General features: G+C 65.3%; 33 protein-coding genes (2 of these 33 running past the window's edge). 19 read left to right on the top strand and 14 right to left on the bottom strand.

All coding sequences use genetic code 11. From position 1 onward, the window contains the following. Positions 1-174, bottom strand: the start of a protein-coding gene (locus FA90_RS23955) for an FKBP-type peptidyl-prolyl cis-trans isomerase (protein ID WP_036173332.1). Its footprint begins 183 nt before the window's first position; 174 of the gene's 357 nt are visible here — the first part of the coding sequence; the start codon lies at positions 172-174; its stop codon lies off the left edge, out of view. 194 nt (positions 175-368) lie between these two features. Between FA90_RS23955 and FA90_RS23960 the strand changes: the two genes are divergently transcribed. The 7 genes from FA90_RS23960 (at position 369) to FA90_RS23990 (ending at position 10,316) form a co-directional block, all read left to right on the top strand. Continuing rightward, on the top strand, positions 369-1,340 hold the full coding sequence (locus tag FA90_RS23960) for a cytochrome D1 domain-containing protein (protein ID WP_036173335.1): 972 nt from the start codon (positions 369-371) through the stop codon (positions 1,338-1,340). Between the two features lie 47 nt (positions 1,341-1,387). After that, positions 1,388-2,176 carry a polysaccharide deacetylase family protein gene (locus tag FA90_RS23965; protein ID WP_051972258.1) on the top strand — a complete coding sequence of 263 codons (789 nt, stop codon included), beginning with the start codon at positions 1,388-1,390 and terminating at the stop codon, positions 2,174-2,176. Continuing rightward, entirely contained in the window at positions 2,173-3,177 is a 1,005-nt protein-coding gene (locus tag FA90_RS23970) for a sterol desaturase family protein (protein ID WP_036173338.1), read from the top strand. Before FA90_RS23965 ends, FA90_RS23970 begins: the two co-directional genes overlap by 4 nt. Further along, positions 3,174-4,001: an EI24 domain-containing protein gene (locus tag FA90_RS23975; RefSeq protein WP_307172332.1), complete on the top strand. Its 828-nt coding sequence runs from the start codon at positions 3,174-3,176 to the stop codon at positions 3,999-4,001. Before FA90_RS23970 ends, FA90_RS23975 begins: the two co-directional genes overlap by 4 nt. 121 nt (positions 4,002-4,122) lie before the next feature. Then, positions 4,123-4,908, top strand: a complete 786-nt coding sequence (locus FA90_RS23980) for a molybdopterin-binding protein (RefSeq protein ID WP_036173341.1) — start codon at positions 4,123-4,125, stop codon at positions 4,906-4,908. A gap of 334 nt (positions 4,909-5,242) precedes the next feature. Beyond that, positions 5,243-8,941 carry a transglycosylase domain-containing protein gene (locus FA90_RS23985; RefSeq protein WP_307172334.1) on the top strand — a complete coding sequence of 1,233 codons (3,699 nt, stop codon included), beginning with the start codon at positions 5,243-5,245 and terminating at the stop codon, positions 8,939-8,941. Position 8,942: 1 nt separating this feature from the next. Further along, positions 8,943-10,316 carry a TAXI family TRAP transporter solute-binding subunit gene (locus FA90_RS23990; RefSeq protein ID WP_036173345.1) on the top strand — a complete coding sequence of 458 codons (1,374 nt, stop codon included), beginning with the start codon at positions 8,943-8,945 and terminating at the stop codon, positions 10,314-10,316. A 12-nt stretch (positions 10,317-10,328) separates the two neighbouring features. Here FA90_RS23990 and FA90_RS23995 read toward each other — a convergent pair whose 3' ends face one another. Further along, positions 10,329-11,420: a hypothetical protein gene (locus FA90_RS23995; RefSeq protein WP_036173347.1), complete on the bottom strand. Its 1,092-nt coding sequence runs from the start codon at positions 11,418-11,420 to the stop codon at positions 10,329-10,331. Positions 11,421-11,596: 176 nt separating this feature from the next. Then, entirely contained in the window at positions 11,597-12,055 is a 459-nt protein-coding gene (locus FA90_RS24000; RefSeq protein ID WP_051972050.1) for a rhodanese-like domain-containing protein, read from the bottom strand. 288 nt (positions 12,056-12,343) lie between these two features. On the opposite strand from FA90_RS24000, the gene glnA reads away from it, so the two are divergent. The 6 genes from glnA (at position 12,344) to FA90_RS24030 (ending at position 21,548) form a co-directional block, all read left to right on the top strand. Next, the gene (gene glnA, locus FA90_RS24005) at positions 12,344-13,759 is read left to right on the top strand and encodes a type I glutamate--ammonia ligase (protein WP_036173350.1); all 1,416 of its coding nucleotides are present in this window, start codon (positions 12,344-12,346) and stop codon (positions 13,757-13,759) included. A 279-nt stretch (positions 13,760-14,038) separates the two neighbouring features. After that, positions 14,039-14,560, top strand: a complete 522-nt coding sequence (locus tag FA90_RS24010) for a hypothetical protein (protein WP_036173353.1) — start codon at positions 14,039-14,041, stop codon at positions 14,558-14,560. A 17-nt stretch (positions 14,561-14,577) separates the two neighbouring features. Further along, the gene (glnL, locus tag FA90_RS24015; RefSeq protein ID WP_036173356.1) at positions 14,578-15,663 is read left to right on the top strand and encodes a nitrogen regulation protein NR(II); all 1,086 of its coding nucleotides are present in this window, start codon (positions 14,578-14,580) and stop codon (positions 15,661-15,663) included. A 64-nt stretch (positions 15,664-15,727) separates the two neighbouring features. Then, positions 15,728-17,239 (top strand): nitrogen regulation protein NR(I), encoded by a 1,512-nt coding sequence (ntrC, locus tag FA90_RS24020; protein WP_036173359.1) that lies wholly within the window; start codon positions 15,728-15,730, stop codon positions 17,237-17,239. A 348-nt stretch (positions 17,240-17,587) separates the two neighbouring features. Beyond that, complete coding sequence (gene corA / locus FA90_RS24025) at positions 17,588-18,553, top strand: magnesium/cobalt transporter CorA (RefSeq protein ID WP_036173361.1); 966 nt, start codon at positions 17,588-17,590, stop codon at positions 18,551-18,553. Positions 18,554-18,776: 223 nt separating this feature from the next. Then, positions 18,777-21,548: a TonB-dependent receptor gene (locus FA90_RS24030; protein WP_036173363.1), complete on the top strand. Its 2,772-nt coding sequence runs from the start codon at positions 18,777-18,779 to the stop codon at positions 21,546-21,548. 444 nt (positions 21,549-21,992) lie between these two features. Here FA90_RS24030 and FA90_RS24035 read toward each other — a convergent pair whose 3' ends face one another. The 6 genes from FA90_RS24035 to FA90_RS24060 form a co-directional block, all read right to left on the bottom strand. Next, complete coding sequence (locus FA90_RS24035) at positions 21,993-23,012, bottom strand: acetamidase/formamidase family protein (RefSeq protein ID WP_036173364.1); 1,020 nt, start codon at positions 23,010-23,012, stop codon at positions 21,993-21,995. A 138-nt stretch (positions 23,013-23,150) separates the two neighbouring features. Further along, a complete protein-coding gene (locus FA90_RS24040; protein ID WP_081934017.1) occupies positions 23,151-25,901 on the bottom strand; it encodes a TonB-dependent receptor in 2,751 nt (916 codons plus the stop codon). 296 nt (positions 25,902-26,197) lie between these two features. Next, positions 26,198-27,706, bottom strand: a complete 1,509-nt coding sequence (locus FA90_RS24045) for an MDR family MFS transporter (protein WP_239700942.1) — start codon at positions 27,704-27,706, stop codon at positions 26,198-26,200. A gap of 10 nt (positions 27,707-27,716) precedes the next feature. Next, the gene (locus FA90_RS24050; protein WP_036173368.1) at positions 27,717-28,163 is read right to left on the bottom strand and encodes a MarR family winged helix-turn-helix transcriptional regulator; all 447 of its coding nucleotides are present in this window, start codon (positions 28,161-28,163) and stop codon (positions 27,717-27,719) included. A 95-nt stretch (positions 28,164-28,258) separates the two neighbouring features. Then, the gene (locus FA90_RS24055; protein ID WP_051972053.1) at positions 28,259-29,137 is read right to left on the bottom strand and encodes a DMT family transporter; all 879 of its coding nucleotides are present in this window, start codon (positions 29,135-29,137) and stop codon (positions 28,259-28,261) included. 3 nt (positions 29,138-29,140) lie between these two features. Next, positions 29,141-30,757, bottom strand: coding sequence for an NAD(P)/FAD-dependent oxidoreductase (locus FA90_RS24060; RefSeq protein ID WP_036173371.1), 1,617 nt, complete (start codon positions 30,755-30,757; stop codon positions 29,141-29,143). Positions 30,758-31,390: 633 nt separating this feature from the next. Between FA90_RS24060 and FA90_RS24065 the strand changes: the two genes are divergently transcribed. After that, positions 31,391-34,318 (top strand): TonB-dependent receptor, encoded by a 2,928-nt coding sequence (locus tag FA90_RS24065; RefSeq protein ID WP_036173374.1) that lies wholly within the window; start codon positions 31,391-31,393, stop codon positions 34,316-34,318. A gap of 870 nt (positions 34,319-35,188) precedes the next feature. Next, complete coding sequence (locus FA90_RS24070) at positions 35,189-38,113, top strand: TonB-dependent receptor domain-containing protein (RefSeq protein WP_239700945.1); 2,925 nt, start codon at positions 35,189-35,191, stop codon at positions 38,111-38,113. Positions 38,114-38,210: 97 nt separating this feature from the next. Here the strand turns inward: FA90_RS24070 and FA90_RS24075 are convergent, their stop codons facing one another. After that, a complete protein-coding gene (locus FA90_RS24075; protein ID WP_036173377.1) occupies positions 38,211-38,939 on the bottom strand; it encodes a 16S rRNA (uracil(1498)-N(3))-methyltransferase in 729 nt (242 codons plus the stop codon). 123 nt (positions 38,940-39,062) lie between these two features. On the opposite strand from FA90_RS24075, the gene tkt reads away from it, so the two are divergent. The 3 genes from tkt (at position 39,063) to FA90_RS24090 (ending at position 45,396) form a co-directional block, all read left to right on the top strand. After that, entirely contained in the window at positions 39,063-41,060 is a 1,998-nt protein-coding gene (gene tkt, locus FA90_RS24080) for a transketolase (protein WP_036173380.1), read from the top strand. Positions 41,061-41,162: 102 nt separating this feature from the next. After that, positions 41,163-42,173: a type I glyceraldehyde-3-phosphate dehydrogenase gene (gene gap / locus FA90_RS24085; protein WP_036173392.1), complete on the top strand. Its 1,011-nt coding sequence runs from the start codon at positions 41,163-41,165 to the stop codon at positions 42,171-42,173. A gap of 331 nt (positions 42,174-42,504) precedes the next feature. Beyond that, the gene (locus FA90_RS24090; RefSeq protein WP_239700948.1) at positions 42,505-45,396 is read left to right on the top strand and encodes a TonB-dependent receptor domain-containing protein; all 2,892 of its coding nucleotides are present in this window, start codon (positions 42,505-42,507) and stop codon (positions 45,394-45,396) included. 81 nt (positions 45,397-45,477) lie between these two features. On the opposite strand, the gene map is transcribed toward FA90_RS24090, so the two are convergent. From map to glnE, 4 genes are all read right to left on the bottom strand, one after another. Beyond that, positions 45,478-46,242 (bottom strand): type I methionyl aminopeptidase, encoded by a 765-nt coding sequence (gene map / locus FA90_RS24095; RefSeq protein WP_036173397.1) that lies wholly within the window; start codon positions 46,240-46,242, stop codon positions 45,478-45,480. 100 nt (positions 46,243-46,342) lie between these two features. Beyond that, positions 46,343-49,210 (bottom strand): TonB-dependent receptor domain-containing protein, encoded by a 2,868-nt coding sequence (locus FA90_RS24100; protein WP_239700951.1) that lies wholly within the window; start codon positions 49,208-49,210, stop codon positions 46,343-46,345. 518 nt (positions 49,211-49,728) lie between these two features. Beyond that, positions 49,729-52,611, bottom strand: a complete 2,883-nt coding sequence (locus FA90_RS24105; protein WP_036173399.1) for a TonB-dependent siderophore receptor — start codon at positions 52,609-52,611, stop codon at positions 49,729-49,731. Positions 52,612-52,944: 333 nt separating this feature from the next. After that, entirely contained in the window at positions 52,945-55,689 is a 2,745-nt protein-coding gene (gene glnE / locus FA90_RS24110; RefSeq protein ID WP_036173401.1) for a bifunctional [glutamate--ammonia ligase]-adenylyl-L-tyrosine phosphorylase/[glutamate--ammonia-ligase] adenylyltransferase, read from the bottom strand. A 303-nt stretch (positions 55,690-55,992) separates the two neighbouring features. On the opposite strand from glnE, the gene FA90_RS24115 reads away from it, so the two are divergent. Beyond that, on the top strand, positions 55,993-57,671 hold the 5' portion of the coding sequence (locus FA90_RS24115) for a YhdP family protein (RefSeq protein WP_307172349.1). Its footprint extends 2,554 nt past the window's final position; 1,679 of the gene's 4,233 nt are visible here — the first part of the coding sequence; its start codon is at positions 55,993-55,995; its stop codon lies beyond the right edge, outside the window.

Here is a 57,671-nt window from a genome sequence, read left to right on the forward strand (position 1 = left end):
GAACGGGTCGTTGCGGTCTTTGCTCGAGTCGAACTTGGCGCCGGCGCTGCCGTCGTCGTTCTGCAGCCAGCCGGTGTAGTGCACGGTGACGTACTGGCCTGCCTTGGCTTCTTCGCCGCTGCCGACGACGGTGTCTTCATATTGCAGGCCGGAATTGGTAGTGTTGGTGGACATGATGTTCCCTTTGTTTAGTCGAAGGGCGATTGTAATGCAAGGCATGACAAAGCACTATTGACGACTCCACCACGCTTTACGGAGAGGGTGTTGCGGCGGCGCGCCAAAACGCAGATTTGTATGTACTCGGTCATTACCCGGTCAAAGTTTCCCCGTAGAATTACATTTTTCGTTCACCGGGCCTTTGTCCAGCCATGCCGCGCCGTCTCTCCAAGCTTGTCCTCTCCGCTTTCTGTTCGCTGTTCGCCGTCCAGGCCGCCGATGCGAACGTGGTCGTGGTCCTGAATTCGCGCGACGCCACCGTGCAGCTGCTCGACCAGGCGACCGGCGCCGACAACGGCACCTTCGCCGTCGGCAAGGAGCCGCATCACCTGATGGCGACGCCGGACAACAAGTCGCTGATCGTGGCCAGCTCGGTCGGCAACGAGCTGATCTTCCTCGATCCGCTCAGCGGCAAGGTGCAGCGCCGCCTGCCGGACGTGCTCGACCCGTACCAGATCGGCTTTTCGCCGGACCAGAAGTATTTCGTCGCGACCGCGCTGCGCCTGGACCGCGTCGACATCTATAAGTACGAAAACAACAACCTGGCGCTGAGCCATCGCATCCCGATGCCGCGCATGCCCAGCCACATCGCCTTCGACGCCGGCAGCACCACGGCCTTCATCACCCGCCAGGACAGCGACCAGGTCAGCGCGATCGACCTGAAATCCGGCGCGATCAAGTGGACGCTGCCGGTCGGGCGCCTGCCGGCCGGCATCGTCATGACCCCGGACGACAAATACCTGCTGGTCGGGATCATGGGCGAAGACTACGTCGACGTGATCGACTGGCGCACCCAGAAGAGCGTCAAGCACATCAAGACCGGCAAGGGCGCGCACAACTTCCGCGCGGTCGGCGACAAGCGCCACGTGTTCGTGTCGAACCGCGTGCAGAACTCGATCAACATCATCGACCAGAACACGCTGGAAAACGTCGGCATGATCCCGGTCCCGGGCGGACCCGATTGCATGGAGCTGACGGACGACGGCAAGACGCTGTGGGTGACGCTGCGCTGGATCAAGAAGGTCGCCGTGATCGACGTGGCCAGCCGCAAGGTATTGAAACTGATCCCGGTCGGCCGTTCGCCGCACGGGGTGTTCTTCGCCAACTCGGCGCCGCGCCTGTGATCCGCCTGACTTTCCTCAAGCGCACCGCGGCGCTGTTGTCGGCGGCGCTGTTCGGCGCCACCGGTGTCAACTGCGACGCCGATGCGCACGCGCTGGCCGATACCGCCGCCGCGGCGCCCGCGGCCTGCAGTGGCACGATCTACCTGACCTTCGACACCGGCAGCCAGTCGCAGGCCGAGCTGATCGCCGGCATGCTGCACAAGCACGACGTCAAGGCGACGTTTTTCCTGGCCAACGAAAAGACGGTGCGCGGCGACTGGTCGCTCGACCCGTCCTGGGCGCCGTTCTGGAAGGCGCGGGTGGCGGAAGGGCATGCCTTCGGCAGCCATACCTTCGACCACGTCTACTTCCAGCGCGACCTGCCCGACGGTCGCATCGTCGTGAAGCCGCAGTTCGGCGCGCACGGCGGCAAGCCGGAAACCTGGACCCGGCAGCAGTACTGCGACGAGATCCGCCGCGTCGACGCGCGCTTTACGGAACTGACCGGGCGCCACATCGACCCGTACTTCCGCACCCCCGGCGGGCACACCTCGCCCAACATTTTGAAGGCGGTCGCCAGCTGCGGCTACAAGCACGTCGGCTGGGCGCCGGCCGGCTTTTCCGGCGACGAGACGTCGAGCAGCCAGTTTTCCAACGCGGTGCTGCTCAAGCGCGCGCTCGACAACCTCAAGGCCGGCGACATCTTCATGGCCCACATGGGCATCTGGTCGCGCAAGGACCCGTGGGCGCCGGCCGACCTGGAGCCGCTGCTCGTCGGCCTCAAGCAAAAAGGTTTTTGTTTCGCTACACTGCATGCCCATCCGGACTATCAGTTAGAGACAACGAAGCCGCAATGATCCAGACTTTCCTCGATTGGTTCGCCGCCCTGCAGGGCTGGCTGTTCGAGACCGTGGTCCAGCCGGCCATGTTCGCCGCCGGCCTGGGCGAGTACATCGAAGACGCCTTCGACGGCGTCGAATGGTTCCTCACCGGCGCCTGCGAACTGGCCGCGCTGTACCTCGTGCTGCGCCCGCTCGAAACCTTGATTCCCGCGCAGCGTATCGATGACCGGGCGCGCGCCCGGCGCGCGCGCCGCAACGATTTTCTCTACACCGTGGTGCACCGCCTCGGCCTGTTCAGCATGGCGGTATTCTTCACGCTCGACCCGCTGATGGACCGCCTGGCCGGCGCCCTGCGCATGCAAGGGGTGCATCCGTTCAACCTGGAGGCGTGGATGTCGGGCTTTCACCCGCTCGCCGCTTTCCTGCTGTACATGGTCGTGCTCGACTTCTTCGATTACTGGTTGCATCGCGCCCAGCACAAATTCCGCTGGTCGTGGGCGCTGCACAGCCTGCACCACAGCCAGCGCGACATGAATCTGTGGAGCGACGACCGCAACCACTTGCTCGACGATTTGCTGCGCGACGTGACCATGGCCTGCATCGCGCTGGCGATCGGCGTGGCCCCCAGCCAGTACGTGCTGCTGGTGTCGGTTTCGCGCGTGCTGCAAAGCCTGCAGCATGCGAACGTGCGCATCCATTTCGGCCGCTTCGGCGAGCACCTGCTGGTGTCGCCGCGCTTTCACCGCACCCATCACGCGCTCAAGCACGGCCACGCCCCGCGCGACCGCGAGCTGGGCGGCTGCAACTTCGGCGTGCTGCTGCCGGTCTGGGACCAATTGTTCGGCACCGCCAATTTCGCGCCTGGCTGGCAGAGCACCGGCGTGGTCGACCAGTTCGAGCGCATCGGCGCCGACGGCGCGCTGCGCCCGGCACGCGATTACGGGCGTGGCTTCTGGCGCCAGCAATGGCTCGGCCTGGTGCGCCTGTGTGAAGCCTTCGGGCGCAAGACCGCATGATGCGCCCGATCGCCGTCGCCTATGGCCGGGCGCTGCGTTCCCAGTTCACCGGGCGCATGCTGATGTTGTCGGTGGTGCCGCTGCTGCTGTCGCTGGCGCTGTGGGGCGGCCTGCTGTACACCGGCATGCAGCCGCTGCTCGACTGGCTGCAGGGCGTGTTCGCCGAGTACGGGCTGTTCGAGACCAGCTCGAACGTGCTGGCCACGCTCGGCCTGGGCTTCCTGAAGGCGCTGGCGGTGCCGCTGGCGGCGATGCTGGTGCTGCTGCCGCTGATGATCATCACCTCGCTGCTGTTCATCGGCGTGGGCGCGATGCCGGCCATCGCGCGCCACGTCAGCCGCGTCCAATTCCCGACGCTGGAACGGAAAGAGGGCGGCAGTTTCCTCGGCAGCCTGGGCGTGAACTTGTGGGGCATCGTGCTGTTCGCGCTGATGTGGCTGGTGACGCTGCCGCTGTATGCGCTGGCGCCGGTGGCGCTGGTGGTGCAGGCGCTGCTGTGGGGCTGGCTGACCGCGCGCGTGATGAGCTACGACGCGCTGTCCATCCACGCCAGCCGCCAGGAGCGCCAGGCCATCGTGAGCACGCGCCGGCGCCAGCTGCTGCTGATCGGCACCGTGTCCGGCCTGCTCGGGGCGCTGCCGGGCGTGGCCTGGATCGGCGGGGCGCTGATCTCGGTGGTGCTGTTCCCGGTGCTGGCGGTGCTGTCGATCTGGCTGTACCTGATCATCTTCATCTTCACCGGCCTGTGGTTCCAGTACTACTGCCTGCAGGCGCTGGCCGAGCTGCGCGCCGCGGCCGGCGAGGGCGCCGGCGCCAAGGACTGAACCTGAGCCCGAGCCTCGCGCGCGCAGGCGTGCGCACATGCATGCGCGTGCGCGTGCGCGGCGGCGCGCGCAGGCGCTTCGTGGCACACTGTGCAGTCCTCTTCTTCCCCTGGAGTGTGCAATGGCATTCGGCCTCATCATCATCGGCGACGAGATCCTGTCCGGCAAACGCAGCGACAAGCACCTGCCCAAGGTGATCGAACTGCTGGCCGAGCGCGGCTTGCAGCTGGCCTGGGCCGAAGTCGTCGGCGACGACCCGGCGCGCATCACCGCTGTCCTGAAACGTACGCTGGCCGGCCCCGACGTGGTGTTTTCCTGCGGCGGCATCGGCGCCACGCCGGACGACCACACGCGCCAGTGCGCCGCCGCGGCGCTCGGCGTGCCGCTCGAGCTGCATCCGGACGGCAAGCGCCTGGTGCAGGAACGCATCCTCGACAGCGCGCGCGACGAAGGCGTCGATGCCGACCTGGCTTCGCCCGACAACCTGCATCGCCTCAAAATGGCCGAGTTTCCGCAAGGCGCGGCGCTGATCCCGAACCCGTACAACAAGATTCCCGGCTTTACCGTCGGGCATCATCACTTCGTGCCGGGCTTCCCGGTCATGGCCTGGCCGATGATCGCCTGGGTGCTGGACGCCCATTACGCCGACCTGTTCCACAAGGTGGCCCACGCCGAGCGCGCACTGCTGGTCTACGGCCAGGCCGAGTCGGCCCTGACCCCGCTGATGGAGCAGCTCGAGACGCGCTATCCCGGCGTGCGCGTGTTCAGCCTGCCGAGCGTGGGCGACGCCCAGACCCGCCGCCACATCGAACTGGGCGCGAAGGGCGAGCCGGACCAGGTGGCCGCGGCCTTCGCCGACATGACCGCCGAACTCGACCGTTTGGGCGCCGAATATCAGCCGTTGTAGGACGGGTACGCTCCAGCAAACTGAGCCGTTGTTTTTTTGCGAAAATAAAACGAGGACGTCAAAAAACTGCGGAAGTGACGTCTGTATTTCACATTGATGTGGTGGAATGATGTCCAGAAGCAGTGCAATCGGCGGTAAGATTGCATTGCCCTTGCGCAACATCGTCACGACCTGATGCAGGCCGGAATGCGGTGGGAAGTGCAGCAGATTGATTCAAACCGGTTGAGCCATCATGGAAAGTAAACGCCGTCTCGCACGGCCCCGCCTCGTCGCCCCCGTCCTTGCTCGCATGCTGCGCCGCCTCCGCGGCCTGGCCCCGGAGCAGCCGATTACAGTGCAACCCGCCCTTGCCGGCATGCCGATCCTGGCTGCCGTGCAGGATGCGCCGGTACGCCCGGCCCGTTCCCAGTCGGCCCCGCTCGACGACGCGCTGCCGCCCGGCGCGTCCGATGCCGAGTCGCCGCCGCCTTCGGAGCCGCCGGCCAAGCCGCGGCCGCGCTGGCGCAAGCTCAAGCGTTCGCTGCTGGTGCTGTTCCTGCTGGCCGTGGCCGCCGGTTCCGGCCTTGCGGTGTACGAAAGCCGCACCTCGACGCTGCAGGCCCGCTTCTTTGCCGACCTGGCGCAAAAGCTGCGCTACCGCGTCGAGGCCGGGCCGAGCGATGCGATCCGCTTCCCGCAAGCCAGCCCCTACGACGACCGGCTCGGCTATTCGAACCTGCCCAACTATCTCGCCAAGCTGAAGCAGCGCGATTACGAGATCGTGTCGCAGGCGCGCATGTCGCCCAAGATGCTCGAGCTGGCCGATCACGGCCTGTACCCGACTTACCACGAGAAGATCCGCGCCGGCCTCGACATCCTCGACTACAGCGGCCAGCCGCTGTTCTCGGCGCGCTTCCCGGAGCGCCTGTACGGCAGGTTCGACGAGGCGCCCGGCATGCTGGTCAAGAGCCTGCTGTACATCGAGAACCGCGAGCTGCTCGACACCACCTATCCGAAGCGCAATCCGGCCGTCGAGTGGGACCGCTTCTCGAAAGCGGTGTTCGACAAGATCGTGCACTCGCTGCACCTGGGCGGCGGCGGACGCGTCGCCGGCGGTTCCACGCTGGCCACGCAGATCGAAAAATACCGCCACTCGCCCGAAGGCCGCACCGCCTCGACGGGCGAGAAGCTGCGCCAGATGGTGTCGGCCACGATCCGTTCCTACCAGGACGGCGAGGACACCACCGGCACGCGCCAGCGCATCGTGCTCGAATACCTGAACTCGGTGCCGCTGTCGGCCAAGCTCGGCTACGGCGAAGTCAACGGCATCGGCGACGGCATGTGGGTCTGGTACGGGCGCGACTTCGCCCAGGTCAACCGCATCCTGGCCGGCAATGCCGTGACCCCGGAATACGCGCTGGTGTACAAGGAAGCGCTGTCGCTGATGATCGCGCAGCGCCGTCCGGCGTATTACCTCGGCGCCGGCGAAAAAGACCTGGAAACGCTGACCAACTCGCACCTGCGCGTGCTGGCGGCCAACGGCATCATCTCGACCGAACTGCGCGACGCCGCGCTGGCCACCGTGCTGCATCCGGCGCTCGGCTCGGGCGTGGCGCCGCCGCCGGCCAATACGTTCGTCACCCGCAAGGCCGCCAACGCGGTGCGCAACCACCTGGCCACGCTGCTGGGCGACTCGCGCCTGTACAACCTCGATCGCCTCGACCTGTCGGTGGTGACCACGCTGAACGGCGAGGCCGAAAAAGCCGTCACGGCCGCGCTGCGCAAGCTGAACGACAACCAGGCCGCGATCGACGCCGGCCTGACCGGCAAGGGCCTGCTCGGCAACGGCGACCCGGCCCAGGTCGTGTACAGCTTCACGCTGATGGAGCGCGGCGACAAGGTCAACTACCTGCGCGTGCAGACCGACAACTACGACCAGCCGCTCGACATCAACGAGGGCGCCAAGCTCGACCTCGGCTCGACCGCCAAGCTGCGTACGCTCACCACCTACCTCGACATCGTCGACCAGCTGCACCAGCGCTACGAGCCGATGAGCAAGGCGGAACTCGCCAAGGTCGCCGTCGATCCGAAGGACCGGCTGAGCCAGTGGGCCGTCGATTACTTCAAGGCCCTGCCTGACGGCGCCGACCGCGGCCTCAAACCCATGCTGGCGGCGGCGATGGAACGCAAGTACTCGGGCAACCCGGGCGAAGCCTTCTTCACCGGCGGTGGCGTGCACATCTTCGGCAACTTCAGCCACACCGACGACAGCCGCATCCTGACCGTGCAGGAAGGCTTGCAGAACTCGACCAACCTGCTGTTCGTGCGCCTGATGCGCGACGTGGTGCGCTACTACATGTTCCAGCTGCCGGGCTCCTCGGCCCAGCTGCTGGCCGACGCCGACGACCCGCGCCGCGCCGATTACCTGTCGCGCTTCGCCGACCGCGAAGGCAAGGACTTCCTGGCGCGCTTCTGGAACAAGTACCGCGGGCACGCGCCGGACGAGATCGTGCAGCTGCTGGTGCAGGGCGTGCGCCCGACCGCGCCCAAGCTGGCGGCGGTCGAGCGCACGATCGCGCCCGAAGCCACGCAGGCCCAGTTCGGCGCCTTCCTGCACGCCAACCTGGAGTCGGCCGCCGAGGTCGACGACGACAAGGTCGCCGAGCTGTACGAGCGCTACGACCCGCAGCAGATGTCGCTGGCCGACCGTGGCTACATCGCCTCGGTGCACCCGCTCGAGCTGTGGCTGGTCGGCTACCTGCGCCAGCATCCGAAGGCCGGCTGGGACGAAGTCGTCGGCGCCTCGACCAAGCAGCGCCAGGAAGTGTACTCGTGGCTGTTCAAGACGCACCGCAAGCATGCGCAGGACAAGCGCATCGCCGGCCTGCTCGAAGTCGAAGCCTTCCTCAAGATCCACGCGCAGTGGAAGAAGATGGGCTACCCGTTCGATTCGCTGGTGCCATCGTACGCGACCACGCTGGGCGCCTCGGCCGACCGTCCGATCGCGCTGGCCGAGCTGATGGGCATCCTGGTCAACGGCGGCGTACGCAAGCCGACCGAACGCCTCGATTCGCTGCACTTCGCGAAAGACACGCCGTACGAAACCCTGGTCAAGCGCAAGCAGGATCCGCGCAGCGAGCAGGTGCTCGATCCGGAAGTGGCGCACGCGGTCGTGCATGCGATCCAGGGCGTGGCCCAGGTCGGCACCGCCAAGCGCGTCAAGCAGGCCTTCGTCAAGGAAGACGGCAGCGTCATCATGGTGGGCGGCAAGACCGGTACCGGCGACCAGCGCTTCGACGTGTTCGGCGCCGGCCACCGCCTGATCGAGTCGCGCTACGTGAACCGCTCGGCGACGTTCGTGTTCAACATCGGCGAGCGCTTCTTCGGCACCATGACCGCCTACGTGCACGGCCCGCAGTCGCAGAACTACGACTTCACCAGCGCGCTGCCGGTGCAGTTGCTGGTCAACCTCGGCCCGAGCCTGATGCCGATGATCGAGAAGAGCCAGACGGTGCTGGTGCCGGACGCGCACGCGACGCCGACCATGGCCGCGGCGGCGCAGAAGGCGGCCGCGGCCGAGGCGGCTGCTCGGGCCGCGGCTGCGCCGACCGACGACGTGGCGCGCGACCAGGTCGAATCGGAGGCGGCGCCGACCGATGCGCAGGAGGAAACGGCTGCGCCTGCGGCGGCTGCCGCGCCGGCCAAGACCGCCACCGAGGCCAAGCCCGTCAAGGCGGCGGGAGAGGGCGCCGCGGCGCCTGCGCCGAAGCCGCATCAGAAGGCCGAAGGCGCTGTCAAGGCTGAAGGTGCTGCGAAAGCCGAAAGCTCTGCCAAAGCCGAAAGCGCCGCCAAGCCGGAGCCGCGCGCCAAGGCGGAGGCGCATGCCAAACCGGAGGTGCACGCCAAATCGGAGGTGCACGCCAAACCGGAGGCGCACGCCAAGCCGGCCAAACCGGCCGACGGCGAATCCAGGCCGGCGCGTCAGAAACCGGCCGACGGCGAATCCAAGCCGGCGCGTCGGAAACCGGCCGCGGTCGAGGAAGTGCTGCAGTGACGTGAAAGCGCCGCGCCTGCGCAAATTCAGCCTGGTGTCGCTGCGTGACCTGCTGGTCGCCATCGCGCCGACCACCGTGCTGGTGGCGATCGCTTGCGCGGTCGCCTATCTCGTCGTCGATCCGGAGCCGCCGCGCCGTGTGGTGCTGGCGACCGGCCAGGACAACAGCGCCTACGAGGAATTCGGCCGCAAGTACGCGGCCGTGCTGGCGCGCGACGGCATCCGTGTCGAGCTGCGCCGCTCGCTCGGCTCGGCCTACAACCTGCAGCGCCTGAAAGACGGCCAGGTCGACATCGCCTTCGTGCAGAGCGGCTCGACCGGTGCCGGGCAGGCTGCCTCGGCCGCCCCGGCCGCGCGCGCCGACCTGGTCTCGCTGGGCAGCCTGTTCACCGAGCCGGTCTGGCTGTTCCTGCGCGCGTCCGATAAACGGAAAGACGTGCTGCGCAGCCTGACCCAGCTGAAAGGCTTGCGCATCAACCTCGGCCCCGAGGGCACCGGCGTGCCGCAACTGTTCCGCCAGCTGCTGGCGGCCAACAACGTCGAGCCAGGCGACTTGCGGATATCAAAGCTCGAGAACACCCCGGCCACGATGGCGCTGCTGAACGGGCAGATCGACGGCCTGGTGTTCAGCTCGGCGCCGGAAGCGCCGCTGATCCAGATGCTGCTGCAGACCCCGGGCGTCCAGCTGTTCGATTTCCGCCAGGCCGAGGCCTATACGCACCGTTTGCCCTTCCTGACCCACGTGGTGCTGCCGCGCGGGATCGTCGACCTGGGCCGCGACATTCCCTCCAAGGATTTCCAGCTGATCGCCCCGACCGCCACGCTGGTGGCGCGCGCCGATCTGCACCCGGCGCTGATCGACGCATTCGTCAAGGCCGCCACCGAGATCCATGGCGGCGCCGGCTGGTTCCAGCAGCAGGGGCAATTTCCGTCGCCGCGCTACAGCGAGATCCCGGTCGCGCGCGAGGCCGCCAAGTACTACCGCGACGGTCCGCCGTTCCTGCAGCGCTACCTGTCGTTCTGGCTGGCCAACCTGTTCGACCGGCTGTGGGTGGTCGCGGTGGCGCTGGCCGCGCTGGTGATTCCGCTGTCGAAAGTGGTGCCGCCGCTGTACGCCTGGCGCGTGCGCTCGCGCGTGTACCGCTGGTACGGCCAGCTGCGCGCGGTCGAGCTGGCGGTGGAAAGCGCACCCGAGGCGCACCGTCCCGAGGTGCAGGCCGAGCAGCTGCGCCGCCTCGACGACATCGAACGGCGCGTCAACCACATCTCGATCCCGCTGGCCTATGCCGACGCGCTGTACGGCCTGCGCAGCCACATCAACCTGGTGCGCCAGCGCGTGCGCGCGGCGCCGCAGCGGCGCGCGGAGGACCTGTAGAACGCGGCGCCGTCAGGGCACGATCTTCACCACGGCGTTGCCGGAGGTGACGTACAGGACACCGTTGGCGTCGACCGTGATGCCGGCCACGTTGGCCAGCGAGTTTGTCAGGCTGCCCGGCACCAGCGTCGTGCCGCCGATGTGGCCGGCCACCGTGCTCGTTACCGCGCCGGTCGTGATCTTGCGGATCGTGTTGCTTTGCGCGTCGGCCGCGTACAGCGTGCCGTCTTTGGCCACGGTCAATGCCACGACCTGGCGGAAACTCGCCTGGCTGCCGTTGCCGTCCGCACTACCGCCGCTCGAGACGCCGGCGAAGTGGGTGAGGCTGGTCGCGCCGGACGTGGCACGGCTGATGGTGTTGTTCAGGTCGGCCACGTAGGCGACGCCGTCGGCATTGACTACAACGCCGCGCGGCACCAGCACGTTGTCGAGACTGTCGTTGACCGGGCCCTCCAGTGTGATCGCGTTTTGATATTGGGCGCCGGACAGGCGTCGGGTGTCGACGCCGGTGGTAATGAACAGGCTGCCGGATGAATCGATCGCAATACCGGCAGGATGGAGACGGAGGTTATCGCCGAAGCCGCTGGACTGCAGCGTCACCGGCGTGCTGACGTCGGCAGAGGGCGTGATCTTGCGGATACTGTAGCCATCGAGGACGAATAGGTTGTTGCTGGCGTCGATCGCGAGTGCAGTCGGGTCCGTAAAACGAGCTCGGCTGCCATTGCCATTCACGCTGGCCTGGGCGCCTGCCGTGCCGGCGAAGGTCGAGACCGTGCCGTCCGGCGTGATCTTGCGGATCACCCGGTTGTTCTCGTCCGCAACGAACAGGTTGCCGCCGGTGTCGACCACGATGCCGCGCGGCGAATTGAAGCTCGCCTTGGAACCGTTTTCGTCGCGGCTGCCGTACAGCGTCGCACTTCCTGCCAGCAGCGTGATGCCGCGGCTTGGACCGGTATTGCCGCCGCTGTCGCCGTCATCGGCCGTTTTGGGCTTGGGCCCGCCCGGCCCGCAAGCCGTGAGCGCGCCCGCGCAGATGGCGGCAAGCGCGGCGCAGGCGAGGCGGACGCGCATGCGCGCGCGGGAAGACGACGGGGAACGGGTCATGCAAGGCTCCGGAGAATGAAAGTCAGCGGCGATGCTAGCATGCCAACGTCCTTACATTGTCAGCAATTGTCACGCCTGGACCTGCCGACGTCACGGCGTCACGAGCTCGACGATCGGGTGGCCCGGGATCGCATACGGCGTGGCTTGCCGCTTGATGTGTCGCCATGCCAGCCGGATCAGGCTCCCACCCAGGGCAGGCCCGCCTTGCACCACCCACCGAGCGTCTTGCGATGCCCGTCGCCATCGCGGTCGCCCTCGAAGCCTTCGAGGATGTCGAAGGCCTTGTCGTAGCCGAGCTCGGTGGCCACCCGGGCCGCATGGCGCGAACGCACGCCCGAGCGGCACAGGAACAGCAGCACGTCGTCCTTGTCGGCGACCTGCTGCAGCTGGCCGGCGAAATCCGGGTTGGGGGCGCCGCCCGGATAAAGACTCCACTGGACTGCACCGTGCTGGGCCTCGGGGATGGCGACGCGCCCGATCCAGTCGCGTTCCGCGTTGGTGCGTACATCCACCAGCTTGACCTTGGGATCGTTCTGCACCAGCGCGAACGCTTCCTGGGGCGTGACTGCGCCAGCATAGGGCAGGCCGGCGCCGCGATTGCGGGCCTGGTCGAGGATCTCGTCAGTGCTATTCATTGCTTTCTCCTGGTTGCATGGCCGGGCTCGCACATTTGGTGCAGCGCGCCTTAACTTGGTGCATACTGACGCGATTGCACTTCATTGGTGCATATGCATGAGCACGCATCAAAGTTGTGCGAATCGGCCGGACGGTTGATTTTACGGGGCATATACCACACACACCAACGATTGATTGTTTATTTGCTCATAGTCAAGTGCTGGCATATTTCGTGCATAATCACGTATGCGCCTATCGACCGCGCCGCGTGGCGTTGTCGACACCCCTTTTTCAATTAGGAGATACGAATGGCAAGGACCGCCGCAGACGTAATGCAGATGCTGAAGGACAACGAAGTCAAGTTCGTTGATTTGCGCTTCGCCGATACCCGCGGCAAAGAGCAGCACGTGACCGTGCCCATCTCGCATTTCGACGCCGACAAGTTCGAATCCGGCCACGCCTTCGACGGTTCGTCGATCGCCGGCTGGAAAGGCATCGAAGCATCGGACATGCTGCTGATCCCGGACCCGAACACCGCCAACATCGACCCGTTCATGGAAGAGACCACCGTGTTCATGCAATGCGACGTGATCGAACCGGCGGACGGCAAGGGCTATGACCGCGATCCGCGCTCGATCGCCAAGCGCGCCGAAGCCTACCTGAAGTCGACCGGCATCGGCGACACCGCATTCTTCGGCCCGGAGCCGGAATTCTTCATCTTCGACTCGGTCCGCTGGAAGATCGACATGTCGGGTTCCTTCGTCAAGATCGACTCGGAAGAAGCGTCCTGGTCGACCGACAAGGAATTCGAAGGCGGCAACAGCGGCCACCGTCCGACCGTCAAGGGCGGCTACTTCCCGGTCCCGCCGGTCGACAGCTTCCAGGACATGCGTTCGGAAATGTCGCTGATCCTCGAATCGCTGGGCATTCCGGTCGAAGTGCACCACCACGAAGTGGCCGGCGCCGGCCAGATGGAGCTGGGCACCAAGTTCTCGACCCTGGTCGAGCGCGCCGACTGGACCCAGAACCTGAAGTACGTGATCTGGAACGTAGCCCACAGCTACGGCAAGACCGCGACCTTCATGCCGAAACCGATGAATGGCGACAACGGCTCGGGCATGCACGTGCACCAGTCGATCTGGAAGGATGGCAAGAACCTGTTCGCCGGCGACGGCTATGCCGGCCTGTCGGAGACCGCGCTGTTCTACATCGGCGGCATCATCAAGCACGCCAAGGCCCTGAACGCGATCACCAACCCGGGCACCAACTCGTACAAGCGCCTGGTGCCGGGCTTCGAAGCCCCGGTCAAGCTGGCTTACTCGGCCAAGAACCGCTCGGCCTCGATCCGCATCCCGCACGTGGCGAACCCGAAAGGCCGCCGCATCGAGACGCGCTTCCCGGACCCGCTGGCCAACGTCTACCTGTGCTTCGCCGCGCTGCTGATGGCCGGCCTGGACGGCATCCAGAACAAGATCCACCCGGGTGAAGCCGCGACCAAGGACCTGTACCACCTGCCGCCGGAAGAAGACAAGCTGATCCCGACCGTCTGCGCCTCGCTGGAAGAAGCGCTGGCCGCACTCGACAAGGACCGCGAGTTCCTGACCCGCGGCGGCGTGTTCAGCGACAGCATGATCGACGCCTACCTCGAGCTGAAAATGGGCGAAGTGCAGCGTCTGCGCATGACCCCGCACCCGGCTGAGTTCGACATGTACTACTCGTCGTAATCCGGGGTCGGACGCCTCGCAAACTTACTGCGCGTTGCATTTTCGTTGGGGCCGCCGAGGCTTGCGATGCTTGCTGTACCGGATGTACAGCTGCGCTTCTCAAACGAAACTGCGGCCGCTCGCTACGGTTTTCGAGGCATCCTTGTGGTTCGTCTTTTAAAGGTGTATCCACACGGTAACAAAAACGCGGGGAAAGCCAGCCGGCCTCCCCGCGTTTCCATTTGGATGCGGTATAGTCGAACGATTCCAATCACCGCCCGAGCGGGCGTCGACCGACTGATGCGAATGACAAGGAGCAGCTATCTCGCGCTGGCGCTGGCGTGCACACTGGCCCATGCGGGCGCGCGCGCGGATTCGACCGTTTACAAATGTGTCGACAAGAGCGGCCGCGTCGAGTTCACCGACGTCAACAAGCCCGGCTGCAAGGCGCTCGACCTGCCCGGCTACATGCCGGCCCCGCGTGCGCCGACGCCTTCGAACGCGGCCCCGGGCAATCCCGCCGCGAGCATGCGCCAGGGCGCCAAGCCGGTCGCCAGCCCGAACAATTTCCCGCGCGTGGACAGCGCCACCCAGCGCGCGCGCGACGACGACCGCCGCGCCATCCTCGACGAGGAATTGCGCGCCGAGGAGCAGAAGCTGGCCAACCTCAAGCGCGACTTCAACAACGGCGAGCCTGAGCGCCAGGGCAACGAAAAGAACTACGCCAAGTACCAGGAGCGTGTGGCGCAGATGCGCGACGACATCAGCCGCAGCGAAAAGAACATCGAAGCGCTCAGGCGCGAGATTGCAAATATCCGCTAAGTGACCGCCAATAATTCATGAACGAGATCCCGGCCACCCCTCCCGCGCACGAGCGCTTTGCCGGCCTCGACTTGCTGGCATCGAGCGTACTGGTGATCGACGGCGCCGGCCACGTGCGCTACGCCAATCCGGCTGCCGAACACCTGCTCGAGGTCTCGGTCAAGTCGCTGTCGCGCCAGAAGCTGACCGGCCTGTTCACCAACGGCGACGAGCTCGCCGCGCTGTGCGAGCAGGCGTTCGCCCACAAATACGCCGACCTGCGCCAGGACCTGACGCTGCACCGTCCCGCACGCGAACCGCTGCACGTGCACAGCATCGTCAGCGCGGCCGGCGAGCTGGAAGTCGTGATCGAGCTGCGCGAGAACGTGCAGCAGCTCAAGCTCGACCGCGAGGAACGCATCCTCGACCAGAGCCAGGCCAACAAGGAACTGATCCGCAACCTGGCGCACGAGATCAAGAATCCGCTGGGCGGCATCCGCGGCGCCGCGCAATTGCTCGAGCTCGAGCTGCCCGACGCCCACCTGACCGCGCTGCGCGAATACACGCAGGTCATCATCAAGGAAGCCGACCGCCTGCAGACGCTGGTCGACCGCCTGCTGGCGCCGCACCGGCGTCCGCACATCGTCGGCGACGTCAACATCCACGAGGTGTGCGAGCGCGTGCGCAGCCTGGTGCTGGCCGAGTTCCCGGCCGGCCTGTCGATCCGGCGCGACTACGACGCCTCCATCCCCGAGTTCCGCGGCGACAAGGAGCAGCTGATCCAGGCGGTGCTGAACATCGTCCACAACGCCGCCCAGGCCCTGCGCGCGCGCATCGCGCAAGGCGACGCCGAGATCGTGCTGCGCACGCGGGTGGCGCGCCAGATCACCCTGGCCAAGGTTCGTTACGGGCTGGCATTAGACTTGCATATCATCGACAATGGACCGGGTATCGCGCCCGAGATCCGCGACCGCATCTTCTACCCGCTCGTTTCCGGGCGCGAAGGCGGCAGCGGCCTCGGGCTGACGCTGGCGCAGACCTTCGTGCAGCAGCACATGGGACTGATCGAGTGCGAATCCCGGCCTGGGCTCACGGACTTCCGCATCATGATTCCGCTGCCATAAGCGGCGGGTGTCGAGTGCGGCTGTGGTCCACTGAAATGAACCATCGCGGGAAAGCACGAAACACATGAAACCAATCTGGATTGTCGACGACGACGCATCGATTCGCTGGGTCCTTGAAAAAGCCCTGGCGCGCGAAAACCTAGCGACCCGCAGTTTCGCCAGCGGGCGCGAAGCGCTGGCCGCGTTCGAATTCGAAACGCCGCAGGTGCTGGTGTCGGACATCCGCATGCCGGGCGAATCCGGACTGGACCTGCTGGCGGCCGTCAAGGAGCAGCATCCGGGCCTGCCGGTCATTATCATTACCGCGTTTTCCGACCTCGACTCGGCGGTCGCCTCGTTCCAGGGCGGCGCCTTCGAATACCTGGCCAAGCCCTTCGACATCGACAAGGCGGTCGCGCTGATCCGGCGCGCGCTGGAAGAAAGCCTGCGCGAAGCCAGCGTCGACATCGCTCCGAGCGAGACGCCCGAGATTCTCGGCCATGCGCCGGCGATGCAGGAGGTGTTCCGCGCGATCGGGCGGCTGTCGCAGTCGAACGTGACCGTGCTGATCACCGGCGAATCCGGCACCGGCAAGGAGCTGGTGGCGCGCGCCCTGCACAAGCACAGTCCGCGCGCGCAACAGCCGTTCATCGCGCTCAATACCGCGGCGATCCCGAAGGACCTGCTCGAATCCGAATTGTTCGGCCACGAGCGCGGCGCCTTCACCGGCGCCCAGGCGATGCGGCGCGGCCGCTTCGAGCAGGCCGAGAACGGCACGCTGTTCCTCGACGAGATCGGCGACATGCCGTTCGACCTGCAGACGCGCCTGCTGCGGGTGCTGTCCGACGGCCATTTTTATCGCGTCGGCGGGCACCAGCCGGTCAAGGCCAACGTGCGCGTGATCGCGGCGACGCACCAGAACCTCGAGCAGCGCGTGCGCGACGGCCTGTTCCGGGAAGACTTGTACCACCGCCTGAACGTGATCCGCCTGCGCCTGCCATCCCTGCGCGAGCGGCGCGATGACATCCCCATTTTGGTGCGCCACTTCCTGGTGCAGAGCGCTCATCAATTGGGCGTCGAGCCCAAGCGCCTGAGCGAGGACGCGCAGCGCTTCCTGTCCGGCCTGGAATTGCCGGGCAACGTGCGCCAGCTGGAGAACCTGTGCAACTGGATCACGGTGATGGCGCCGGGCCAGACGGTCGAGGTGAAAGACCTGCCGCGCGACCTGACCCAGGCCGCGCCCGCCGGCGCCAACAGCCTGGCCGCGGCGGCGACGGTGGCGATGCCGGCGCCCTCGGCCGGTCCGCAACACGCGCCGGCGGACGGCGCGACCGGCCTGACGGCGCTGGCGGGCCTCCCGTCCGGGGCCGAGGGCTGGATCGGCCTGCTGGAGCTGCAGGCCGCGCGCATGCTGTCCGACGGCCAGGTCGAAGTGATGGACGTGCTGGGACGGCAGTTCGAGTCGGCGCTGATCCGCACGGCGCTCAAGCACACCCACGGCCGCAAGAACGACGCGGCGATCCGGCTGGGCATCGGGCGCAACACGATCACGCGCAAGATCGCCGAGCTGGGCATCGACGGGGCGAAGGAGGAATAAGGTCCGGGGGAGGAATAGAGTCCGGGGGACTCTATTCCGAAAAGAGTCCGGGGGACTCTATTCCGAAAAGAGTCCGGGGGACTCTATTCCGAAAAGAGTCCGGGGGACTCTATTCCGAAAAGAGTTCGGGGAACTCTATTCCGAAAAGAGTTCGGGGAACTCTATTCCGAAAAGAGTCCGGGGACGTTATCCGAAAGAGTCCAGGCCCCTGATCAGCATGGACCCCGCCCTGCGCCGGGGCGACGGGTGGTCCACATTACCGCTCCGTCATGCGCATGCCCCCCGTCGCGCGGCGATGGTGTAAGCTCTTGCCGTCCGCACAACGAGCACTGCCGCGCCGAAATTCCCATGCTGATCAACTGCGTCGCCTACCAGGAAGGCAAAAAACTGTCCGATATCCCGATCGAGGACATCAGCGACTATCTCGACAAGCCCGACTGCTTCGTCTGGGTCGCGCTGCGCGACGCCACCGCCGAAGAGATGGCCAAGATGCAGGAAGAGTTCAACCTGCACGAGCTGGCGGTCGAGGACGCCGCGCGCGGCCGCCAGCGGCCCAAGGTCGAGGAATACGGCGACTGCCTGTTCGCCGTGGTGCACACGGTCGACATCGAAGGCGACGGCCTGACCAGCGGCGAAGTCGCGATCTTCGCCGGGCCGAACTACGTGCTGTCGGTGCGGCGCGATTCGCAACAGGGCTTCCTGGGCGTACGCGCACGCGCGGAACGCGAGCCGCACCTGCTGCAGATGGGCTCGGCCTTCGTGCTGTACGCGCTGATGGACGCCGTGGTCGACCGCTATTTCCCGGTGGTCGACATGCTCGAATCCGAACTCGAGACCATCGAGGACCGCATCTTCACCCACGGCGCCCAGCGCCAGAACGTCGAGCGCCTGTACCAGCTCAAGCGCAAGGGCCTGACGCTGCGTCATGCCGTCATGCCGCTGCTGGACGCGGTCGGCCATTTCACCAACGGGCGCGTGCCCAAGCTGGTCGAAGGCACCCAGGATTACTTCCGCGACGTACAGGACCACCTGATCCGCATTGCCAGCCGGCTCGACGCGGTGCGCGACACGATCGCCACCGCGATCCAGGTCAACCTGTCGATGGTCTCGATCGACGAAAGCGAGGTCAACAAGCGGCTGGCGTCGTGGGCCGCGATCTTCGCCGTGTTCACGGCATTCGCCGGTGTGTGGGGCATGAATTTCAAGTACATGCCCGAGCTGAACTGGAAGTGGGGCTATCCGATGGCGCTGGCGATCATGGTCGGCGTCTGCGGCTACCTCTACCGATTGTTCAAGAAGTCCGGCTGGTTGTAATGACTGTCGTTACATTCGGTGAGATTCAGAGAACAATTTGATAGTGAAAAATCGCCTCGGCAAGTGTTATATTGTTTCGTAATGTTAATGTTGCTCTTTCCCCTCATTTCGATATCGTAAAGATTGACCTTCAGTAAGCAGCCGCTCAAGATGCGTTCCCCGATTGGGTCAATGTCCACTGTGACCCGAACGTCTTGGATCAACTCTTGAGTCTGGATTTTCAATGCTGAAGGAAACTATCATTTCGCGCTCGGTGCGCGTGATGTTCGCAAGCGGCGTCGTGATGGGCCTGGGCCTGTCCGCACAAGCCGCGCTGGCGCAGGATGCGTCGGCCCCCATCGCCCGCGTCGAAGTCACCGGTTCGTCGATCAAGCGTGCCGACGTCGAAGGCTCGCTGCCGGTGCAGACCGTCACCGCCGCCGACATCGCCCGCACCGGCGCCACCAACACCGCCGAGCTGCTCACCACGCTGAGCTCGAACTCGATGGCCGGCGCCACCAACCAGGCCGAAGGTGCGGGCCTGTCGACCTATGGCGAATCGACCGCGTCGCTGCGCGGCCTGGGCGCAAGCAAGACCCTGGTGCTGGTCAACGGCCGCCGCCTGGGCAACTACGCCACCGATGGCACCGCGGTCGACGTCAACTCGATCCCGCTGGCCCAGATCGACCACGTCGAAGTGCTGAAGGACGGCGCTTCGGGCGTGTACGGTTCCGACGCGATCGGCGGCGTGATCAACTTCATCACCAAGAAAAACTACCAGGGCGTGGAAGTGGGCGGCTACACCAGCGTCAGCCGTTACGGCGGCGGCCAGACCCACAAGGCCAGCATCCTGGCCGGCTGGGGCGACCTCGATGCAGACCGCTACAACTTCACCGTGTCGGCTGACTTCAGCAAGGACGAGGCCATCTTCGGCCGCCAGCGCGACTACGCCAGCCAGGGTTGGGAAAACAACGGCTTCCGCGATGCCGGCGCCACTCCGAGCGGCACCATCAGCCCGTTCCTGCCGACCACCCAGCGCAACGCCCAGGGCGTGGTGCCGAACTCGCTGGGCCAGACCGGTTCGCCCATCGGCAATCCGCTGTCGCCGAACAACTGCGCCGCCAACGGCAGCGCTTACGACGCCGTCTATGGCGACTGCCGTTTCAACAGCTCGCCGTACGGCAACCTGGTTCCGGCCGTGAAGCGCGCCAACGTCGGCGGCAGCTTCCACTTCAAGCTGAACGACAACGCCGAGTTCTTCGCCGAAGGCTTCTTCTCGCGCAACGAGACGACCCAGCAAGGCCAGGCTTCGCCGTACAGCAACAGCTTCCTGTCGACCGACCCGCAGTTCGCCGCCAACAACCAGTACCCGTCGATCGTCATCCAGCCGAGCAGCCCGTACTACCCGGGCGCCTGGCTGGCGGCCAACGCCCCGGCCATCAACGGCCAGCCGGTCTCGGTCAGCTACCGCGCCTTCGACGGCGGCGACCGCATCGCGCGCGACACCGCGCTTGCCACGCACTTCGTGACCGGCTTCACCGGCACCGTCAAGGGCTTCGACTACGACGTCGCCTACACCCACAACTCGAGCGACGTGACCGAGCGCGCGATCCAGGGCTACCAGAACCAGACCGCTCTGGTCGGCCTGCTGAGCAACAACAACGCCTTCAACCCGTTCACCCAGTACCAGAGCCCGGCCCTGGCCCAGCAGATCTACGCGACCAACTACGTCGGTCCGGTGATGAACGCCGTGCTGCGCAACGACGCCCTGAACGCCAAGATTTCGGGCGAGGTGTACAAGCTTCCGGCCGGCATGGTCAGCGTCGCTGTCGGCGCCTCGATGGCCGACGAGAACCTGTCGATCAACCCGAGCCAGGCGTACCAGAGCGGCGACGTGTCGGGCTACGGCGGCGCCCAGCTGCCGCTGTCGGCCTCGCGCGCCTCTTCGGCCGTGTTCGCCGAAGCGATCATCCCGATCGTCAAGCACCTGGAAGCCGACGTGGCCGTCCGCCACGACCGCTACCCCGGCGCCTCGGCGACCAACCCGAAGGTCAGCTTCCGCTACCAGCCGTTCTCGCAACTGCTGCTGCGCGCGTCCTACGGCAAAGGCTTCCGCGAGCCGTCGCTGCCTGAGCTGCTGAACCAGCAGACCCTCGGCACCAGCGCCAACTTCAAGGATCCGGTCACCGGTCAGAGCGGCCAGTTCAACGTGCTCTACGGCGGCAACCCGAACCTGCAGCCGGAGAAATCCGAGCAGGCTTCGTTCGGCTTCGTGGTCGACCCGGTCAAGGGCATGTCGATCGCCGTCGACTTCTGGAAGATCAACGTCAACAACCTGGTCACCACGTTGGCGCCGCAGGCCACCGTCGCCCAGGCGGCGTTGGGCAACCCGGCCTACACCGGCCTGGTGACTCGTGATGCAGGCGGCAACATCACCTCGATCGTCGGCACCAACATCAACGCCGGCAGCGTGAAGACCCAGGGCATCGACCTCGACGCGCGCTACGCTTTCCTGAAGAGCCCGACCTACGGCAACTTCGGCCTGCGCCTGAATGGTACCTACACCTCGAAGTACGACCTGACCCTGCCGGACGGCACGGTGCAGCGCAGCGTCGCCGCGACCATCGACAACCAGGGCAACGTGCTTAGCGCGGTCACGGCCGGCATCATCTTCCGCTGGAAGGACCAGCTGAGCCTGGACTGGAAGCGCAAGGACTGGAGCGCCTCGCTGATCAACAACTTCCAGAGCGGGTACTACGACAACGCGCGTGCCGATACCGACTATGACAACGGTCCGATCATCGCCCAGCACGTCGGCGCGTTCTCGACCTGGGACATCCAGGGCAGCTACGCCGGCATCAAGAACCTGACCCTGACCGCCGGCATCAAGAACCTGTTCAACCGCAAGCCGACCGACGTCATCACCGCCGGTTCGTACTTCCAGGCGGGTTACGATCCGACCTGGTATGACGTGCATGGCCAGACCGGTTACCTGAGCGCGAACTACAAGTTCTAAGCGCGCCAGCTTTCAGCGCATGACGAAAAACCGCAGCTTCGGCTGCGGTTTTTTTTCGTACCAGCTCAGGGCCGCAGGCCGTAGCGGTCGATGAAGGCCTTGACGCCGCCCGGGTGCGCGGCCTCCCAGGCTTCCAGGACGGGCTGTCGAGCTGCATGTCGCGCACCGGCCTGGCCTGCTCGGCGGCCTTGTAGGTATCGAGCGCGTCCTGGTACTTGCCCTGGCCTTCGAGCGCGCGGGCCTTGTCGACCAGGTCGTGACAGGCGCCGCTGCATTCGACCGCGGCGTGGGCAAGCGGCGCGCCCAGTGCGAGCAGCGCGAGCAGCGCGGCGCAGGGCAGGGTGGCGGTAAGGCGGATCGGTGGCATGGCGGGAACGGAAAGTGGGCTTGCGCCATCTTACCGTCCCGTACCCTTCCACTTATCCTCGGATTGTCACACCGCGATCAGCGCTGCGCCGCCGTGAAGATCTTCTTCGGGCACATCGCATGCACGCCGACGTTGCCGTCGACCAGCTGGGTGATCTCCATGTCGACCGCAGTAGAGGCCAGCATGTAGGCGTCGTCGCGGCTCAGGTGCTTTTCCTCGACCAGGAAGGCGATCATGTCGCGCAGCGCCATCGTGGTCGCTTCCTTCAGGTCTTTCGAAAAACCCATCGAGATGTAGTGAGTCGGCGTTTCGGCGCGCGGCCAGGTCAGGTGGCGGTTCTTGTGCACCACGAAGCGGAAGGTGCCGGACAAATAGGTTTCCAGCGCGGTGATGTCGACTTCGCCGTTGCCCTGCGCCGCATGGCCGTCGCCGGCCTCGAACAGCGCGCCCTTGGCCGCGACCGGGATGGTCAGCGTGGTGCCGGCCACCAGCTCCTTGTTGTCCATGTTGCCGGCGTGGACGAACGGCGGTGCGCTGTCGATCTTGCCGCCGGCCGGGGCCACGCCCATGCTGCCGAAGAAGGGTTTCAGGGGGATCTCGATGCCGGGCGCGAAGTGCGCCACCATCTTCTGGCGGTCGAGCGGCACGACCTTGTAGCGGCTGTACGGGTATTCCATCGGCAAAAAGCCGGAGCCGACGCCGAACACGTTGCAGGCGAACGGCACGTCGATGTCGACCTTCAGGATCTGCACCTCGAGCACGTCGCCGGGTTCGGCCTCGAGAATCGCGACCGGGCCGGTCAGGATGTGTCCGCCCGGACCCTTGTCGGTGACGTTCTTGTAGATGTCGTCGGTGTAGGCCGGGATGTCTTCGGGCTTGACGCCGTTGGCCTGCATGCGCTCGCGCGAGCCGCAGGTCGACAGGGTCTGCATGCGCACGGTGTCGCCCGAGTGCACGCTCAGGACCGGCTTGGCCTGGCCGGAGTAATAGCCCCAGGCCACGGTCTGGGGCGTGGCGGGCAGGTTGAACTCGGCGGCAGCCGCGAGCGACGTGACAACAAAGGAAGCAAACAAGGAGGCGAGGGCGGTGCGGCGCATGCAGGATGTCCTATGAAGTGTAATTGCCGGAACGTATCAGTCTACGTAGACCGTGCCGGGCGTGCAATGAAAAACGCCCGGCACGGAGCCGGGCGTCGATGACGGCGAACCGTCAGCTTGTCGTTGCTGCTCTAGACCTTAGAAGGTGTAGGTGCCGCGAACGTAGTAGGTACGGCCGATCGGATCGGTGTAGCGCGCATCGTAGCCGGCCTGGAAGGTCTGGCTCTGGTACGACAGCGGCGGATCGCGGTCGAACAGGTTACGCACGCCGAAGGTCAGGCCGAGGCCCTTCTTCTGGTTCCACGACACGTAGCTGTCGAACGTGGTGTACGAAGCGACGCGGAAGCCCAGCGGCTGGAAGTCGCTGGCCAGGGTGCTGGCGCTGCCTGCGCCCTGGTCCAGGTAACCGGTCTTGTAACGCGCGGTCAGGCCTGCCGACAGCTGATCCTTGTTCCAGACCAGGTTGGTCGTGTTCTGCCAACGGAAGATCGGACCCGAGCCCGAGAACACATTGACGTTCTGCAGCCAGTCGCCACCCGGTTCGTTCTGGTACTCGTACTTGTGGATGTACGTTGCGTTCGAGGCCAGGGTGAAGTTACCGAAGCGGCCAGTGCGGTAGCGGTAGTTCAGCGACAGGTCGACACCGTTGGTGATCGTGCCACCCAGGTTCTGGGTACGGTCATCGATGTAGCCGCAAGTTGCCGGGTTCGGGCACTGCGAGCCGTCAACTGCCAGTTCGCCGGCCGGGTTGCGATGGTATACCGACGAGAAGCGGCCGTATTGGGTCGCATCGAAGATGTCTTCCTGGCTCAGGCTGCTGATGGTGTTACGCAGGAAGATCGCCCACAAGTCGACACCGACGCTCAGGTCCTTGACCGGCTCGATCATGACGCCGAGGGTGACGTTCTTCGACTTCTCTGGCTGCAGAGCGGTGTTACCGCCGCCCAGAACCTGGAACTGCTGTTTGCAGACCGACGAATAAGCGTGGCCGTTCAGCGGGGTCTTGCCGTCCGGGCAGTTGACCGGGTCGCTGTAGGTGCCGCCGGTGTTGGTGTAGGTCTGCGATGCGTTGATCTCATACAGCGACGGCGCACGGAAACCGGTCGAGTACGAACCGCGGAACAGCACGGCGTCGACCGGCTGGAAGCGGAACGAGACCTTTGGGTTGGTCGTGTTGCCGAAATCGCTGAATTTGTCGTAGCGGCCCGACAGGGTCACGTCCAGCGACTTGATGATCGGCACGTTGATCTCACCGTAGACAGCGTAGGTGTGGCGGGTACCTGAATTGAACGAGGTCGGGTCGATACCGGTCGAAGCCTGCACCTTCGTGGCGAAATCGGTGTTGGCAGCGCTGGTGAACTTGTCGTAACCCGCTTGGGCGCCCAATGCCAGGCCGACACCGCGGCCGGCGTTCAGCCAGTCACCCAGTTCGCGGCTTGCATGGAAGTCCAGGCCGGTCGATTGGCCGCGGGCGTGTTGTACTTCGCCCGACAGGCCGGCCGAATTTAGCAGCGCGGTACCGGCGGCGGTCTGGTCGCCGAACGGGTTGATGACGCCGTTGAGCACGCCTTGGCTGATGATATCGCCATTGCTGTAGCCGATCAGGACTTCCTTGACGCGGTTTTCGTTCCAGGTCGCGGCAGTGTTGTAGTCCCAGCCAGCGATGTTGCCTTCCAGGGACAACACCAGACGCTGCTGGTTGTTGGTGTTCTTGTCCTGGCGCGCGCCGTTCGGCAGGTCGCGCCAGCGCACCTGGATCCAGCCCGGCTGCGTGCCCGGCGGATTGTAGGTCGGCGACTGATAGTTCGGGTCCAGGCCGGCACCGGTCGGATAGAACGGGCTGGTCTTGTTCATGTACAGGCTGCCGTACGGGACCGGGGCGATCTGGGTCGCCACTACGCTCTGGCTGGTCAGGTACTCGAGGCCCAGTTCATGACCGCCCGGCAGTTTCAGGGTGCCGCGGAACAGGCCGGAATCGCGGATGTTGCGCGGAACGTAGTCGACGAAGGACGAGGTGGTCATCGTGCAACCGCCGGCGCCGTTCGAGATCAAGTCGACACCGCTGGCGCAGCTCGGCGCAGCCGGGTTGCCGGCGACGCCCTTCGGGTTCAGCGTGCCCGCTCCCTGGCTGAAGTTTGCCGGGTAGGTCGAGGCCGACAGACCGCCCGAGTAACGGGTGTTGTACGGACGCTCGTTACCGGCGATGTGGTTCTGTTCCTGGTGGTCGATCACCGCCGAAACGTTCCAGCCCTGGGTATCCAGGTCGCCCCAGCCGTAGGCCACGTTGCCGTTATAGCTGCGGCCGCCGGCGTGCTGCGGCGAGTCGGTGCCGAGGGTGATGACCCCGCCCTGGAAGTCTTTCTTGGTGATGAAGTTGATCACGCCGCCAACGGCGTCCGAGCCATACAGCGCGGATGCGCCGTCGCGCAGCACTTCGACGCGCTCGAGCGCGGCGAACGGAATCATGTTGAGGTCAGGCGCGGAGCTGTCGTAGGCGTTGTTCGCCAGGCGACGGCCGTTCAGCAGCACCAGGGTCTTGTTGGCGCCGATACCACGCAGGTTGGCGAACGAAGCGCCACCGGTGGATGCGCCAACCGACTGGCTGGTGCCGGTCTGGGCTTGCGACACGCTCAGGTTCGCCATCACCTGTTCGATGGTGGTGATACCTTCACGCTTCAGGTCTTCAGCGCGGATGACGGTGACCGGCACTGCGGTCTCGCCATCGATGCGCTTGATCGCGGAACCGGTGATCTCGACACGCGCGACCGGTGCTTGCTGCACCTCTTGGGTCTGCGCCATGGCGTGGGCGGATAAGCCCAGACCGGCGGCGATCGCCGTACCCGAGAACACGAGGCGCAGGGACCTCGCGATGATTTTTTCTGTAAGCATCTTCTTCCTAACTTTAGGTTGAACTAGCGGAAATAGGATTGTTGTAATATTTCCAGCCTAATAAGATACACTTACAGACCCTGCAGGAACAAAAACATTTACGCGCACTGACGTACAAATGCGACAGTATTTACATTGGGCATTGTAGTTAAAAGGAAATCCCTTTCCTTGCCGGCGTGCCAGACGAGCATACGCATCTTTTCAAAAGGAATGCCGCGCGAGATTTGACGTAAAAATTACGACAGAAAAATGCGCGGAAATGCACATCTGCGGTGCATTTCCTGCACCTGAATGGCTCAGTTGCGCGAATCTGGTGCGGCCGTGCCGCCACCGAGCGGCAGCTCCGGCAGGAACAGCAGGGCCACCAAACCGGCCAGCACGATCAGCGCACCGGCGCCGAAGATATTGGCGATCGCATGCCGGTAGATCTCGCGCGCCGCCGCCTGCACTGCCGGCGCAGCCGCCGCGCCATGTCCGCCGGCGACGGCCACCGCAGCGATGCCGTGCTGGTGCAGCTGGTGCGCCAGGATCGCCCCCGAGCCGGTCACGCCGAGCAGGCCGCCGAGCGAGCGGAAGAAAGTCAGCATCGCGGTGCCGACGCCGCGCCGCGGCAGCGGCAGGGCGTTCTGCACCGCGATCGTCATGTTCGGCATCACCAGGCCCAGGCCGGCGCCGAGGAAGAAGATGGCCGGCTCGATCACGAGGTAGCCGCCGGCGCTGGCCATGCCCCAGGCCAGCAGCGCAAACGCGGCCACCGCCACCGACAGGCCGGCCACCTGCACCGCCTTGACCTTGCCCGAGCGCGACAGCACGCGGCCGTTCAGCGTCGACGAGGCGATCATCCCGACCATCATCGCCACCGTCATCATGCCCGAGCGCGCCGGGCTGCTGCCCATCACCAACTGGAAGAACAGCGGGAAGAACACGCTCGCACCCATCAGGCCCATGAAGGTCAGCGCCATCACGATGCTGGCGACGTTGAACACGCGGTTCTGGAACAGGTCCGGCGGCAGCACCGGCTCGGGCGTGCGGCGCAGGTGCACCAGCAGCCAGCCGCCCAGCACCAGCGCCAGCAGGGCGCAGACCTGGATCTGCGGCGCGTCCCAAGGCCACTCGGTGCCGCCCAGCGCCAGGATCAGCAGCAGCGCGGTGATCGACACCGTCAGCAGCACCGAGCCGAGGTAGTCGATGCTGTGGGCGTGCGTGGCGGCGGGTTTGCGCAGCGAGTGCGCGATCGCGTACAGCGCCAGCGCGCCGACCGGCAGGTTGATGTAGAAGATCCAGTGCCAGGACAGCAGGTCGGTCATCAGGCCGCCGAGCACCGGGCCGAGCACGCTGGTGACGGCGAACACGATCGCGATCGAACCCTGGCGGCGCGCGCGCTCCTTGGGCGGCACCAGGTCGCCGATGATGATCTGCGCCAGCGGCATGAAGCCGCCCGAGCCCAGGCCCTGGATCGCGCGAAAGACGATCAGTTCGGTCATGTCGCGCGCCAGGCCGCACAGCACCGAGCCGACCAGGAAGGTGATCAAGGCGGTGAAGATCATCGGGCGGCGGCCGTACTGGTCGGCCAGCTTGCCGTACAGCGGCATGGTGGCGGTCGAGGCCAGCACGTAGGCGGTCACGACCCAGGACAGGTGAGCCAGGCCGCCCAGGTCGGCGACGATGCGCGGCAGCGCGGTGGCGACGATGCTCTGGTCGAGCGCGCCCAGGCCGAGTACGGCCATCAGGGCAAGATAGACGGCGCGGATCTCGGCGTCGGTGACCGGGGCGTTGGCGTCCCGGATAGGGGAGGTCGGTGTCATGGTTGGGCGGTCAGGCTCTGGCGATGAGGGTCAGGGGTTCGATGGCGGCCTCCAGCGCGTCGATCTGCGCGGGTGTGAGACGGGCGATGCGCTGGGCCAGCCAGTCCATGCGGCGCGCGTGCAGTTCGCGCAGGCGCTGGTTGCCGGCTGCGGTCAGCGCCAGACTGCTCCTGCGGCGGTCAATCGGGTCGGGTGCGCCGCGCGCCACCAGGCCGGCGTCGACCAGGGCCTTGACCTGGGCGCTCATGGTGGGCGTGCGCACCTGCTGCATGCGCGCGAGCTCGGCCACGCCGATGCCGGGATGCTCGGCGACGCTGACCAGCAGCATGGTCTGCATCAGCGGCAGGCCGGTCGCGCTCGGCTCGCTGTCGCGGCGCATCTCACGGATCAGGAGCTTGAAGGCGCTGCGCAGCTGTTCCGACACCTGCTGGCTGCGTTCGAGGTTTTGAGAAGGCATATCGAGTCAGTTAGGTAGGCTACCTAACTACTTTATGTCGATGCGGCTTTGGCGTCAACCCGCGCGCAGGCGTCACGCGCGCGCGGGGAAAGCGTTCAGGCGGTTGCCGCGCTGCCGGCCAGGGCCGCCATCACCAGCAGCACGGCCAGCCACTGGATGGGAAGCAGGCGTTCGCCCAGCACGGCCCAGCCGGCCAGGGCGCCTACCGCCGGCGCCGAGCTGACCAGCACGCCGAACACGCGCCGGGGCAGGCGCCGCAACGCGATCATTTCGAGCGTGTAGGGAAGCGTGCTGGATAGCAGCGCCACCAGCAGGCCGCCCAGCAGCACCTGGGGCGCCAGCAGCTTGACCCCCGCGTGGGCGACCCCGATCGGCACCGTCAGCAGGGCGGCCGCCAGCATGCCCCAGGCCACCGCCTGGCCGCCGGGGAGCAGGGAGACGCGCTTGCCGAACACGATGTACATGGCCCAGCAAAACGCGGCGCCGATCGCGTAGGCCACGCCCACCGGCGCCAGCGCCTGATGGGGAAACTGAGCCGGCCACCACGGCAGCAGCAGCGCCAGCCCCGCCGCCGCGCACCCGACCCAGGCGAAATCCGCCGCACGGCGCGAATGCAGCAGCACCAGCACCAGCGGCCCGGTGACTTCGATCGCCACCGCGACGCCGATCGGGATCAGGTTGAAGGCGCGGTAGATCAGCAGGTTCATGCAGCCGAGCATGCCGCCATAGATCGCCAGGTTGGCGCAATCGCGCGCCGCCAGGCGCTGGCGCCAGGGACGTACGGCCAGCAGCAACAGCAGGCTCGACATGCCGACGCGCAGCGCCGTCACGCCTTCCGCGCCCACCAGCGGGAACAGGTGCTTGGCCCAGGCCGCGCCCAGGTTCTGCACCACCATGCCGGCCATCACCAGCGCCGGCGCCAGGGCGGCGTGGCGGTCGAGGGCGGCTGGCCGGGCCGGCAGGGGAGCGGACATCGCTTACGACGTCATCGACAGCGCGACCGCCTCGGCCACGCGGATGCCGTCCACCGCCGCCGACATGATGCCCCCGGCGTAGCCCGCGCCTTCGCCTGCAGGGTACAGGCCGTGCGTGTTCAGGCTTTCCAGGCTGTCGTCGTGGCGCTTGATGCGGATCGGCGAGGAGGTGCGGGTCTCGACGCCGGTCAGCACCGCGTCTTCTTTATAGTAGCCCTTGATCTGCTTGTCGAAAGCGACGAAGGCTTCGCGCAGCGCCAGGATGGCATAGTCGGGCAGCGACGGCGCCAGGTCGGTCAGGTGCACGGCCGGCTTGAACGACGGGATCACCGAGCCGAATTCGGTCGAGGCGCGGCCCTTGACGAAGTCGCCCATCAGCTGGCCCGGCGCATCGTAGTTGCCGCCGCCGAGCACGAACGCGCGCGACTCCAGCTCGCGCTGGAAGGCGATGCCGGCCAGCGGATGGCCCGGATAATCGTCGGGCGTGATGCCGACCACGATCGCACTGTTGGCGTTGCGCTCGTTACGCGAATACTGGCTCATGCCGTTGGTGACCACGCGGCCTTCTTCCGACGACGCCGCCACCACGGTGCCGCCCGGGCACATGCAGAAGCTGTACACGCTGCGCCCGTTCGAGGCGTGGTGGACGATCTTGTAGTCGGCCGCGCCGAGGATCTTGTTGCCGGCATTCGGTCCGAAGCGGCAGGTGTCGATCAGCGATTGCGGGTGCTCGACGCGGAAACCGATCGAGAACGGCTTGGCTTCGACGTACACGCCGCGGTTGTACAGCATCTCGAAGGTGTCGCGCGCGCTGTGGCCCACCGCCATCACCAGGTGGCGCGTCGGGATCTCTTCGCCCGACGCCAGTTTGACGCCGATCACCTGGCGCGCGTTGCCTTCGCCTTCGACCAGCACGTCCTCCACCCGCGTTTCGAAACGGATCTCGCCGCCCAGCGACAGGATCTCGGCGCGCATCTGCTCGACCATCTTGACCAGCCGGAACGTGCCGATGTGCGGCTTGCTGACGTACAGGATCTCTTCCGGCGCGCCGGACTTGACGAACTCGGTCAGGACCTTGCGGCCGTAGTGCTTCGGGTCCTTGATCTGGCTATATAGCTTGCCGTCCGAGAAGGTGCCGGCGCCGCCTTCGCCGAACTGCACGTTCGATTCGGTGTTCAGCTTGCGCTTGCGCCAGAAGCCGAAGGTGTCGACGGTCCGCTCGCGCACCACCTTGCCGCGCTCCAGGATCAGCGGCTTGAAGCCCATCTGCGCCAGGATCAGGCCGACGAACAAGCCGCACGGCCCCATGCCGACCACCACCGGGCGCGGCATGCCGGGCGCCGGCTGCGCGCTGGTGACGAACTTGTAGCCGGTGTCGGGCGCCGCGCCGATCTGCGGGTCGGCGGCCAGGCGTTTGATGACCGCGGCTTCGTCGCGCACCTGCACGTCGAGCGCATAGATCAGCACGATCGCGCTTTTCTTGCGCGCGTCGTAGCTGCGCTTGACGACGCTGAAGTCGACCAGGTCGGCAGCAGTGATGCCGAGGCGCTCGAGGATGGCCTCGCGCAGCGCGGGCTCGGGGTGGTTCAGGGGGAGTTTGAGTTCTTTGATTCGGAGCATGGTGGGATCTCGCGGCAGCGGCGGATCGGGACAAACGTCAAGTATAAGGCATCGGCTTGCCGGGGGCGAGAAGGGGTGGTGGAGCACGGCTATATATCAGTCGTTGCAGGAATGCGACAACACAGCCGTTTCGCGCAGCTTGATGCATTTGGTGCGGTGCTCCACCAGCGTACCCGACGCACCAAATTAGCAAGAGGAATATTTTTGCTAAAGCATAAGGTTATTACAAATAAATACAAAGATGAGTGTACATACATCGATATTCCGCGAAGTTTTTGAATTATCCGCCATTCGGTATGCGTCGAGGGGCAGCGCATCGTCGTCAAGCTTCATGAAAATGCACTTTGCTGGTGCAGCAAAAGCGAAAGAATGTGGTGTCCCGCGACAATTTTCTAGTATTGACGCTTTCTTCGCGGCTATGGTTTTATGAATAGATCAGTAACGTTTGACGTAGATCGGATGTTAGTTGAGAGCTTTGTTCTGAACGGACAGGCATACAAAGCCATAGCGGCAGATGGATGTGGCCAAAGCGCCATCGGAACCTGTGAGCGGCAGTCTGGCTAGCGCCCGGCTGTCGTTGCACCGACGACGCATTGGCCATATCGAATGAAGATCCCACAAGGAGAAGTGTTCATGACGTTGAAATTGAAGTCGATGCCGTTTGCAATCGCATGCGCGATCGCCAGCGGCGCCCTGGCGGCGAGTGTGCCGGCGATGGCCCAGACCACCGAGGCCGCCGGCGCCACCCCGAGCGTGCAGCGGGTGACGGTGACCGGTTCGCTGATCAGCCGCACCGACACCGAAACCCCGACCCCGGTCCAGGTGCTGACCGCACAGGAGATCCAGCGCAGCGGCAAGACTTCGGTCGCCGAACTGCTCAACGACATCGCCGCCAACGGCGCCGGTACCCTGGGGCAGGGCTTCTCGGGCGCATTCGCCAACGGCGCGGCCGGCGTCTCGCTGCGCGGCCTGACCGTCGGCTCGACCCTGGTGCTGATCGACGGGCACCGCATGTCGCCGTACGCGATCGGCGACGACTCGCAGCGTTCCTTCGTCGACGTCTCCAACATCCCGTTCGACGCCATCGACAGCATCGAGATCCTGAAGTCCGGCGCGTCGTCGCTGTACGGTTCGGATGCGGTGGCGGGCGTGGTCAACATCAAGCTGAAGAAGAACTTCACCGGCACCCGCGTCGCGGCCGAAGGCGGCAACACCCAGCACGGCGGCGGCAAGACCAAGCGCGCCTCGATCAGCACCGGCATCGGCGACATCGACACCGACGGCTACAACGCCTTCATCACCGCCGAATGGCGCCGCCAGGGCTCGATCAAGGTGGCCGACCGCACCCAGTTCCAGTGGGACCAGCTCGACTGGCGTTCGCGCGGCGGCAACGACCTGACTTTCGGCGTGCCGACGTCGCGCCTGGGCTACCTGACCGCGACCAGCTCGCCTTTCCTGTACAACCCGTCGGGCCCGGCCCTGCCGGGCACCAATCCGGTCACCGGCAGAGCCTACGGCGCCGTCGACAATCCGGCCAATTACCAGTTCCTCGATTCGAACTGCAACTTCACCAAATACCGGGCGGGCGGCTGCGCGGTGTACGACAACGTCGGCAACATCCAGCCGGAAGTCGAAAACACCAACCTGTTGATCGGCATGACCAAGAAGCTGACCAACGACTGGGAACTGGCGTTCAAGGGCTCGCTGTTCCGCCGCCAGAGCACCAGCAACCGCGGCCTGGGCCCGACCTACTCGACCACTACGTTTGCCGGTTACAACATCATCAACAACGGTCAGGTTCTGCCAGGCATCGGCGCAGTGCCGAGCACGCTGTTCACGCCTGCCGGCACGCCAGGCGCGCAAGTCGGCGCCGGCCTGACCAATCCTTTCCCGAACAACGCCCGACTGTACGGCTACATTCCCGGCGTGCCGGCCACGTCGCAGCAGCACAACACCGCCGACACCAGCCGCCTGGCGCTCGACCTGCACGGCAGCGCCTACGGCTGGGACGTCAGCGTCGCGGGCGGCCTGACCAAGTCGAAGGCCAACATCGACTACAGCGGCTACGTCAACCGCGCCGCGTTGTACAGCCTGATCCGCAGCGGCCAATGGAATGTAGTGGGCGGCAACGGCCCCGACCTGCTGAGCCAGGTCGCGCCCGGGTTCTCGAACGGACTCGAATCGAAGCTGAACTACTTCGACGCGGTCGGCTCGCGCACCCTGATGGACAACCTCGGCGCCGGCCCGCTGGCCCTGGCGGCCGGCGTGCACTGGCACAAGCGCGACTGGAACGCGCCGCCAGCGGCGCTGACCCAGAACGGCACGGTCGGCAGCACCACCGCCTTCGTGATGGGTTCGGAAACCAATACCGCCGCCTTCGGCGAACTGCAGGCGACCCCGATCAAGAACCTCGAGCTGCACGTCTCTGGCCGCTACGACCACTACGACACCTACGGCAACGAGTTCACGCCTGCCGCCAGCTTCAAGTGGGCCCCGGTGCAGCAGTTCGCCCTGCGCGGCACGTTCGCGCGCGGTTTCCGCGCGCCGAACCCGGCCGAGAGCGGCAACTCGGGCTCGTTCTTCAGCTCGAACGGCATCGACGATCCGGTCCTGTGCCCGGCCGGCAGCACCAAGCCGGCCGGCGTCCCGATCACCGGCGCCTGCGCACTCACGCCAACCTACGTGCAGCGTCCGAATCCCGACCTGCAGCCGGAAAAATCCAAGTCCTACACCCTGGGTGTCGTGCTCGAGCCGGTCAAGGGCCTGAACGCGACCGTCGACTACTACAAGATCGACGTCAGCAACCAGATCGTGACCGCAGCCGGCAACGACCCGAATTATGCGCCGACCTTCGTGCGCGGCCCGGCTACCCCGATCGACGTCTCGAACGGCAATGGCGGTTCGGTCGTCGCCACCCCGGCCGTGGGTCCGATCCTGTTCGCGGAATCGCGCTACATCAATGCCGGTACCACCAAAACCACCGGCATCGAAACCAACGTGAACTACCGCTGGCGCCTGCCGAGCGATCTGGGCACGCTGCGCGCCGACCTGAGCGAAGCCCATACCTTCGGCTACGAGCAGACCATCGCCGGCGTCACTTACCAGCTGGCCGGCACCCAAGGTCCGTCGGTGGTGTCGGGTGCGACCGGTTCGCCGAAGGACCGCGCACAGTTCAGCCTCGACTGGGCGCGCGGCCCCCTGGACGTGACCGTGAACGTGAACTACACCAGCAGCTTCTCGGCGCTCGACCCGTCGGCCGGCGCCAACAACTGCGCCACGGCCGCCGCCGCGATCACCGGCCGTGCCTACTTCACGGGCCCGACCCAGCCGAACGCTTACTGCCAGATCGCATCGTTCACCGCAACCAACCTGAACGTGCAGTACAAACTGAGCGAGAACCTGACGGTGCGCGGCGTGATCCTGAACCTGTTCGACCGCCAACCGCCGCTGGATCCGAACACCTACGGCAACTCGACCGTGCAGACCGCCTACAACGCGTCGCTGCACCAGGCGGGCGCCGTCGGCCGTTTCTTCAGTCTCGGCCTGGCTTACACGTTCTGATCTCCGGCAGTACCGGCAAAAAGCCCCGGGGCGCAGTTGGCCCCGGGGCTTTTTCTTTTCCTCGCCGATGATGGGGCGAGAAGAGGTCTGGTACCCGGATCAAGGCTGCGCAATTTTTAGCTGATAAACGTCATGCAAAGTGCATACGTTGTAGTAAACCAACGTTCTTGCCGTACAAAATTTCCTTTTTCTCCAATTGCCTTGCGCTGTCGCGGTGCAAGCGAACGCAAGCATGCCCTGTTACGGACTTTTTTATTGCAACGCAATAAACGTATTCCTTCTGTCGTTACCACAAACTCCGCTGTATTTGCGTATATCTGTTACGAATTCTTACGACTGTAAGTAATGGGGTGTGTAAATACTGGTTAATTGCTTGTCAAATAAAAGGCAAGCGCCAACCCCATTTTTTCGTTACAACCTGTTACAGGTGTAAAGGCGAGGCCGGATGTGGGCCCTCGGTGCATACCGGATAGCTATCCAGTCTCCCGATGGCTCGGCTTTCGCAGCCTGGGCATTTTTGCCGCTGTCTGATTCACGCCGCGTCGCAGTATCAGGAACATCCCCATTTTGGTGCATCAGCACATCGAATTTCACGACCGGAAGCGGATTGTCTTCTGTTTGACACTTTCTTGATTGCTATGGTTTTATGAACTGATCGATAACGTTCTATTCGCAATAAGCGTGAGTCGAAACTGTTTGTCCTAAGAGTCAATACAGGATGAGCATGGGTAAATACAGCAGTCAAGATAAGAGGTTCAAGCAGTACCAGGTCGCCGGGGACCATCGTCGTGTGGCTTCACACGAGCTACCGCGATCCGGCGGCGATTGCAATCCGCTTTTTTGAATGAAATCCTAGAAGGAGATGTGTCCATGATGTTCAAGATGAAGTCGATGCCATTTGCGGTCTCGTGCGCAATTGCTGGCGGCGCTCTGCTGGCCAGTGTGCCCGCGCTGGCCCAGTCCACGGCGCCGGAAGGCGCGACCTCCAGCCAGGCGGCGCCCCAGCGCGTGGTCGTGACCGGCTCGCTGATCAGCCGTACCGACACCGAAACCGCAGCGCCGGTCCAGGTGCTGACGGCGCAAGACCTGCAACGCAGCGGCAAGACCTCGGTCGCCGAGCTGCTGAGCGACCTGGCCGCCAACGGCGCCGGCACGCTGGGCACCGGTTTCTCGGGCGCATTCGCCAACGGCGCTTCCGGCGTGTCGCTGCGCGGCCTGTCGGTCGGCTCGACCCTGGTGCTGATCGACGGTCACCGCATGTCGCCGTACGCGATCGGCGACGACGGCGAGCGCTCCTTCGTCGACGTCTCCAACATCCCGTTCGACGCCATCGACAGCATCGAAGTCCTGAAGTCCGGCGCGTCGTCGCTGTACGGCTCGGACGCGGTGGCCGGCGTGGTCAACATCAAGCTCAAGAAAAGCTTCAACGGCACCCAGTTCAAGACCGAAGCCGGCAACAGCCAGCACGGCGGCGGCAAGACCCAGCGCGCGTCGATCAGCACCGGCATCGGCGACCTGGACAACGACGGCTACAACGCCTTCGTCACGGCCGAATGGCGCCACGAGGGTGCGATCAAGGAATCGGACCGCGACCAGTACGCCTGGGACAACCGCGACTGGCGTTCGCGCGGCGGCAACAACCTGACCCTGGGCGTGCCGACCTCGCTGAACAATTTCCTGACGCCGACCAGCTCGCCGTTCCTGTACAACCCGACCGGCCAGGGCGGCGCCAGCAATCCGGCCAACTTCCAGTTCCTGGATTCGAGCTGCAATTTCGTCAAGTACCGGGCCGGTCAGTGCGCCGTGCGCGATACCGACTCCTACCTGCAGCCGCAGAGCGATAACATCAACGTCCTGCTCGGCATGACCAAGAAGCTGAGCGGCGATTGGGAACTGGCCTTCAAGGGCTCGCTGTTCGGACGCACCAGCGACAACAACCGCGGCGTGCCGACGACTTACTCGACCAGCAGCTTTGCGGGTAATACCATCATCAACTACGCCGGCCAGGCGACGCCGGCCGTCGGCGCGATCCGCAGCACGACCTTCGCCCCTGGCGCCGCGGTCGGCGCCAACGTGACCAATCCGTTCGCGCCGAGCGGCTACGTCAGCCCAACCAATGTGGTCGATACCGGCCGCGCCCGCCTGTACGGCTACATCCCCGACATCGATCCGAACTCGTCGCAGCACAACCGCGCCCAGACGACCCGTTTCGCGCTCGACCTGCACGGCAGCGCCTGGGGCTGGGACACCAGCATCGCCGGCGGCATCACGCAGTCGCGCGTCGCCATCGACTACAGCGGCTACATCAACCGCCCCGCACTGTACAGCGCGATCAACAGCGGCCAGTGGAACGTCCTGGGCGGCAACGATCCGTCGCTGGTGGCGCAAGTGTCGCCGACCTTCTCGAACACCTCGGTCTCGAAGCTGAACTACTTCGACGCCAGCGGTTCGCGCACGTTGATGGACAACTTCATGGCAGGCCCGCTGGCCCTGGCGGCCGGCGTGCACTGGCACAAGCGCACCTGGGATTCGCCGTCGCCTGACCTGCTGCTGAACGGCACGGCCGGCGGCACCTCGGCCTTCGTGTTCGGTTCGGAGACCGACACCGCGATCTTCGGCGAGCTGCAGGCGACCCCGCTCAAGAACACCGAGGTGCACCTGTCCAGCCGTTACGACCACTACGACACCTACGGCAACTCGTTCACGCCGGCGGCCAGCTTCAAGTGGACCCCGGTGCAGCAGTTCGCCCTGCGCGGCAACTTCGCACGCGGCTTCCGTGCGCCGAACCCGGCGGAAACCGCCTCGGCGGGCTCGGTCTTCCTGTACAACGCGATCAACGACCCGATCCTGTGCCCGAGCGGCAAGACGACCACCGCCGGCAGCTTCGCTTCCGGTTGCGGTATCCAGCCGGCCTACGTGCAGCAGACCAACAAGAACCTGTCGCCGGAAAAATCGAAGTCGTATGACCTGGGCATCGTGCTCGAGCCGCTGCGCGGCCTGAACGCGACCCTGGACTACTACAAGATCCAGGTCAACAACCAGATCGTGACCTCGGCCGGTAACGACCCGAACTACACCCCGGTGTACGTGCGCGGCGCCCCGACCCCGATCGACATGTCGAACGGCGACGGCACCACCAGCCTGGTGACCCCGCCGGCCGGTCCGATCCTGTACGCGAACTCGCCGTACATCAACCTGGGCGAGACCAAGACCGCCGGTATCGAAGCGGACGTGAACTACCGCTGGCGCATGCCGAGCGACCTGGGCACGCTGCGCGCCGACCTGAGCGCCGCGCACACGTTCAGCTACGAGCAGAGCATCGGCGGTACGACTTACGAGCTGGCCGGCACGCAAGGCCCGTCGGTGGTGTCGGGCGCGACCGGCAATCCGAAGGACCGCGCCCAGTTCTCGCTGGACTGGGTCCGTGGCCCGCTGGACGTGACCTTGAACGTCAACTACACCAGCTCGTTCTCGACCAAGGACCCGTCGGTGGGCGGCACCGACTGCGCCTCGACCGCGCTCGACGTCGGCGGTCGTACCTACTTCCAGGGCCTGACCCAGCCGGCCAACTATTGCGAGGTGTCGTCGTTCACCGCGACCAACCTGAACGTGCAGTACAAGCTGAGCGACAACCTGACCCTGAAAGGTTCGATCCTGAACCTGTTCGACCGTCAGCCGCCGATCGACGTCGGCACCTATGGCAACTCGGGTGCGCAGACCTCGTACAACGCCTCGCTGCACCAGGCAGGCGCGGTCGGCCGCTTCTTCAGCGCTGGCCTGAACTACACGTTCTAAGCAGGAGCCGCAGCGGCAGCGATGCCGCTGTACGACAGCACGCCCCGGCACGCACGCGAGTGCGCCGCCGGGGCGTTTTTCATCTGCCCTCTATATATTAGATACCGCCCCAGGCCGCCGCCAGCATCGCCAGCGCCGCCAGCCCGGCGGTCTCGGTGCGCAGCACGCGCGGCCCCATCGACAGTGGCACCGCGCCGGCCTGGATCGCCGCTTCTTCCTCCTCCGCAGACCAGCCGCCTTCCGGCCCGACCAGCAGGCAGCTCGCGCGCGCGGGCGTGACGCGCGCCCACGCGGCCAGCGACGCGTCGGCGCGCGGGCTGAGCAGGATGCGCGTGACCTCAGACGCCGGTTGCGCGATCCAGCGATCGAAAGCCTGCAGCGGCGCCACCTCGGCCAGCCGGTTGCGCCCGCATTGCTCGGAGGCGCTGACCACCACCGCCTGCCAGTGCGCCAGGCGCTTGTCGGCGCGCTCGCCCGCCAGCTTGACCACCGAGCGGCGCGCCGCCAGCGGCACGATCGCCGCGACGCCCAGCTCGACCGCCTTTTCCACGATCCAGTCCATCTTGCTTCCCTCGGGCAGGCCCTGGGCCAGCGTGATCGGGTAGGGCAGTTCGGCCTCGATTGCCTCGATGGCGACGACCTCGGCCGTGGCGCGCCGCTTGCCGATCTCGGCCAGGCGTGCGTGCGCCTGGCCGCCGGCGCCGTTGAACAGCACCAGCTCGTCGCCCGGCTGCTGGCGCACGACGTGCAGATGGTGAGCGACGGTTTCCGGCAGGTCGACGATGGCGCCGGGATGCAGCGGCTGCGGGCAGTAAAAGCGTGGCATGGATGGCAATGCGGTGGTTGAGCAGGCCGCCATTTTAATTGTTGCCGGGCGCCCTCTGGTAAAATACTCGGTTAACGCAAGCCGCATCGCCACAGCTTCCCAATCCTCAGACTCACCACATCCATGAAACCTGTTCAAACCACCACCCTGATGGCCAACGCGATCCGCGCGCTGGCGATGGACGCCGTCCAGAAAGCCAACTCCGGCCACCCGGGCATGCCGATGGGCATGGCCGAGATCGCCGTGGCGCTGTGGGACGGCCACTATCGCCATAACCCGGCCAATCCGCTCTGGTTGAACCGCGACCGCTTCCTGCTCTCGAACGGCCACGGTTCGATGCTGCACTACGCGCTGCTGCACCTGTCGGGCTACGACCTGACGATGGACGACCTGCGCAACTTCCGCCAGATGCACAGCAAGACCCCGGGCCATCCGGAAGTGCACATCACGCCGGGCGTCGAGACCACCACCGGTCCGCTCGGCCAGGGCATCGCCAACTCGGTCGGCATGGCGCTGGCCGAGTGGCTGCTGGCGCGTGAATTCAACCGTCCGGGCTTCGACGTGGTCGACCACCACACCTACGCCTTCCTGGGCGACGGCTGCCTGATGGAAGGCATCTCGCACGAAGCGGCCTCGCTGGCCGGCACGCTGCGCCTGAACAAGCTGATCTGGCTGTACGACGACAACGGCATCTCGATCGACGGCAAGGTCGAAGGCTGGTTCACCGACGACACCCCGCAGCGTTTCGCGTCCTACGGCTGGAACGTGATCCCGGGCGTGGATGGCCACAGCGTCGAAGCGGTCGATGCCGCGATCACGCAAGCCAAGCAATCGGACCGTCCGACCCTGATCTGCTGCAAGACCATCATCGGCAAGGGCTCGCCCAACCTGCAGGGCGGCGACAAGGTGCACGGCGCCGCGCTGGGCGAGAAGGAAGTCGCGGCGGTGCGCGAGCACCTGGTGTGGGACGCGATCCCGTTCGACATCCCGGCCCCGATCTACCAAGCCTGGGACCAGAAGGCCAAGGGCGCCGCGCTGGAAGCCGAGTGGAACGAGAAGTTCGCCGGCTACCGCGCGCAGTTCCCGGAACTGGCGGCGGAATTCGAGCGCCGCATGAAGGGCGAGCTGCCGGGCCAGTTCGAAGCCACCCTGGCCGCCGCCATCGCCTCGACCATCGAGAAGAAGGAAACCATCGCCACCCGCAAGGCCAGCCAGAACGCGATCCAGGCGCTGGCGCCGACGCTGCCGGAATTCCTCGGCGGCTCGGCCGACCTGACCGGCTCGAACCTGACCAACTGGAAGGAATCGATCCCGGTCCGCTCGGGCGTGCCGGGCAACCACATCAACTACGGCGTGCGCGAGTTCGGCATGTCGGCGATCATGAACGGCATCGCCCTGCACGGCGGCTACATCCCGTTCGGCGCGACCTTCCTGACCTTCGCGGACTACAGCCGCAACGCGCTGCGCATGGCCGCGCTGATGAAGATCCGTTCGCTGTTCGTGTTCACCCACGACTCGATCGGCCTGGGCGAAGACGGCCCGACCCACCAGTCGGTCGAGCATGTCTCGTCGCTGCGCCTGATCCCGAACCTGGACAACTGGCGTCCGTGCGACACGACCGAGTCGACCGTCGCCTGGGGTGAAGCGGTCAAGCGCAAGGACGGCCCGTCGACGCTGATCTTCTCGCGCCAGAACCTGCCGTTCATGGAGCGCGACGCCAACACCGTCGCCGGCATCGCCCGCGGCGGCTACGTCCTGCGCGACGTCCAGAACCCGCAGGCCGTGCTGATCGCGACCGGCTCGGAAGTCGAACTGGCCATGAAGTCGGCTGATGCGCTGGCCGGGCAGGGCATCCGCGTGCGTGTGGTATCGATGCCGTCGACCGACGTGTTCGACCGCCAGGACGCAGCTTACAAGGCAGCCGTGCTGGGCAAGGGCCTGCCGCGCGTGGCGATCGAGGCCGGCGTGACCGACTTCTGGTACAAGTACGTCGGCCTGGAAGGCGCCGTGGTGGGCATCGACACCTTCGGCGAATCGGCGCCGGCGCCGGTGCTGTTCAAGCATTTCGGCTTCACCGTGGAAAATGTGGTTGCCAAGGTGAAATCGGTCATGGCCGCTTGAGTTTTGCTTGGTCCGCCGCACGCGACAGGAGACATCGCGTGCGGCGGATTTTCGCGTTATCCTCTCAGCGATAACGGACTTTTTCCAATCAGGAGTTATTAAATGACGATCAAAGTAGCAATCAACGGCTACGGCCGCATCGGCCGCAACGTGCTGCGCGCTTTCTACGAAGGCGGCAAGAAGCAGGACATCGAGATCGTGGCCATCAACGACCTGGGCAAGCCCGAGTCGAATGCCCACCTGACCCGATTCGACACCACGCACGGCCGCTTCCCGGGCACCGTGTCGGTCGAAGGCGACAACATGATCGTCAACGGCGACAAGATCCGCGTGTTCGCGCAGCGTAACCCGGCGGAACTGCCATGGGGCGAGCTGGGCGTGGACGTCGTGCTCGAGTGCACCGGCTTCTTCACCACCAAGGAAAAGGCATCGGCCCACCTGCAGGGCGGCGCCAAGAAGGTCATCATCTCGGCCCCGGGCGGCAAGGATGTCGACGCCACCATCGTCTACGGCGTCAACCAGGACGTGCTGAAAGCGTCGGACACCGTGATCTCGAACGCCTCCTGCACCACCAACTGCCTGGCCCCGCTGGTCAAGCCGCTGAACGACGCCATCGGCCTGGAAAACGGCCTGATGACCACTGTGCACTCGTACACCAACGACCAGGTGCTGACCGACGTCATGCACGAAGACCTGCGCCGTGCGCGTTCGGCGACCCACTCGATGATCCCGACCAAGACCGGCGCCGCCGCAGCGGTCGGCCTGGTGCTGCCGGAACTGAACGGCAAGCTGGACGGCTTCGCGATCCGCGTGCCGACCATCAACGTCTCGATCGTCGACCTGTCCTTCATCGCCAAGCGCGACACCACCGTGGAAGAAGTCAATGCGCTGATGAAGGCCGCCGCCGAAGGTCCGCTGGCCGGCATCCTGACCTACAACACCGACCAGCTGGTCTCGGTCGACTACAACCACAACCCGGCCTCGTCGAACTTCGACGCCACCCTGACCAAGGTGTCGGGCCGCCTGGTGAAGGTCTCGTCGTGGTACGACAACGAGTGGGGCTTTTCCAACCGCATGCTGGACACCACTGTGGCGCTGATGAACGCCAAGTAATCCGCTTCCTCGAGCGTAACGAGCCCGGCCTGTGAGCCGGGTTTTTTTTCGTCCAGCGTAATCGGTCGGCTTTTTTTGACTTTGCAGCGTTGGCGGTCGGAGACCGTTTATTTCATGAAAATACGCTTTGACCGAATTTGATATGCATACTAGAACTAAGCATATGTAAAAAAACGGTGATAGTTGTAACGATCTGTATCATTCGCGCGACACAAACAAATAAAGTACATATATCTTAACGAAAAATGTTTGCTCAAAGTCATGTTTTTGTCACACTGGATTGGTGCTGTATGCACATCTAATAAAAATCCCAACCCACGAGAGAGAAACTTTGAACAAGCGATTAGTGCTGAAACCCAGCGTGCTCGCAGTCGCGCTTGCGATTGGAACCACCCAATTCGCTGTCGCCCAGGACAGTGCGACGACGGCTACGGCCGCAACTGCAACGCCGACGCCCGCCACCCAGACGGTCTACATCACCGGCTCGAACCTGCGCCGTTCCGACACCGAAGGCACTTCGCCGATCAGTGTGCTGAACGCCCAGGACATCAAGAACACCGGCGCCACCACGGTCTCCGAACTGATGCGCTTCGTGCCGTCGATGGGTACGGACAGCAACCACGACAACGGCAGCGGCTCCGGCTTCGCCAAGGGCGTCGCCACGGCCTCGCTGCGCGGCCTGGGTTCGTCCTCCACCCTGGTCCTGTTGAACGGCCGCCGCATCACGCCGGCGCCGTATGCCGATCCGAACGAGGGCAACTCGGTCCTGTACGACCTGAACTCGATCCCGATCTCGGCCATCGAACGCGTCGAAGTCCTGCAGGACGGCGCGTCGGCCGTGTACGGTTCGGATGCGATCGCCGGCGTCATCAACTTCATCCTGAAGAAGAACTACGAAGGGACCGAGGTCGCGGCGCGCTACAGCGCGAACGACAACAACCAGTTCCGCAACAAGGGTTTCAACGCCATCTTCGGCAAGGGTAACCTGGACACCGACGGCTACAACTTCATGGTGACCGCCGACGTGACCCAGCGCGATCCGACCCTGCGTATCGATGCCAAGGATGTCGAGTTCTCCCAGCTGCAACTGCTCAATGGACGCTACCTGTCGCCGTACGGCAGCTCGGTGTCGCAGTACCCGACTTACTACAAGGAAACCCGATCGGGCAGCAAGAACTTCGGCGTGACCCAGGCCACTGCGCCGGCCAACATGCTGTTCAATACGAGCTGCCCGACCAACCAGCAGATCACCGGCAGCGTGGCCGGCAACGGCTTCCTGCCGACCAATACCTTGGTGGGCCGTACCTTCTGTAACTTCGACGTCACGCCTTTCCAGGAAGCTCAGGGCTATGGCCGCGACGCGAACCTCATCAGCCACGGCGAAATCAAGCTTGGCGAGAGCGGCGTGGTCGCTTTTGCCGACGCCGCCTACTCGCGCACCCGCCGCGACTACAAGGACGTACCGATCTCGATCGGCACCGGCGTCACGACCAACTGGACCGCGACCGGCCCGGGCGCGTCGTACCAGACGATCCTGCCGATCGGCCACCCGGACAACCCGTTCCCGAATGCGCGCGCCTCGCTGGCCTACCGCTTCACCAACCTGCGCGGCGGCTCGTCCACCATCAACGAGGGCAAGCGTGCACTGGCTGGCCTGCAGGGCAGCCACTTCGGCTGGAACTGGGAATCCGCGCTGCTTTGGAACCGCGCCGAGAACGAAAGCACCACCTATGGCCGCCTGTTCCTGCCGACCCTGAACAAGCTGATGACGCAGAACCTGCCAATCGCGCAGGTCGCGGCCGACCCGACCATCGGGCATGACGTCCTCACCCAGAATACCTCGCAGATCACCCAGTGGGATGCCAAGGCAAACACCGAGTTCGGTCACTTGCCGGGCGGTACGATCGGTTTTGCCGCCGGCGTCGAACTGCGCCGCGAAAAGGTCGACCTGGCGCCGGACCCGCTGGTGGCGACGGGCCAGATCTTCGGCCTGGCCAACACCATCCTGAGCAGCTCGCGCGACGTCAAGTCGGCCTTCGTCGAGCTCGGCGCCCCGGTCCTGAAGAACCTCTCGTTCGACTTCGCCGGCCGCGTCGACAAGTATCCGAACCTGAAATCCAACTTCGTGCCGAAGGTCGGCGGCAAGTGGACCGTGACCGATACCTTCGCCGTCCGCGGCACCTATGCCGAAGGTTTCCGCGCGCCGTCGCTGAGCCAGATCGTGCCGGGCGGCGCCCAGTTCTTCCTGAACAATACCTGGGACCCGAAGCGCTGCGAAGAGGACGAGATCACGCCGAAGCCGAATGGCACCACCGCCGACTGCGCCAAGAGCGTGGGCGGTACCGGCGGCTTCAACCCGAACCTGAAGCCGGAAACCTCGAAGAGCTACAACCTGGGCTTCATCTGGTCGCCGAGCAGCAAGTTCGACGTCACGATGGACTTCTGGAAGATCAAGCGCGAGAACGAGATCGTGCTGGGCAGCGCTGCCGACGCCCTGAGGAACGAAGACCTGATGCCGGCCAACGTCGTGCGTGACCCGAACCCGGTCAACTTCATCACCGACGCCAGCGGCAAGCCGATCTCGGGCACGGGCCCGCTGGTCATGATCTACACCCCGTGGATGAACCAGGGCATGACCGAACTGCGCGGCGTCGACATCGAAGGCCACCTGCGCAACAACTTCGGCGAGTGGGGTTCGCTGTCGACCACGCTGCGTTCGACCTACACCAGCAAGTACTATATCCAGACCCATCCTGGCGATCCGATCCACAACGTGGTCGGCACGATCCAGAACATCTACGACTGGTCGCTCAACTCCGGCACGCCGATCCCGCGCTGGAAGAGCAGTGTGTCGAGCACCTGGAAGCTGGCGGACCACGCGGTCAACCTGTCGCTCAACTACGTGGGTCCGATCTCGTACCTGCGCGTGTACGATGGCGCGACCACCTACCCGCAGCCGTTCTGCCAGTACAGCCCGAAGGGCAGCAACACGATCCCGCTGTACACCACCTTCTATCCGGATTGCTCGATCAAGGAGTGGGTGACGGTCGGACTGGGTTACACCTATACCGGCTTCAAGCACTGGACGCTGAACGCGAACATCCAGAACCTGAACGACGAAAAGGCGCCTTACGATCCGGGCAATACCGCCGTCGGCTACAACGAAAGCCTGCACAACCCGTATGGCCGTTACTACAGCCTGAGCGCACGCTACACGTTCTGATAAACGGAGAACAAAAAACCCGCTGGTTCACGCCAGCGGGTTTTTTTTCGTCGATCGTGTGCGACGCGCCGGGTCAGCGCATCACTTCTTCGGCCAGGGCGTCAGGATCTCGAACCCGTCGTGGGTGACGGCGATCATGTGTTCCCACTGCGCCGACAGCGAACGGTCGCGCGTGACCACGGTCCAGCCGTCGTCGAGCTGCTCGACGTCGGCTTCGCCCAGGTTGATCATCGGCTCGACCGTGAAGGTCATGCCTTCCTTGATCAGCATGCCGGTGTTCGGGCGGCCGTAGTGCAGCACCTGCGGGTCTTCGTGGTAGACCCGGCCGATGCCGTGGCCGCAGTACTCGCGCACCACCGAATAGCCCTTGGCTTCGGCCAGCTTCTGGATCGCATGGCCGACGTCGCCCAGGCGCGCGCCCGGGCGCACCGCGCGGATGCCGGCCATCATCGCGTCATAGGTGGTGTCGACCAGCTGCCTGGCCTCGGGGGAGGGCGTGCCGGCGAAGTACATGCGGCTGGTGTCGCCGTGCCAGCCGTCCTTGATCACGGTGACGTCGATGTTGATGATGTCGCCGTCCTGCAGCACGTCCTTCTCGCTCGGGATGCCGTGGCAGACCACGCCGTTGATCGAGGTGCACAGCGTCTTGGGGAAACCGTGGTAGCCGACGTTGGCTGGCGTGGCCTTCTGCACCTTGCGGATGTATTCGTTGCAGCGGCGGTCCAGCTCTTCGGTGGAGACGCCGGGCACCACGTGTTCGGAGATCATCTCCAGCACTTCGGCGGCCATGCGGCCGGCCACGCGCATCTTGGCGATGTCCTTGTCGTTCTTGAGTTTGATTACCATGGTTCGATGTTGTTGGTCCGACCGCCCATCATACCCGCTCGCATGAAAAAATGCCCGCCAGGCGAACCTGGCGGGCATCGGTCAAACCGTTACGTTCGGATTAGAACGACTGGTTGTAGCGGACGTAGAAGAAGCGGTCCAGCGGCATGTTCGGGTCCACCGACGACGACGACGCCGTGCCCGAGGTATAGGCGGTGTAGGCGATGCGCGGCTTCTTGTCGAACAGGTTGTTGATACCGAACTGGATCTGGCCCTTCCACGAGGTCTTGTAGCCCACGTTCAGGTCGTGATACACCTCGGCGCCCAGCTTGTTGTAGCCGGTGCCGAAGCTTTCGGTGTAGCCGGTCGGGTTCGTGCACTCGATCGCGGCTTCGGTATCCCAGCACTGGTCGCGCACGGCGCTGTAGATACGGGCGGTCCAGGTGGCGCTCCAGTTGCCCATGCTCCAGTCCACGGCGGTGGTCGACTTCCACTTGTTGTAGAAGTAGTCGCCGGCGTAATCCTGCCACTCGGCGTCCGAGGTCGACTTCTGCTTGAACGAGTGGACGTACGAGGTGTCCGAACGCAGCGCGAAGCGGCCGTACTGGGTCATCGGGAAGCGATAGCCGAACGAGATGTCCGCGCCGTCGGTCTGCATTTCGCCCAGGTTCAGGTTGCCGCGCGACAGGTTCGCGATCTCGCCTGCTGCGTTACGCCCGATGGCGCCGCAGAAGGTCGGGTTGTTCTCGATGTAGCACTGGTTCGCCACCCAGGTCGCGCCGACCGGGCTGATCATGTTGCTCACCTTGATGCGGTACCAGTCGACCGACGCCGAGAAGCCCGGCAGGTACGACGGGCTGTACACGAAGCCCAGGGTGTCGGTGATCGCGCGTTCCGGGGTCAGCGTCGTATTGCCGGCGCCCGAGTAGAACGGGTAGGCGCCTTGGCCGCCGGTGCCGCCGACCGGTACGCCGGCCGAATTCAGCTGGCGGAAGCCGGCCGGTACGCCGGCAGCGGCGCAACGTGCGGCCACGGCCGGGTTGGAGGCGGCTTCGCCGTAACGGCTGTCGCACGGATCCAGGTAGTTGTCGTAGGTCTGCTGGCCGCCGCCGAAGGTATCACCCACGGTCGGGGCGCGGAAGCCCTGTGCCCAGGTGCCGCGTACCAGCAGGTCGCCCATCGGCTTCCACATGAAGCTGACCTTGCTGTTGTTGGCGACGCCGAAGTTGCTGTAGTCCGAGTGGCGGGTGGCGACGTCGAACGACAGCAGTTTCGCGAACGGCTGGTCCTTCAGGACCGGAATCGCTACCTCGAGGTACTCTTCCTTGACGTTGTAGTGGCCGACAGTGGTGTTGGCGCCCAGGTCGGTCGAGTAGCCGGCCTGCTCCATCTGGCCCGGGAAGTCGTAGCCGCGCAGGCTGCGGTTCTCGATGCCGGCTGCGAAGCCGAGTGCACCGGCCGGCAGGTCGTACAGGTCGCCGCTGATGTTGGCGGTGGCGCTGTTGACGGTCGAGCCGTAGGTGGCCTGGCCGGTTTCGTTGACGTAGGCCAGGGCAGCGGCGTTCGATGCCGACGGGCCGCCCAGGATGTTGAACGGCACGCACAGGTTCGGCGCGATCGGGTTGGCCGCGGTGCCGCACTGGACCTGCTGGGTGGCCGGGTTGTAGAACGACGGACCCAAAGCCTTCTTCAGGTTGATCAGGTTCAGGTTGCCGTTCGACAGGGTCGAGCCGGACACGTCGCTGTGGTTGTAGCCGATGTCCCAGTTGAAGCTACGGCCGTAGGCCTTGAATTCGCCGGCCAGGGTCGCATCGATGTGCAGGGTGCGGTTCTGATTCTCGGTGGTGCGCGGCAGCTCGATGGTGCGGCGGTAGAAGAACAGGTCCTGGCCCGGAGTCGGGTTGTAGTAGCTGTTCTTGTCGATGTAGACCGGGTAGGTCGGCTGGCTCAGCGAGTTCATCGGGTAACCGGCGGCGGTGGCGCTCGAGTCACGCTGGGCGAACATCGCGGTGCTGGTGAAGTGCATGCCGTACGGCAGTTCCAGCGAGCCTTTGGTGAAGATGCTGTCCAGCTTGGTCGGCATCTGGAACATCATCTGCGAGGGCGTGTTGAACAGGTCTGCGTCCGCGCCGGCGTAGGTGTGGTAGTTGCCGATGACGTTCGACGCCTGGCCCACGCCGCTGCCGTCGTAGCTGCCGGTGTGGTTCAGGATCTGGTTGATGCCGGTCGGGCCACCCGTGCCGCTCACCTGGCGGATACGGCCCCACGGGCTGACGCCCAGGCCGTCGGAGATGTGGTTCGGACCGTAGGAGTAGGCGGTGATGTCGCGGTCGCGCGCCCAGACCGTGCCCTGCTCGGTGTGGCTCAGGCCGAACACCAGCGAGCCGGTGTCGCTGTTGGCGCCGTAGGTCAGCGAGAAGTCCTTCGACTTGCCGTCGCCGCCGTGCTGGTTGGCGCCTTCGTAAACGCTCAGCTGGCCGCCTTCCATCGACTTCTTCAGGATGATGTTGACCACGCCGGCGATCGCGTCCGAACCATAGATCGACGAGGCGCCGTCCTTCAGGACTTCGATGCGCTCGATCAGGGCCGACGGGATGGTCGACAGGTCGGTGTAGCCGTTGATCGACTGCGACCAGCGCTTGCCGTCGACCAGCACCAGCAGGCGGTTCGCGCCCAGGTTGCGCAGGCTGACGTACTGGCCGCCGTTCTCGCGGTTCGATGTCAGCGAGCCGCCCTTGCTGAAGTCGGGCGTACCGGCCGACGACAGGTTGTTGAGGATGTCGCCCACGGTGACCAGGCCAGTTTTCTGGATCTGTTCCTGGGTCATCACCTGGACCGGCTGTGCGGTCTCCAGGTCGACCTGGCGGATACGCGAACCGGTCACTTCGACCTTCTGAATCGGCGCGGTGCCTTGCGTATCTTGCGCGTAAGCGGCGTGCATCCCGAATGCGACACCGCCCAGGCACATCAGGCGGATCGAACGGGACAATGCTTTTTCCATCATGGTAGTTTCAACTCCTAGGGGTAAGGGCACGGCGAATTGTGAAATCTGGCCGTGTTGGTCCGTCGCTTATGGCGACTGTTTGAAAGAAATGCGAACGAACATTTTTTCCAAGGGGGCAATGGAATCATTACAAAAGGTGCTGTGTCAATGCGTTCTGGAGCATATTTGCAATTGTTGCTGAGATGCGTAATTACACAAATTCTCACGAAAGTTGTTCTTGCCGTCATCAAGGCCCTCCAGGAAAGTCACATTGTTTTTAATAGGCAATTTGAGTGGGTTAAGAGATGCCCGTTTCGCAAGCTCGGCCGATCGGTATGCATAGCGGATGAAGTGCGCCAGAACGGCTCAGATAGGATAGATTTGGTGAAAATTCACATTGGTCCGCAGTTTCCGGAAGTCACTCGACCAGATTGCGGAATGTAAAAGAAAATGCCCGCCGGGCGCGGGCCGGGCGGGCATCGGAGGCGGCGGGACGGACGAGCCGTCCTGCCGGTCTGTCGTGATTAGAACGACTGGGTGTAACGCACGTAGACGAAGCGGTCGAGTGGCTTGTCAGGATCGACCGACGACGACGACGAGGTGCCGCCGTAAGTGCTGTTGGCGTCGTACGTGATGATCGGCTTGCGGTTGAACACATTGTTGGCGCCGACCATCACACGGCCTTTCCAAGGCAGCGCGTAGCCGACCGACAGGTCGCTGTAGACCATGTTGCCCTGGCGGTTGTAGCCTGTGCCCCAGCTGGTGGTGTCGTTCGGATTGCTGCAAGGCTCGCCGGCGAACGCGCAGTGGGTCTTGATGTGGCTGTAGAAACGCGAGGTCAGGGTGGCGTTCCAATTGCCCAGGCTCCAATCCAGGCCCAGCGTCGACTTCACGCGGTTGTAGCCGAACTCGCCGGCGTAGCTGACCCAGTTGGAGGTCGCCGTGCTCTTGATGCGGTAGGAGTCGACATAGGTCGAGTCCGAACGCACCATGAACTGTCCGTAGGGCGTGCGCGGCAGGCGGTAGTTGAAGCTGAAGTCGATGCCTTTGGTAGCCAGTTCGCCCAGGTTGGCATTGCCGCGCGTCAGGTTCGTGATCTGGCCGCTGGCGTCACGCGTGACCTTGTTGCAGAAATCCTGCACGCCATTGATATAGCACTGGTTCAGTTCGTAAGCGACGCTCAAGCCGGTGATGCGGTTCTTGACGGCGATGTCGAAGTAATCCAGCGACATCGAGAAGCCGTTGATGAACGCCGGGCTGTACACGAAGCCGATGGTCTTGGTCGTCGCGGTCTCCGGTTGCAGATCGCGGTTGCCCAGGCCGGTCGTGAACGGGTACGGGGTCTGTGCGCCGGTCGACGGGACCGGGGTGCCGGCCTGGTTGACCTGGCGGAAGCTGGTCGGGACGCCGGCTGCGGCGCAGCGGGCCGTGACGCCCGCGGTCTTGCGCTGGCCGTACAGGCTGTCGCAAGGGTCGATGTAGGAGTCGAACGACTGGCCGCCGCCGCCGAAGGTGTCGGCCAGCGCCGGGGCGCGGAAGCCCTGGGCCCAGGTGCCGCGGGTCAGCAGGTCCTTGACCGGCTTCCACATGAAGCTGGCCTTGCTGTTGTGCGTGCTGCCGAAGTTGCTGTAGTCCGAGTAGCGTGACGCCAGGTCGAAGCTCAGCAGTTCAGCGAAGGGCATGCTCTTGAGCACCGGGATGTTGGTTTCCAGGTAAGCTTCGCGCACGTTGTACTTGCCGGTGGTGGTGAACGCCGCCAGGTCGGTCGAGTAGCCCGACTGCTCGAACTGGCCCGGACGGTCGAAGCCGGTGACGCTCCGGTGCTCGAGGCCGGCCGCCACGCCGACCGCGCCGGCCGGCAGGTTGAACAGTTCGCCCGTGATGTCGGCGGTGGCGCTGTTGACGGTCGAGCCGTAGGTGCCCTGGCCGTTCGACATGATGTAGTTCAGCGCTTCCGGGGTCGACGCCGACGGGCCGCCCAGCACGTTGAACGGTACGCACTGGCTCATCGGGATCGGCGCAGCGGCGGTACCGCATTGCACGGCGCCGGACGCGTTCACGAACGACGGACCGAGCGCTTTCTTCAGGTTCAGCAGGTTGATGTTGCCGGTCGAGGTCGTGTTGCCGTCACTGGCGCTGTGGTTATAGCCCACGCTCCAGTTCCAGGTCCTGCCCAGCGCCATGAAGTCGCCTTCGAGCGAGGCGTCGATGTGGGTGGTGCGGTTCTCGTTGTCGGTCACGCGCGGCACTTCGATGGTGCGGCGGTAGAAGAACAGGTCCTGGCCGGCGCCGGCGGCGACGCCGGGCGCGCCATTGCCGTACGGGTTGTAATAGCTGTTCTTGTCGATGTAGACCGGGAAATTGGGCTGCGACGTCGAGCTCAGCGGATAGCCGGCGACCTGGCGCGGCGAGTCGCGGTCGGCGTACATCGCGGTGGTGGTGAAGCGCATGCCGTACGGCAGTTCGATCGAGCCCTTGGTGAAGATCGACGTCAGGCGCGTCGGCTCCGTGTAGTTCATCTGGCTGGTCGAGTTGAAGGTGTCCGCGTCCGCACTGGCATAGGTGTGGTAATTGGCCTGGTTGCGGGCATCCGAGCTGGTGCCGTCGCCCAGCGGACCGCCGGTGTGGTTCACGACCTTGTTGAAGCCGCTCGCGGCGCCGCCGGCGCCGACCTGGCGGATGCGGCCCCACGGGCCGGTGCCGTAGTTGGCGTTCTGGTGGTTCGGGCCGAAGCTGTAGGCGGTGATGTCGCGGTCGCGCGCCCACACCACGCCTTGCGAGGTGTGGGTCAGGCCGAACAGCATGCCGGCCTTGTCGTCGCCGGCGCCGTAGGTCGCCGAGAAATCCTTGCTCTTGCCGTCGCCGCCATGCTGGTTGGCGCCTTCGTACAGGCTGACCTGGCCGCCCTGCATGGTCTTCTTCAGGATGAAGTTGACCACGCCGGCGATCGCGTCCGAACCGTAGATCGACGATGCGCCATCCTTCAGGATCTCGACGCGCTCGATCAGCGCCGACGGGATGGTCGAGACGTCGGTGTAGCCGGCCGTGGTCTGGGTCCAGCGCTTGCCGTTGACCAGCACCAGCAGGCGGTTCGAACCCAGGTTGCGCATGTCGATGTACTGGCCGCCCTGTTCGCGGTTCGAAGTCAGCGCCGAACCTTTCGAGAACGCCGGGGTGCCGGAGGACGACAGGTTGTTGATGATGTCGCCGACGGTGACCAGACCGGTCTTCTGGATCTGTTCCTGGGTCATCACCTGGACCGGCTGGGCGGTCTCCAGGTCGACCTGGCGGATACGCGAGCCGGTCACTTCGACGCGCTGCGTCTGGGACGCCTGCTCCTGGGCATGGCCGGTCATCGCCTGGACGGCGATCGCAACGGCGAGGGCAATTTTGCTACGTTGTTGCATGCAATTCTCCAATCTTGGGGACGGCAACTTGGCGGTTCATGGCCACCAGGTCTTGTTCAGTTCACGCGCACTTCATCGTCACGCAGCAAATGCCGACTGACATACTTGTGACAATGCGTGAGTCAGGTCAGTGCTTGTATTGATAAGATCATTTCGTATTGACCGTTGTCAATACGAAAAAATTCTTACGTGAAATGGTGGAGAAAAAACAACGTGACCGCTTGCGGCATGCACTGCGATGGGGTGGATATGCACGGCACACGTGCGCCCGCGCGCAGGCGCGGTGCATGCGCCCAAATGCAAACCGAAGGGAAAAAAGGGAAGCGGCGCCGATCAGGCGTTAAAGCAGCGATGCCAAAGCTGCGCGACCGTTGTCGCATGCTGTGCGACCAGTTCCGGGGCGACACGCGCGTTTTCCTGGCCCTGCAGGCGTACCTGGTGCTGCAGTTTGCGCATCGCGCGGTAGGCATCGGCGGCGCCGGCGGCCAGGCCGGGGTCGACCAGGCCGAGTTCGCCGCACAGGCGCAACAAGGCGATGTTGCCGGCATTCGCGGTCAAGCGGGGATAGTCCGCGGCGTGCAGCAGCACCAGGTACTGGACGATGAATTCGATATCGATCATGCCGCCGGCGTCCTGCTTGAGATCGAATGAATCACTGCGTTGCGGATGCGCCTCATGCATGCGCTGGCGCATTTTCACGACTTCATCACGCAGCGTGTCGGGATTGCGCCGCTGGCGTAATACTTGTTCGCGGATCGCTTCGAAGCGCGTGCCAATGTCCGCGTCGCCGGCGCAAAAGCGCGCGCGCGTGAGCGCCTGGTGCTCCCAGATCCAGGCCGAGGCCCGCTGGTAGCGCTCGAACGCATTGATCGACGACACCAGCATGCCCGAGGCGCCGTCGGGGCGCAGCGCGGTGTCGATGTCGAACAGGATGCCGGCCGGCGTGTGGGTCGTCATCCAGGTGATGAAGCGCTGGGCCAGCTTGGCGTAGTTCGATGGCGCCATGTCGTCGTCGTCGTCGAACAGGAAGATGACGTCGAGGTCGGAAACGTAGCCGAGTTCCTTGCCGCCCAGCTTGCCGTACGCGATCACGGCGAAGCGCGGCGTGTCGCGGTGGCGCGTGGCGATCGTGCGCCAGGCGCGCTGCACGGTCTCGGCCACGATCAGGTCGGCCAGCGCCGATAGGTGGTCGGCCAGGCGCTCGACCGACAGTTCGCCGGCCAGGTCCAGCGCCAGCAGCCGGAACAGCTGGGCGTGGTGGGCTTCGCGCAGGATGTCGAGCTGGCGCTCGGTGTCGCCCTCGGCCGCGTCGAGCTGGCGCGCCAGGCTGGCGGCGAACGCGGGCAGGTCGTCCGACCAGCTGGCGGCGGCGTTGCCGCGATCGTCGAGCAATTCGTCGAGCAGGATCGGGTGCTGGGTAAGGAAGGTCGCAGCCCAGCCGCTGGCGTTGATCATGCGGATCACGCGCTCGAGCGTGTGCGGGTATTCGGTCAGCAGCGACAGATAAGCCGAGCGGCGCGCGATCGCCTCGAAAAAGTCGAGCAGGCGCCCGAGCGTGGCGGTGTGGCTGCCCAGCCTGGCCTCTGCCACCGCCGCGGCGATTTGGGGCAGGGCGGCGTTGACCAGCGCCACCAGCCGGTTGCGGCTGGCTTCGGGCAGGGTCTGCAGGCGCGGCGCCTGCCAGGTCGCGATCAGGCGGTCGGCGCTCGGGCCCGGGGCGTCGAAGCCGAGGCTGGCCAGGCGGTCGGCGATGGCGTCGCGGTTGTCCGGGTCGGTGAGCGAGGCGCCCGGGTCGACCGCGTTGCTGGCGCCAGCGCCCGCGCTCTTGTCGGCGAAGATCGCGTCGAACTGCTGGGCGACGAACACGCGCCGCGCGTCCAGCTCGGCCAGCAGCGCCGCCTCATCCGGCAAACCCATCATGTGCGCGACGGTGGCGCGGTCTTGCGGCGCGGCCGGCAGCGTGTGGGTCTGGGCGTCGTCCAGGTATTGCAGGCGGTGCTCGAGGTTGCGCAGGAAGGTATAGGCCTCGAGCAGCTGGTCGACCACCTCGCTGGAGAGCAGTTCGCGTTCGGCCAGCAGGCGCAGCGTCGCGCGCGTCGAGCGCGTGCGCAAGGCCGGATCGCGGCCGCCGCGTATCAATTGGAATACTTGCGCCAGGAACTCGATCTCGCGGATGCCGCCGCGTCCCAGCTTGACGTTGTGGCTGCGCTCGGGATGCAGGCGTTCCTGGCGGTTGACCTCGGCGCGGATCTGGGCGTGCATGGTGCGGATCGCGTCGATCACGCCGAAGTCCAGGTAGCGCCGGTACACGAACGGCCGCACGATCGCGTCGAGCGCGGCGATGTCGACGGGATCGCCGGTGACCGCGCGCGCTTTGACCCAGGCATAACGCTCCCACTCGCGGCCTTGTACGATCAGGTAGTCCTCGACCATGTTCAGGCTCGCCACCAGCGGACCCGACTTGCCGTTTGGACGCAGCGCCATGTCGACGCGGAACGTGAAGCCATCCTCGGTCACCTCGGACAGGGCGGCGATCAGCTTGCGTCCCAGGCGCACGAAAAATTCGTGGTTGGACAGCGAACGCTGGCCGGACGCGTCGATACGGGTATCGCCGTCTTCCGGGTAGACGAAGATGAGGTCGATGTCGGACGACACGTTGAGCTCGCCGCCGCCGTGCTTGCCCATCGCCAGCACCATCATCTGCTGGGGTCGGCCCGATTCGGCCCCGATCGGCATGCCGTGGATGGCGGTCAATTCGTCCATCAGCGCGGCCAGGTGGGTCTGGACGGCGAAGTCGGCGAAGCGGCTCATCGCGCTGACGACCTCGTCCAGGTCGGCGCGGCCGGACAGGTCGCGCTCGATGATGGCGCAGATGAGCAGGTTGCGCAGGCGCCGCATGCGGCGGTTCAGAGGCAGATCCGGCTCGGCGTCCAGCGCTGCGCCGACATCGAGCCGGGCCAGCGATAATCGGCTCAGGGCTTCGAGCTGCACGGCGCGTGCCGGATCGGCGGCGAGCCAGCGTTGCTGGAAGCGTGAAACGGGGTCGGGAACGATCGGGGCGGGCGAGGTGTGGGTCATGGCGGATGTCTCGAGTCGCGCTGTGGCGCAGTATCGGGCAGCAGTATGGCAGATGCGTGGCGCGGCATGCGTGCTTGTCTGGACATGTCGGCGCGTTGCAGCGGCGGATGAGCGCAAATTAGCAGCGCGATTGCCTGCGAATCGCGTGGTATAGGGTGGTTTAGCGGCACGTTTGTGCGTTCCGGGCGACCTGCTATGCGGTAAAATTGCCTGCTGTACTCTTCCGGGGCGGTAACGAGGGAAGGTCCCACCGATGTTTCGATCGATTTTTGGATAATTGCGGCGAGCTTTTTGAGTACCTTGATGCACAACCCGGAACCGCAGGCGGAGCGCGCGCAGCAGGACGAGCAGCGCGAGCAGCACGAGCAGATGCTCGGGCCGGCGCCGGCGCACGTCCCGCTCGCGACGCGCTGGGCCCGCTTGCGCGCCGCCTACCGGGTCTGCAACCTGGCCTCGCACCACGTGCTCGGCTTCGCCATCAAGACCTTCCTCCTGCTGTACTTCGCGCTGGCCGTGCTGTTCCTGGCCTTGCGCTACGCGATCCTGCCCAACATCGACCTGTACAAGGGCCACATCGAACGCGCCGCCAGCCGCGCGCTCGGCAACCAGGTCACGATCGCGCGCATCTACGCGTCCTGGCGCGGATTGAACCCCAGCTTGTACCTGGGCGACCTGCGCCTGCGCGACAAGGCCGGGCATCAACTGCTGGCGCTGCCGTCGGTGTCGGCCACGCTGTCCTGGTGGTCGCTGGCGGCGCTCGATCCGCGCTTCGAGTCGCTCGAGATCAACCGTCCCGAGCTGGACGTCACGCGCGCCGCCGACGGCGTGCTGTGGGTCGCCGGCGTGCGCATCGATCCGAACAAAAAGGACGAGGAGGGCGGCGGCGCCGACTGGCTGCTGCGCCAGCGCGAAGTCATCATCCGCGAAGGCCGCCTGTCCTGGACCGACCGCCTGCGCGGCGCGCCCACGCTCGAGCTGTCCGACGTCACCCTGGCGCTGCGGAACCGCTGGACCTCGCACCGCTTCGCGCTCAAGGCGACGCCGCCGCGCGGCCTGAGCGCGCCGCTCGACGTGCGCGCGCGTTTTTCCCATCCGGTCTTCGGCGCCAGGGCGTCCGACGCGCGCCGTTGGAAAGGCGAGGTCTACGCCGACCTGCGCGACACCGACCTGGCCGCCTGGACCCCGTACGTCGACTATCCGTTCGCCGTGCAGCAGGGCCGCGGCTCGGTGCGCGCCTGGCTGAGCGTCGACCGTGCGCGGCTGGCCGGCTTCACCGCCGACCTCGGCCTGGCCGGCGTGTCGGCGCGGCTGTCGAAGGACGCGCCCCAGCTCGAGCTGGCGCGGGTGAGCGGGCGCCTGTCGGCGCGCGAGGCGCTGGCGCCGGGCGAAGGCTCGGGCCGGCCGACCTTCGGCGCGCTCGGCTACGAGGTGTCGCTCGAAAACTTCTCGGCGGTCACGCGCGCCGGCGTGACGCTGCCCTCTAGCACGGCCAGCCTGAGCTGGCGCCCGGCCGTGCGCCTGCAGCCGGAACGCACCGACGTGCGCGCGCGCGGGCTCGAGCTGGCCCCGCTAGCCGCGCTGGCCACCCAGCTGCCCTTGACGCCGAACCAGCGCGCGCTGCTGCTCGAGCTGGCGCCGCGCGGCCGCCTGGTCGACGTGCAGGCGCAGTGGCAGGGGCGCCTGCCGAAACCGGCGGCCTACCGCCTGCGCGGCCAGGTCGAGCAGCTCGGCATCAACCCGCTGGCGCAATCGGGCGCGAGCGGCGCCGAGCATCCTGCCATCCCGGGCTTTCGCAACCTGTCCGGTTCGATCGACGCCAGCGACCAGGGCGGCAGCGTCAACATCGACGCCGACAAGCTGGCGCTGGCCATGCCGGCCTGGTTTGCCGATCCCGAGATGCCGTTCGACACGCTGGCGCTGCGCGGGCGCTGGTCGTATCCGCAGGCCGACCAGCTGCTGGTCGAAGTCGACGGCCTGAATTT

The sequence above is a fragment of the Massilia sp. 9096 genome, from assembly GCF_000745265.1.
Taxonomy (GTDB): Bacteria; Pseudomonadota; Gammaproteobacteria; order Burkholderiales; family Burkholderiaceae_D; genus Telluria.

What these genes read in the sequence shown, in the direction of transcription:
- FA90_RS23960 (WP_036173335.1), top strand. Translation starts at nt 369, where the DNA reads ATGCCGCGCCGTCTCTCCAAGCTTGTCCTCTCCGCTTTCTGTTCGCTG.
- FA90_RS23970 (WP_036173338.1), top strand. Translation starts at nt 2,173, where the DNA reads ATGATCCAGACTTTCCTCGATTGGTTCGCCGCCCTGCAGGGCTGGCTG.
- FA90_RS23975 (WP_307172332.1), top strand. Translation starts at nt 3,174, where the DNA reads ATGATGCGCCCGATCGCCGTCGCCTATGGCCGGGCGCTGCGTTCCCAG.
- FA90_RS23980 (WP_036173341.1), top strand. Translation starts at nt 4,123, where the DNA reads ATGGCATTCGGCCTCATCATCATCGGCGACGAGATCCTGTCCGGCAAA.
- FA90_RS23995 (WP_036173347.1), bottom strand. Translation starts at nt 11,420, where the DNA reads ATGACCCGTTCCCCGTCGTCTTCCCGCGCGCGCATGCGCGTCCGCCTC.
- FA90_RS24000 (WP_051972050.1), bottom strand. Translation starts at nt 12,055, where the DNA reads ATGAATAGCACTGACGAGATCCTCGACCAGGCCCGCAATCGCGGCGCC.
- glnA (WP_036173350.1), top strand. Translation starts at nt 12,344, where the DNA reads ATGGCAAGGACCGCCGCAGACGTAATGCAGATGCTGAAGGACAACGAA.
- FA90_RS24010 (WP_036173353.1), top strand. Translation starts at nt 14,039, where the DNA reads ATGCGAATGACAAGGAGCAGCTATCTCGCGCTGGCGCTGGCGTGCACA.
- glnL (WP_036173356.1), top strand. Translation starts at nt 14,578, where the DNA reads ATGAACGAGATCCCGGCCACCCCTCCCGCGCACGAGCGCTTTGCCGGC.
- ntrC (WP_036173359.1), top strand. Translation starts at nt 15,728, where the DNA reads ATGAAACCAATCTGGATTGTCGACGACGACGCATCGATTCGCTGGGTC.
- corA (WP_036173361.1), top strand. Translation starts at nt 17,588, where the DNA reads ATGCTGATCAACTGCGTCGCCTACCAGGAAGGCAAAAAACTGTCCGAT.
- FA90_RS24030 (WP_036173363.1), top strand. Translation starts at nt 18,777, where the DNA reads ATGCTGAAGGAAACTATCATTTCGCGCTCGGTGCGCGTGATGTTCGCA.
- FA90_RS24035 (WP_036173364.1), bottom strand. Translation starts at nt 23,012, where the DNA reads ATGCGCCGCACCGCCCTCGCCTCCTTGTTTGCTTCCTTTGTTGTCACG.
- FA90_RS24040 (WP_081934017.1), bottom strand. Translation starts at nt 25,901, where the DNA reads ATGCTTACAGAAAAAATCATCGCGAGGTCCCTGCGCCTCGTGTTCTCG.
- FA90_RS24045 (WP_239700942.1), bottom strand. Translation starts at nt 27,706, where the DNA reads ATGACACCGACCTCCCCTATCCGGGACGCCAACGCCCCGGTCACCGAC.
- FA90_RS24050 (WP_036173368.1), bottom strand. Translation starts at nt 28,163, where the DNA reads ATGCCTTCTCAAAACCTCGAACGCAGCCAGCAGGTGTCGGAACAGCTG.
- FA90_RS24055 (WP_051972053.1), bottom strand. Translation starts at nt 29,137, where the DNA reads ATGTCCGCTCCCCTGCCGGCCCGGCCAGCCGCCCTCGACCGCCACGCC.
- FA90_RS24060 (WP_036173371.1), bottom strand. Translation starts at nt 30,757, where the DNA reads ATGCTCCGAATCAAAGAACTCAAACTCCCCCTGAACCACCCCGAGCCC.
- FA90_RS24065 (WP_036173374.1), top strand. Translation starts at nt 31,391, where the DNA reads ATGACGTTGAAATTGAAGTCGATGCCGTTTGCAATCGCATGCGCGATC.
- FA90_RS24070 (WP_239700945.1), top strand. Translation starts at nt 35,189, where the DNA reads ATGATGTTCAAGATGAAGTCGATGCCATTTGCGGTCTCGTGCGCAATT.
- FA90_RS24075 (WP_036173377.1), bottom strand. Translation starts at nt 38,939, where the DNA reads ATGCCACGCTTTTACTGCCCGCAGCCGCTGCATCCCGGCGCCATCGTC.
- tkt (WP_036173380.1), top strand. Translation starts at nt 39,063, where the DNA reads ATGAAACCTGTTCAAACCACCACCCTGATGGCCAACGCGATCCGCGCG.
- gap (WP_036173392.1), top strand. Translation starts at nt 41,163, where the DNA reads ATGACGATCAAAGTAGCAATCAACGGCTACGGCCGCATCGGCCGCAAC.
- map (WP_036173397.1), bottom strand. Translation starts at nt 46,242, where the DNA reads ATGGTAATCAAACTCAAGAACGACAAGGACATCGCCAAGATGCGCGTG.
- FA90_RS24105 (WP_036173399.1), bottom strand. Translation starts at nt 52,611, where the DNA reads ATGCAACAACGTAGCAAAATTGCCCTCGCCGTTGCGATCGCCGTCCAG.
- glnE (WP_036173401.1), bottom strand. Translation starts at nt 55,689, where the DNA reads ATGACCCACACCTCGCCCGCCCCGATCGTTCCCGACCCCGTTTCACGC.